The organism is Streptomyces sp. DSM 41931 (assembly GCF_050271085.1).
In the GTDB taxonomy this organism is placed as follows: domain Bacteria; phylum Actinomycetota; class Actinomycetes; order Streptomycetales; family Streptomycetaceae; genus Streptomyces; species Streptomyces albogriseolus.
Window position 1 is genome coordinate 2,340,340 of the sequence record NZ_CP189902.1, and the last position, 56,665, is coordinate 2,397,004.

The 56,665-nt window shown below is 74.0% G+C and carries 48 protein-coding genes and 1 tRNA gene (2 of these 49 running past the window's edge); 29 read left to right on the top strand and 20 right to left on the bottom strand.

Going from position 1 to position 56,665, the window contains the following annotated elements; all coding sequences use genetic code 11:
* Window positions 1-1,288, top strand: the 3' portion of a protein-coding gene (gene pepN, locus ACP7TJ_RS10890; RefSeq protein WP_427762948.1) for an aminopeptidase N. It extends 1,289 nt beyond the left edge of the window; the window shows 1,288 of its 2,577 coding nt (coding positions 1,290-2,577); its start codon lies off the left edge, out of view; the stop codon is at window positions 1,286-1,288.
* A 55-nt stretch (window positions 1,289-1,343) separates the two neighbouring features.
* Here the strand turns inward: pepN and ACP7TJ_RS10895 are convergent, their stop codons facing one another.
* Window positions 1,344-1,949, bottom strand: coding sequence for a TetR/AcrR family transcriptional regulator (locus ACP7TJ_RS10895; protein WP_189909755.1), 606 nt, complete (start codon window positions 1,947-1,949; stop codon window positions 1,344-1,346).
* 71 nt (window positions 1,950-2,020) lie between these two features.
* On the opposite strand from ACP7TJ_RS10895, the gene ACP7TJ_RS10900 reads away from it, so the two are divergent.
* The gene (locus tag ACP7TJ_RS10900; protein ID WP_427762950.1) at window positions 2,021-2,914 is read left to right on the top strand and encodes an NADP-dependent oxidoreductase; all 894 of its coding nucleotides are present in this window, start codon (window positions 2,021-2,023) and stop codon (window positions 2,912-2,914) included.
* Window positions 2,915-3,046: 132 nt separating this feature from the next.
* Here ACP7TJ_RS10900 and ACP7TJ_RS10905 read toward each other — a convergent pair whose 3' ends face one another.
* Window positions 3,047-4,078, bottom strand: a complete 1,032-nt coding sequence (locus ACP7TJ_RS10905) for an EamA family transporter (RefSeq protein ID WP_427762952.1) — start codon at window positions 4,076-4,078, stop codon at window positions 3,047-3,049.
* A 104-nt stretch (window positions 4,079-4,182) separates the two neighbouring features.
* Here ACP7TJ_RS10905 and ACP7TJ_RS10910 point away from each other — a divergent pair, with 104 nt between their 5' ends.
* Window positions 4,183-4,695 (top strand): MarR family winged helix-turn-helix transcriptional regulator, encoded by a 513-nt coding sequence (locus ACP7TJ_RS10910; RefSeq protein WP_093765751.1) that lies wholly within the window; start codon window positions 4,183-4,185, stop codon window positions 4,693-4,695.
* Window positions 4,696-4,783: 88 nt separating this feature from the next.
* Here the strand turns inward: ACP7TJ_RS10910 and ACP7TJ_RS10915 are convergent, their stop codons facing one another.
* The 3 genes from ACP7TJ_RS10915 to ACP7TJ_RS10925 all read right to left on the bottom strand — a co-directional run bounded on the left by ACP7TJ_RS10915 (window position 4,784) and on the right by ACP7TJ_RS10925 (window position 7,542).
* Entirely contained in the window at window positions 4,784-5,059 is a 276-nt protein-coding gene (locus tag ACP7TJ_RS10915; protein WP_093765752.1) for a hypothetical protein, read from the bottom strand.
* Window positions 5,060-5,126: 67 nt separating this feature from the next.
* Window positions 5,127-7,244 carry a 4-alpha-glucanotransferase gene (gene malQ, locus ACP7TJ_RS10920; protein WP_427762954.1) on the bottom strand — a complete coding sequence of 706 codons (2,118 nt, stop codon included), beginning with the start codon at window positions 7,242-7,244 and terminating at the stop codon, window positions 5,127-5,129.
* A 1-nt stretch (window position 7,245) separates the two neighbouring features.
* Window positions 7,246-7,542, bottom strand: coding sequence for a hypothetical protein (locus ACP7TJ_RS10925; RefSeq protein ID WP_167742600.1), 297 nt, complete (start codon window positions 7,540-7,542; stop codon window positions 7,246-7,248).
* A gap of 266 nt (window positions 7,543-7,808) precedes the next feature.
* Between ACP7TJ_RS10925 and ACP7TJ_RS10930 the strand changes: the two genes are divergently transcribed.
* A complete protein-coding gene (locus ACP7TJ_RS10930) occupies window positions 7,809-10,688 on the top strand; it encodes a beta-N-acetylglucosaminidase domain-containing protein (RefSeq protein ID WP_427762956.1) in 2,880 nt (959 codons plus the stop codon).
* A gap of 212 nt (window positions 10,689-10,900) precedes the next feature.
* Here the strand turns inward: ACP7TJ_RS10930 and ACP7TJ_RS10935 are convergent, their stop codons facing one another.
* On the bottom strand, window positions 10,901-11,437 hold the full coding sequence (locus ACP7TJ_RS10935; protein WP_006133642.1) for an HNH endonuclease: 537 nt from the start codon (window positions 11,435-11,437) through the stop codon (window positions 10,901-10,903).
* Window positions 11,438-11,730: 293 nt separating this feature from the next.
* Here ACP7TJ_RS10935 and ACP7TJ_RS10940 point away from each other — a divergent pair, with 293 nt between their 5' ends.
* The 11 genes from ACP7TJ_RS10940 (at window position 11,731) to ACP7TJ_RS10990 (ending at window position 27,998) form a co-directional block, all read left to right on the top strand.
* Window positions 11,731-12,837: a mechanosensitive ion channel family protein gene (locus ACP7TJ_RS10940; RefSeq protein WP_427767325.1), complete on the top strand. Its 1,107-nt coding sequence runs from the start codon at window positions 11,731-11,733 to the stop codon at window positions 12,835-12,837.
* 217 nt (window positions 12,838-13,054) lie between these two features.
* Window positions 13,055-14,269, top strand: a complete 1,215-nt coding sequence (locus ACP7TJ_RS10945; RefSeq protein ID WP_427762959.1) for an ROK family transcriptional regulator — start codon at window positions 13,055-13,057, stop codon at window positions 14,267-14,269.
* Window positions 14,270-14,308: 39 nt separating this feature from the next.
* Window positions 14,309-15,565 (top strand): 6-phospho-beta-glucosidase, encoded by a 1,257-nt coding sequence (locus ACP7TJ_RS10950; RefSeq protein WP_427762960.1) that lies wholly within the window; start codon window positions 14,309-14,311, stop codon window positions 15,563-15,565.
* Window positions 15,556-16,524: an N-acetylglucosamine kinase gene (locus ACP7TJ_RS10955; protein WP_367470827.1), complete on the top strand. Its 969-nt coding sequence runs from the start codon at window positions 15,556-15,558 to the stop codon at window positions 16,522-16,524. Before ACP7TJ_RS10950 ends, ACP7TJ_RS10955 begins: the two co-directional genes overlap by 10 nt.
* A gap of 245 nt (window positions 16,525-16,769) precedes the next feature.
* Window positions 16,770-18,221, top strand: coding sequence for a hypothetical protein (locus ACP7TJ_RS10960; RefSeq protein WP_427762962.1), 1,452 nt, complete (start codon window positions 16,770-16,772; stop codon window positions 18,219-18,221).
* A 38-nt stretch (window positions 18,222-18,259) separates the two neighbouring features.
* The gene (locus tag ACP7TJ_RS10965; protein WP_427762964.1) at window positions 18,260-19,318 is read left to right on the top strand and encodes a glutamate ABC transporter substrate-binding protein; all 1,059 of its coding nucleotides are present in this window, start codon (window positions 18,260-18,262) and stop codon (window positions 19,316-19,318) included.
* A 76-nt stretch (window positions 19,319-19,394) separates the two neighbouring features.
* Window positions 19,395-20,741 (top strand): hypothetical protein, encoded by a 1,347-nt coding sequence (locus ACP7TJ_RS10970; RefSeq protein ID WP_266397202.1) that lies wholly within the window; start codon window positions 19,395-19,397, stop codon window positions 20,739-20,741.
* Window positions 20,738-23,299 carry a tetratricopeptide repeat protein gene (locus ACP7TJ_RS10975; protein WP_427762966.1) on the top strand — a complete coding sequence of 854 codons (2,562 nt, stop codon included), beginning with the start codon at window positions 20,738-20,740 and terminating at the stop codon, window positions 23,297-23,299. Before ACP7TJ_RS10970 ends, ACP7TJ_RS10975 begins: the two co-directional genes overlap by 4 nt.
* 450 nt (window positions 23,300-23,749) lie before the next feature.
* Window positions 23,750-25,078: a PP2C family protein-serine/threonine phosphatase gene (locus tag ACP7TJ_RS10980; protein ID WP_427762968.1), complete on the top strand. Its 1,329-nt coding sequence runs from the start codon at window positions 23,750-23,752 to the stop codon at window positions 25,076-25,078.
* A 170-nt stretch (window positions 25,079-25,248) separates the two neighbouring features.
* Complete coding sequence (locus ACP7TJ_RS10985) at window positions 25,249-26,595, top strand: vWA domain-containing protein (RefSeq protein ID WP_266546196.1); 1,347 nt, start codon at window positions 25,249-25,251, stop codon at window positions 26,593-26,595.
* A gap of 83 nt (window positions 26,596-26,678) precedes the next feature.
* Window positions 26,679-27,998 carry an FHA domain-containing protein gene (locus ACP7TJ_RS10990; RefSeq protein ID WP_427762969.1) on the top strand — a complete coding sequence of 440 codons (1,320 nt, stop codon included), beginning with the start codon at window positions 26,679-26,681 and terminating at the stop codon, window positions 27,996-27,998.
* Here ACP7TJ_RS10990 and ACP7TJ_RS10995 read toward each other — a convergent pair.
* Window positions 27,979-28,977 (bottom strand): methyltransferase domain-containing protein, encoded by a 999-nt coding sequence (locus ACP7TJ_RS10995; RefSeq protein WP_427762971.1) that lies wholly within the window; start codon window positions 28,975-28,977, stop codon window positions 27,979-27,981. The two genes, ACP7TJ_RS10990 and ACP7TJ_RS10995, sit on opposite strands and share 20 nt — an antisense overlap.
* Before the next feature lie 64 nt (window positions 28,978-29,041).
* Here ACP7TJ_RS10995 and ACP7TJ_RS11000 point away from each other — a divergent pair, with 64 nt between their 5' ends.
* From ACP7TJ_RS11000 to ACP7TJ_RS11015, 4 genes are all read left to right on the top strand, one after another.
* Window positions 29,042-29,455, top strand: coding sequence for a globin (locus ACP7TJ_RS11000; RefSeq protein ID WP_033274617.1), 414 nt, complete (start codon window positions 29,042-29,044; stop codon window positions 29,453-29,455).
* Between the two features lie 187 nt (window positions 29,456-29,642).
* Entirely contained in the window at window positions 29,643-32,888 is a 3,246-nt protein-coding gene (locus ACP7TJ_RS11005; RefSeq protein WP_370163573.1) for an FtsX-like permease family protein, read from the top strand.
* A 1-nt stretch (window position 32,889) separates the two neighbouring features.
* Window positions 32,890-35,643: an ABC transporter permease gene (locus tag ACP7TJ_RS11010; protein ID WP_427762973.1), complete on the top strand. Its 2,754-nt coding sequence runs from the start codon at window positions 32,890-32,892 to the stop codon at window positions 35,641-35,643.
* A gap of 97 nt (window positions 35,644-35,740) precedes the next feature.
* Window positions 35,741-36,712, top strand: coding sequence for an ABC transporter ATP-binding protein (locus tag ACP7TJ_RS11015; protein ID WP_189909774.1), 972 nt, complete (start codon window positions 35,741-35,743; stop codon window positions 36,710-36,712).
* Window positions 36,713-36,771: 59 nt separating this feature from the next.
* Here the strand turns inward: ACP7TJ_RS11015 and ACP7TJ_RS11020 are convergent, their stop codons facing one another.
* From ACP7TJ_RS11020 to ettA, 3 genes are read right to left on the bottom strand one after another with little or no spacing between them, the layout of a single operon-like run.
* A complete protein-coding gene (locus tag ACP7TJ_RS11020; protein ID WP_167741772.1) occupies window positions 36,772-37,437 on the bottom strand; it encodes a hypothetical protein in 666 nt (221 codons plus the stop codon).
* Entirely contained in the window at window positions 37,434-37,859 is a 426-nt protein-coding gene (locus ACP7TJ_RS11025) for an acyl-CoA thioesterase (RefSeq protein WP_006134697.1), read from the bottom strand. The genes ACP7TJ_RS11020 and ACP7TJ_RS11025 overlap by 4 nt, the downstream gene beginning before the upstream one ends.
* Window positions 37,860-37,863: 4 nt before the next feature.
* Complete coding sequence (gene ettA / locus ACP7TJ_RS11030; RefSeq protein WP_093765770.1) at window positions 37,864-39,528, bottom strand: energy-dependent translational throttle protein EttA; 1,665 nt, start codon at window positions 39,526-39,528, stop codon at window positions 37,864-37,866.
* A 186-nt stretch (window positions 39,529-39,714) separates the two neighbouring features.
* Here ettA and ACP7TJ_RS11035 point away from each other — a divergent pair, with 186 nt between their 5' ends.
* The 3 genes from ACP7TJ_RS11035 (at window position 39,715) to ACP7TJ_RS11045 (ending at window position 42,288) form a co-directional block, all read left to right on the top strand.
* Window positions 39,715-40,608 (top strand): aminoglycoside phosphotransferase family protein, encoded by an 894-nt coding sequence (locus ACP7TJ_RS11035; protein ID WP_093765771.1) that lies wholly within the window; start codon window positions 39,715-39,717, stop codon window positions 40,606-40,608.
* Window positions 40,609-40,720: 112 nt separating this feature from the next.
* Window positions 40,721-41,791 carry a cation diffusion facilitator family transporter gene (locus tag ACP7TJ_RS11040; protein WP_427762976.1) on the top strand — a complete coding sequence of 357 codons (1,071 nt, stop codon included), beginning with the start codon at window positions 40,721-40,723 and terminating at the stop codon, window positions 41,789-41,791.
* Complete coding sequence (locus ACP7TJ_RS11045) at window positions 41,788-42,288, top strand: HAD domain-containing protein (protein ID WP_427762978.1); 501 nt, start codon at window positions 41,788-41,790, stop codon at window positions 42,286-42,288. Before ACP7TJ_RS11040 ends, ACP7TJ_RS11045 begins: the two co-directional genes overlap by 4 nt.
* Before the next feature lie 41 nt (window positions 42,289-42,329).
* Here ACP7TJ_RS11045 and ACP7TJ_RS11050 read toward each other — a convergent pair whose 3' ends face one another.
* From ACP7TJ_RS11050 to ACP7TJ_RS11065, 4 genes are all read right to left on the bottom strand, one after another.
* Window positions 42,330-43,751: a Cys-Gln thioester bond-forming surface protein gene (locus ACP7TJ_RS11050; protein WP_401408859.1), complete on the bottom strand. Its 1,422-nt coding sequence runs from the start codon at window positions 43,749-43,751 to the stop codon at window positions 42,330-42,332.
* A gap of 278 nt (window positions 43,752-44,029) precedes the next feature.
* Window positions 44,030-44,554 carry a single-stranded DNA-binding protein gene (locus ACP7TJ_RS11055; RefSeq protein WP_427762980.1) on the bottom strand — a complete coding sequence of 175 codons (525 nt, stop codon included), beginning with the start codon at window positions 44,552-44,554 and terminating at the stop codon, window positions 44,030-44,032.
* A 300-nt stretch (window positions 44,555-44,854) separates the two neighbouring features.
* Complete coding sequence (locus ACP7TJ_RS11060) at window positions 44,855-46,657, bottom strand: YfjP family GTPase (protein WP_167741786.1); 1,803 nt, start codon at window positions 46,655-46,657, stop codon at window positions 44,855-44,857.
* A gap of 3 nt (window positions 46,658-46,660) precedes the next feature.
* A complete protein-coding gene (locus tag ACP7TJ_RS11065; protein ID WP_093764155.1) occupies window positions 46,661-48,271 on the bottom strand; it encodes a dynamin family protein in 1,611 nt (536 codons plus the stop codon).
* Window positions 48,272-48,594: 323 nt separating this feature from the next.
* On the opposite strand from ACP7TJ_RS11065, the gene ACP7TJ_RS11070 reads away from it, so the two are divergent.
* The 5 genes from ACP7TJ_RS11070 (at window position 48,595) to ACP7TJ_RS11090 (ending at window position 51,852) form a co-directional block, all read left to right on the top strand.
* Window positions 48,595-48,667, top strand: a tRNA-Arg gene (locus ACP7TJ_RS11070).
* Between the two features lie 104 nt (window positions 48,668-48,771).
* Entirely contained in the window at window positions 48,772-49,164 is a 393-nt protein-coding gene (locus ACP7TJ_RS11075) for a helix-turn-helix domain-containing protein (protein WP_266397242.1), read from the top strand.
* 79 nt (window positions 49,165-49,243) lie between these two features.
* Window positions 49,244-49,654, top strand: coding sequence for a VOC family protein (locus ACP7TJ_RS11080; protein WP_093764157.1), 411 nt, complete (start codon window positions 49,244-49,246; stop codon window positions 49,652-49,654).
* Window positions 49,655-49,810: 156 nt separating this feature from the next.
* Complete coding sequence (locus ACP7TJ_RS11085) at window positions 49,811-50,578, top strand: hypothetical protein (protein WP_093764158.1); 768 nt, start codon at window positions 49,811-49,813, stop codon at window positions 50,576-50,578.
* A 305-nt stretch (window positions 50,579-50,883) separates the two neighbouring features.
* On the top strand, window positions 50,884-51,852 hold the full coding sequence (locus ACP7TJ_RS11090; protein ID WP_427762983.1) for an alpha/beta fold hydrolase: 969 nt from the start codon (window positions 50,884-50,886) through the stop codon (window positions 51,850-51,852).
* Window positions 51,853-51,941: 89 nt separating this feature from the next.
* On the opposite strand, the gene ACP7TJ_RS11095 is transcribed toward ACP7TJ_RS11090, so the two are convergent.
* From ACP7TJ_RS11095 to ACP7TJ_RS11110, 4 genes are all read right to left on the bottom strand, one after another.
* Window positions 51,942-52,223, bottom strand: coding sequence for a hypothetical protein (locus ACP7TJ_RS11095; protein ID WP_427762985.1), 282 nt, complete (start codon window positions 52,221-52,223; stop codon window positions 51,942-51,944).
* Window positions 52,224-52,382: 159 nt separating this feature from the next.
* Window positions 52,383-52,652 (bottom strand): hypothetical protein, encoded by a 270-nt coding sequence (locus ACP7TJ_RS11100; RefSeq protein ID WP_189909792.1) that lies wholly within the window; start codon window positions 52,650-52,652, stop codon window positions 52,383-52,385.
* A gap of 162 nt (window positions 52,653-52,814) precedes the next feature.
* Window positions 52,815-53,078 (bottom strand): hypothetical protein, encoded by a 264-nt coding sequence (locus ACP7TJ_RS11105; RefSeq protein ID WP_380807238.1) that lies wholly within the window; start codon window positions 53,076-53,078, stop codon window positions 52,815-52,817.
* A gap of 107 nt (window positions 53,079-53,185) precedes the next feature.
* Complete coding sequence (locus tag ACP7TJ_RS11110) at window positions 53,186-53,458, bottom strand: hypothetical protein (protein WP_189909794.1); 273 nt, start codon at window positions 53,456-53,458, stop codon at window positions 53,186-53,188.
* 316 nt (window positions 53,459-53,774) lie between these two features.
* Between ACP7TJ_RS11110 and ACP7TJ_RS11115 the strand changes: the two genes are divergently transcribed.
* The gene (locus ACP7TJ_RS11115; protein ID WP_189909795.1) at window positions 53,775-54,014 is read left to right on the top strand and encodes a chaplin; all 240 of its coding nucleotides are present in this window, start codon (window positions 53,775-53,777) and stop codon (window positions 54,012-54,014) included.
* Between the two features lie 188 nt (window positions 54,015-54,202).
* Here ACP7TJ_RS11115 and ACP7TJ_RS11120 read toward each other — a convergent pair whose 3' ends face one another.
* Both ACP7TJ_RS11120 and ACP7TJ_RS11125 read right to left on the bottom strand, forming a co-directional pair.
* Window positions 54,203-54,469 carry a hypothetical protein gene (locus ACP7TJ_RS11120; protein ID WP_189909796.1) on the bottom strand — a complete coding sequence of 89 codons (267 nt, stop codon included), beginning with the start codon at window positions 54,467-54,469 and terminating at the stop codon, window positions 54,203-54,205.
* Between the two features lie 153 nt (window positions 54,470-54,622).
* A complete protein-coding gene (locus tag ACP7TJ_RS11125) occupies window positions 54,623-55,489 on the bottom strand; it encodes a hypothetical protein (protein ID WP_427762989.1) in 867 nt (288 codons plus the stop codon).
* 323 nt (window positions 55,490-55,812) lie between these two features.
* Between ACP7TJ_RS11125 and ACP7TJ_RS11130 the strand changes: the two genes are divergently transcribed.
* A protein-coding gene (locus tag ACP7TJ_RS11130; protein ID WP_189909798.1) for a DUF3344 domain-containing protein crosses the window boundary here: on the top strand, window positions 55,813-56,665 show its 5' portion. The gene runs 248 nt beyond the window's last position; 853 of the gene's 1,101 nt are visible here — the first part of the coding sequence; the start codon lies at window positions 55,813-55,815; its stop codon lies beyond the right edge, outside the window.

A 56,665-nucleotide genomic window follows, 5' to 3' on the forward strand; every position in this document is an offset into this window, starting at 1 on the left:
GGAGACCTCCGGCCGCGACCTGAAGACCTGGTCGAAGAAGTGGCTGGAGACCGCCGGCATCAATGTGCTGCGTCCCGAGATCGAGACGGACGACGCGGGCGTCATCACGTCCTTCGCCGTCCGCCAGGAGGCGCCCGCGCTCCCGGCCGGCGCCAAGGGTGAGCCGACCCTGCGCCCGCACCGCATCGCGATCGGCTTCTACGACCTGGACGAGGCGACCGGCAAGCTGGTCCGCGGCGACCGCGTCGAGCTGGACGTCGACGGCGAGCTGACCGCCGTGCCGCAGCTCGTGGGCAAGCGCCGCCCGGCGGTGGTCCTGCTCAACGACGACGACCTGTCCTACGCCAAGGTCCGCCTGGACGAGCAGTCCCTCGCCCTCGTCACCGGGCACCTGGGCGACTTCGAGTCGTCGCTGCCGCGGGCGCTGTGCTGGGCCTCCGCCTGGGACATGACCCGGGACGCGGAGCTGCCCGCGCGGGACTACCTGTCGCTGGTGCTGTCGGGCGTCGGCAAGGAGTCCGACATCGGTGTCGTCCAGTCGCTGCACCGGCAGGTGAAGCTCGCCCTCGACCTGTACGCCGACCCGGCCGCCCGCGAGGCGCTGCTGGCCCGCTGGACCGACGCCACGCTGGCCCACCTGCGGTCCGCCGCGCCCGGCAGCGACCACCAGCTCGCCTGGGCGCGCGCCTTCGCGGCGACCGCCCGCACCCCGGAGCAGCTCGACCTGCTGGAGGCGCTGCTCGCCGGCACGCAGACCGTGGAGGGCCTGGCCGTCGACACCGAGCTGCGCTGGACGTTCGTGCAGCGGCTGGCGGCGGTGGGCCGGTTCGACGAGGCGGAGATCGCCGCCGAGTACGAGCGGGACAGGACCGCGGCGGGCGAGCGGCACGCGGCCACCGCGCGGGCGGCCCGCCCGACGGAGGAGGCCAAGGCGGAGGCGTGGGCCTCGGTCGTCGAGTCCGACAAGCTGCCCAACGCGGTCCAGGAAGCGGTCATCGCCGGCTTCGTCCAGACCGACCAGCGGGAGCTGCTGGCGCCGTACACGGACAAGTACTTCGAGGTGCTGGCGGACGTGTGGGCGTCCCGCTCCCACGAGATGGCCCAGCAGATCGCGGTCGGCCTCTACCCGGGCATCCAGGTCTCCGGCGAGATCCTCGACAAGACGGATGCCTGGCTGGCCTCCGCCGAGCCGGGCGCGGCCCTGCGCCGCCTGGTCTCGGAGTCCCGCGCGGGCGTGGAACGCGCCCTGCGGGCACAGGCGGCGGACGCGGCGGCGACGTCGGCGTAACGCGGTCCTGACAGCGAGAAGGGGCGTCCGGCTTCCCGGCCGGGCGCCCCTTCCGTCATGTCACGGGCCGGACCGGCACGCCCGCCCCGGCGGCCTCCCAGGCCGCCTCGACCATCCGGAAGATGTCGTCCACCGCGGTCTCCGGGTCGTCCGCCTCGCGGGCCAGCGCGAAGGCGTCGACCACGAACCGGGCGAGCGCCCGGCAGGCGGTGGCGCCGCGCGGCGCGCCCGGTTCCGCGGCGAGCGCGGCCGCCAGCGTCTCCGCGTGCCGCAGCCGCATGGAGCCCTCGTACTCCCGGAGCGCGGGCGAGGCGTCGATCATCCGCCACACGGGGGCGGCCTCGTCGGCCAGGCAGTGGCGCACCAGGGCGTGCATCTCCTGGCGCAGGGCGGGCACGAGCGGCGCGCCGGGCGCGCGGTCGGTCACCGCGCGGGCGAGACGCCGCTCGACGTCCGCGTCCCGCTCGAACACGAGGGCCTCTTTGGCGGCGAAGTGGGAGAAGACGGTGGTCACGGCCACGTCGGCCTCGGCCGCCACGTCCCGGATGCCCACCGCGTCGTACCCGCGCTCCAGGAAGAGCCGCAGGGCGGTATCGGCGATCTTCTGACGCGTGGCGGCCTTCTTGCGCTCTCGACGTCCGGACGGCGGTTGCTCAGACATGACCAGGACGCTAGCAGATACAAAACCCTAACGACTCCAACAACCTAACGGTTAGTGTTACGGTCGTCGGCATGAAGAAAGTGAGCTACGCCGAGTTCGGCGGCCCCGACGTCCTTCGTCTCATCGACGCCGAGAAGCCCCACGCGGGCCCGGGAGAGATACGCATCGCCGTGCGCGCGGCCGGGGTGAACCCCGTCGACTGGAGGATCCGGGAGGGTCAGATGCGTCCGGTCCTCCCGGCGTCACTGCCCGCGGGCGTCGGACTGGACGCGGCAGGCGTGGTGGACGAGGTCGGCGAGGGCGTCACGGATGTGGCGGTCGGTGACCGCGTCTTCGGCGAAGGCGCCGACACCTACGCGGAGTTCGCGGTGCTGCGCGCCTGGGCCCGGATGCCCGAGGGCCTCTCCTTCGAGGAGGCGGCCGGCTATCCGTCCGTCATGGAGACGGCCCTGCGCATCCTGCGCGAGTGCGGTGTCCGCCCCGGACAGACCCTGCTGGTCAGCGGCGCGTCGGGCGGGGTCGGCTCGGCGGTGCTGCAGATCGCCCGCGACCGCGGCATCACGGTGGTCGGCACGGCCGGGGCGGCCAACCTGGCCTACCTGCGCGGCCTCGGCGCGCACGCCACGACGTACGCCGAGGGCTGGCCGGAGCGGGTGCGGGCGTTCGCCTCGGTCGACGCGGCCCTCGACCTGGCCGGCGCAGGCGTCCTGCGCGAGTTGGTGGAGCTGACCGGGGACCCGGCCACGGTGGTGTCCATCGCGGACCCCGGCGCCCCCGAGCTGGGCGTCCGCTTCTCCAACGTCGCGGGCAGCGTCCCGGACGCCCTGAAGGAGACGGTCCGCCTCCTCGAACAGGGCACGCTCCACATCCCGGTGGAGAAGACCTACTCCCTCGCGGAGGCGGCCGCCGCCCACGCCGACAGCCGGGCGGGGCACACGAGGGGGCGGCGGGTGATCGTGATCTGACCGCGCGGCCGGCCCGGCGACGCTACACCAGCCCGCCCGACCGCTTCAGGGCGTCCACGAACGCGGCGAACACCGGGGCGGGCACGGTGAGGGTGCCGCGGGGCGGCGCCATGGAGAGGCTCATGATGCGGATCAGTTGTGCCCTCGCCTGCGCCCGGCTTCTCGCCGGACCCCGACCGCGAGGACGGACGCGGGCCGGCGCTGGTGCGGGCCTGTGCCGATGTGTGGGGCTGGCAGCCGCTCGCCAGGGAGGGCGACAGGGGCAAGGTCGTGTGGTGCGAGCTGGCATCGGGTCGGTCCGGCTGACGACCGCCTCAGCTGGCCCGCCACCGTCGCGCCGAAGGCGAGGGCCATCCCGCCGAGTTGGCAAGCCGTCAGGCTCTCGCCCAGGGCCGCCCAGCCGAGCACCGCCGCCGTCAGCGGGGACAGCGGGCCGAGGAGCGTGGCCTGGGTCGCGGTGAGGCGGCCGATGCCGCGGAACCACAGGCAGTACGCGATGGCCGTGTTGACCAGGGCCAGGTAGGCGTAACCTCCGGCCGCGCCGGCGTCCAGGGCGGGCGGGGCGCCCTCGGCCAGGATGGCGAGCGGGGCGATCAGCAGGCCGCCCGCGGTCAGTTGCCAGGCCGTGAGGGCGAGGGGGCCGACGCCCTCGGGGCGGCCCCACTTCTGCGTCAGCACCGTGCCCGCGGCCATCGACGCCGTGGACGCGAACGCCGCCGCCACGCCCAGCGCGTCCAGCGCCCCCGCCGCCTTCAGCACCACCATGCTCACGCCGAGCGCGGCGACGGTCCCGGCAAGGACGTCCCGGAGCGCGGGCCGACGCCGCAGCAGCAGCGCGGACAGCCCCAGCACCAGCAGCGGGCCCACCGAGCCGACGACCGCCGCGAGCCCGCCCGGCAGCCGGTACGCGGAGAGGAACAGCAGGGGGAAGAAGGCGCCGATGTTCAGCGCGCCCAGCACCGCCGCCTTCCACCACCAGACGCCGCGCGGCAGCGCCCGGGCGACGGCGAGGAGCAGCAGTCCTGCGGGCAGGGCGCGGACCAGGGCCGTGAACAGGGGGCGCTCCGGCGGCAGGAACTCGGTGGTGACGACGTAGGTGGTGCCCCAGGAAACGGGGGCGAGGGCGGTGAGCGCGACGACGGCGGCGCGGTGATGCGCGGACATGGACACCCCTTCCGGCGAGTGAGCCATAAGTAGCTTAGCCCTAAGCTACTTATCTGCAAGCTACTTTCTTGCGGGTATCCCCTGCCACGCGGATACTCCCCGCTATGAGTGCACGCCCCGAGCCGCGCCGCGCGGACCCCGTCGACGCGATCATCGAGCAGTGGGCCCGGGTGCGGCCCGACCTGGACACCGCCGGGATGGAGGTCTTCGGGCGCGTCTACCGGCTCGCGCGCGCCATGGGCGACCGCCACGAGCAGGTGTACGCGCCGTTCGGGATCTCCCGGGGCGAGTTCGACGTCCTCGCCACCCTGCGCCGCGCCGGGGAGCCGTACACCCTCTCGCCCCGGCAGCTCTCGGCCACGCTGATGCTCACCACCGGCGGGATGACGGGCCGTCTCGACAAACTGGAGCGCGCGGGACTGCTGCGCCGCTCCCCCGACCCGCACGACCGGCGCGGACTCCAGGTCACGCTGACCGAGGAGGGGCTGCGGCTGATCGACGAGGCGGTCGTCGCGGGCGTCGCCGAGCAGTCGCGGGCGCTGGCCGCCCTGGGTCCGGAGCGGGCGGCGCAGCTCGCGGATCTGTTGCGGGAGCTGCTGCTCGCCACCGAGCGCTAGATCCGCGTGACACGCCGAAGGGCGCCGGCGGGGTGCCGGCGCCCTTCGGGGAAGCGCGTGCGGACCGCTCGGGCGAGCGGGCCCGGGGTCAGGCCTTGGCGTCCGCCTCGGTCCGGATGTTGGAGCTCGTCGGGTCCTTCTTCTGGTGGGACTTGTCGAGCACCATCACCAGACCGGCGATGGCCACGAAGAGCCCGATCGGGAGCAGGACATAGAGGCCCAGCGTCTCGATGACGCTCAGGCCCGTGCCGGGGTCGTCGCCGTCGTCGCGGTTGAGCGCGAGCGCGGGGGACGACATGAGCAGCATCATCAGCGTCGTACCGGCTGCCAGGGCGCCGGCGCGCAGGGCGTTCTTCTTGTCCACGGTCCCCAAAGTATCGAACGCGGTCGGGGGCCGCGCGCCCGGGGTGTCGTACGGGCGCGCGGGCCGGTCAGGGGCCGGGCGCGGGGCGGTCAGGGGCCGGGCGGGCGTCGGCGCGCAGCACGTCCACCAGGGCCCGCAGCCGGGGGGACGCGGCCAGGTCCTCCAGGGTCACCGGGCGCCCCCCGGCGTCGGCGACGGGCAGCCGCCAGTTCGGGTACTGGTCCCAGGTGCCGGGCAGGTTCTGCGGGCGCCGGTCCCCGACCCCGTCCGGCAGCCACACCCCGACCATGCGGGCGGGCGTGCGCAGCAGGTAGCGGTACACCGCCTGGATCCCCGTCTCCTCCCGGGAGGCGTCCGTGCCGCCCTCGCCCGTCCCGGGCAGGAGCCCCAGTCCCTCCAGAAGCTCCAGCCACTCCCCCACGTCCGCCGCGGCCTCCGCCCGCTCCTCGGCGAGGGGCCGGGTGAGCAGGCCCAGCCGGTCGCGCAGCTCCACGTGCTCGCCGGTGAGGCGGGCGGCGGTGGATGGCAGGTCGTGGGTGGTGGCCGTGGCCAGGCAGTCGGCGCGCCAGCGCTCCGGCGGCAGCGGGCGGCGGTCGCCCGCCCAGTCCCGTTCGAACCACAGCACCGACGTGCCGTACACCCCCCGGTCGCGCAGCGCCTCGCGCACGCCCGGCTCGACCGTCCCGAGGTCCTCGCCGATCACCAGGGCCCCGGCGCGGGACGCCTCCAGGACGAGCACGGCGAGCATGGCCTCGGCGTCGTAGCGGACGTACGTCCCCTCGGTGGGCGGGCGGCCCTCGGGCACCCACCAGAGCCGGAACAGGCCCATCACATGGTCGATGCGCAGGGCGCCCGCGTACCGGAACAGGCCCCGCAGCAGGTCGCGGAAGGGCGCGTACCCGCTCTCGGCGAGACGGTCGGGGCGCCAGGGCGGCAGCCCCCAGTCCTGGCCGCGCGCGTTGAAGGCGTCCGGGGGCGCGCCGACGGACATGCCGTGCGCGAAGTGGTCCTGCTGCGCCCAGGCGTCCGCGCCGGTGGGATGCACGCCGACTGCCAGGTCGTGCACGATCCCCACCGGCATCCCGGCCTCCCGCGCGGCCCGCTGGGCGGCGGTGAGCTGGGCGTCGGTGAGCCAGACGAGCCAGGAGTGGAAGTCGACGCGGTCCCGCAGCTCCTCGCGGGCGCGGGCGGTCTCCGCCGAGCGGGGGTCGCGCAGCGCGGCGGGCCAGCGGCGCCAGTCGGGGCCGTGCGCCTCGGCGAGCGCGTACCAGGTGGCGTGGTCCTCGAGGGCCTGCCCCTGCTCGGCGCGGAAGGCGCGCAGGGCGGCGGCGCGGCCGGGGCCGAGCGGAACCGTCCGCACCAGTTCGAGCGCTTCCCGCTTGGCCTCCCAGACGGCGTCCCGGTCGATCAGCTCCCCCTTGCCGAGCACCGCCTCGCGCAGCCGCGCCGCCCGCTCCAGCAGGGCGTGCAGCCGCTCGCGGTCCTCGACGTGGGGGAACTCGGGCACGGCCTCGACCCGCAGGTGCACGGGGTCGGGGAAGCGGCGCGAGGAGGGACGGTACGGGGACGGGTCGGTCGGGGGGCCGGGGACGGCCGCGTGCAGCGGGTTCACCTGCACGAACCCGGCGCCCAGCGCGCGTCCGGCCCACCCGGCCAGCTCACCGAGGTCGGCGAGGTCGCCCATGCCCCAGGAGCGGCGGGAGAGCAGGGAGTACAGCTGCACCAGCAGCCCGTACGAGCGGCCTTCGACCGCGGGCAGCCGGGGCGGTGCGACGATCAGATGGGCACGGGCGGTGCGGCCGTCGGGGGCGGTGGCGGTCAGCAGGTGCACGCCGGGCGGAAGGTCCTCGGCGGACGCGCGGGTGCCGCCGTCCTCGGTGCGGATCTCCAGCCGGGTGCCCTCGGGCAGCGCGGCCAGCGCCTCGGGCGGCCGGGCGCCCCTGCCGACGACGGTGGGCGGCAGCAGCCGCTCGGTGATCTCCTGTTCGCGCACGGCCAGGGCGGCGCGGACGGCCTCGTCGGTGGACGCGTCGACGCTGAGGGCGGCCAGCGCGCGGGTGACGGCGGCGGCCGAGGCCGGGACCGTGGTGTCGGGGGAGGGGCTGTAGGAGGTGGCGACTCCGTGCAGGGCGGCGAGCCGGGACAGCGCCTCGGAGGGGGTCCCGTCCTGCCGTGGCGCGGTCACGCTAGGGCTCCGGGCGGTACTGGGCCGGGAAGGCGTCGAGTCCCGCGGAGTCCGAGGTGTCGGAGAAGGTGTCGGACTCGCTGGTCAGCGGGGTGGCGTCGGCGAGCGGCGGTTCGCTGGTCAGGGGTTCCGCGTCGGGCAGCGGGGGTTCGCTGGTCAGGGGCGCCTCGGCGCCGGTGCCCTCGGCGCCGAGGAAGCAGTCGTGCGGGTCGCAGGCGGAGTGCTCCGCCACGGGCGCGGAGTGCTCCGCCACGGGTTTGGACAGGACCGGGGGAAAGACGTATGCCGCTGCAGCCACCAAGGGCCTCCTCGTCGAGCCGGACGTGCGGGTCATCTCGCAGCCCTACCCAGCGGACGCGAGCGCAGACGCACAAAGACGTTCAACGTGAACCTGGTCACATTCTCTTCCGTCACTCTCACTCCTCAGGGGGACAAACGCGCCACAACACCCCCTCTGATTGACACGTTCACTCCAGGAGTGGTGGGCTCGGGGCGTCTCGGTAACGGAATGGACACGGCCGCCGGTCGTAGACCGGCCGGTCCCGGGGGATCAGGAGGGGCCTCGTGCAGCTGTGGCGTGGTGGAACGGCGACCGCGCGGAGGACCGCACTCGCACTCGCCGTGCTCGCCGGATCCCTGGGCGTCGCACCCGCCGCGACGGCCGCGCCCGCACCGGATCCGTCCCGGCCGCCCGCCGCCGACCCGGCCGGGAAGGCCGAGGCGGGCGTCCCGGCGGTGTGGCCGCGCCCGCACTCCCTGCGCGCGAACGGCGCCCCGGTCCGGGTGACCGAAGAGGTCGCCCTGGTCGCGGAGCGGGCCGCGGACCCGTACGCCCTGGAGGCGCTGAAGGACGTCCTGCGGGAGGCCGGCGCGCGCCGGTTCACCGACCCCGGCGCACCGGTGCCCGAGGGGGCGCTCGTGGTGCGCGCGGACAGTGAACGCGCCTCCGCCGACCCCCGTCACGCCCTCCCGGCCGGCGGCTACACGCTCACCTCCGGCGACGGCTCCGTGACCCTGACCGGGGCGGACGGCGACGGCCTGTTCCACGCCGTGCAGACCCTGCGCCGCCTGGTCCGCCCCGACGGCACGCTCGCCGCCGCCGTCGTACGGGACTGGCCCGCCACCGCCGTGCGCGGCATCACCGAGGGCTTCTACGGCACCCCGTGGACGCACCGGCAGCGGCTCGGCCAGCTCGACTTCATGGGCCGCGCCAAGCTGAACCGGTATCTGTACGCGCCCGGCGACGACCTGTACCGGCAGGCCCGCTGGCGCGAGCCGTACCCGGCCGAGCGGCGCGCGGAGTTCCGCGAGCTGGCCGAGCGGGCCGCGCGCAACCACGTCACCCTCGGCTGGGCCGTGGCGCCCGGGCAGGCGATGTGCTTCTCCTCCGACGAGGATCTGCGGGCGCTGACCCGCAAGCTCGACGCGATGTGGGCGCTGGGCTTCCGCGCCTTCCAGGTGCAGTTCCAGGACGTCAGCTACAGCGAGTGGCACTGCGGGGCGGACGCCGACCGGTTCGGCTCCGGGCCCGAGGCGGCCGCCCGCGCCCAGGCACACGTGGCGAACGCGGTCGCCCGGCATCTGGCGCGCCGGCACCCGGACGCCCGGGCGCTGTCCCTGATGCCCACCGAGTACTACGAGGACGGCTCGACCGCGTACCGGCGGGCGCTCGCGCGGGAGCTGGACGACGGCGTCGAGGTGGCGTGGACCGGCGTCGGCGTGGTGCCCCGCACCATCACCGGCCGTCAGCTGTCCGAGGCGCGCGAGGTGTTCGCGCACCCGCTGGTGACGATGGACAACTACCCGGTCAACGACTACGCCCCCGGGCGGCTGTTCCTGGGCCCCTACCAGGGCCGGGAGCCCGCCGTGGCCGCCGGTTCGGCCGCGCTGCTCGCCAACGCGATGGAGCAGCCCGAGGCGTCGCGCATCGCTCTCTTCACGGCCGCCGACTTCGCCTGGAACCCTCGCGAGTACCGCCCCCAGGAGTCCTGGCGTGCCGCGATCGCCGACCTGGCCGGCGGCGACGCCCGGCGTGAGAAGGCGCTGACCGCCCTCGCCCGCAACACCGCCTCCTCGGTGCTCGGCGGCACGGACGCGGCGTATCTGCGGCCGTTGCTCGCGGAGTTCTGGCGCACCCGGCCCACCGCGCGCGGCGCAGGCGACACGGCGGCGGCCGAGCGGCTGCGCGCCGCCTTCACCGACCTGCGCGACCTGCCCGGCCGGCTGTCCGGCACCTCCCTCTCCGACGAGATCACCCCCTGGACCGGGCACCTCGCCCGCTACGGCGACGCGGGCACGGCGGCGCTGGACATGCTGCGCGCCCAGCAGGCCGGCGACGCGGGGAACGCCTGGGCCGCGTACCGGCGGCTTGAGGCGCTGCGCACGGAGCTGGAGTCGGCGCGGGTCACGGTCGCGGAGGGCGTGCTGGACCCGTTCCTGAACCGGGCGCGCACCGCGTACGAGAGCTGGGCGGGCATCGCGCAGGCGCCCGCCGGGAGCGACGGCGGCACGCTGCGGCTGGAGCGGGCCCGGGTGCTGGACACGGTGACGGTGCTGACCGAGCCGGGCACCACGGGCTCCGTGGAGGTGCGTACGGAGGGCGGGGCCTGGCGGCGGCTCGGCGCGCTGGCCGCGCAGGGCGCCACCGAGCTGCGCACGGGCGAGCGGCCGGTGGACGCCGTCCGGGTCGTGGACGCGGACCCGGGGCGGGTGCGGCACGTGGTGCCGTGGTTCGCCGACGTGCCGGACGCCGTGGTGGAGCTGCCCGGCGACCGCGCCGACGCCGACATCGGCCGCACCCGCACGGTGACGGTCACCCTCGGCTCCGCCCGCCCCGAGGACGTACGGGACCGGCTGACCGCGGACGCGCCGGAGGGCGTCGACGTGCGCGTGCCGAAGCAGCTGCTGTCCGTGCCGCGCGGGACGCCGGTGCGGGTGCCGGTCGAGGTGACCGTGAAGCCGGGCACGCCCACCCGCTCCTACGACGTCCGCCTCGGCTTCGGCGGCGCGGCCCGCACGCTGACCGTGGACGCGGTGCCGCCCGTCGAGGGCCCCGACGTGGCCCGTACCGGCCGTGCGCGGTCCTCGGCCGACGAGACGCCCGACTTCCCGGCGTCGGCGGCCAACGACGGCGACGCCGGAACCCGTTGGTCGTCGCCGGCCGAGGACGACGCGTGGTGGCAGGTGGAGCTGGACCGCCCGGTGCGGCTGGGCAAGGTCGACCTGCGCTGGCAGGACGCGCACGCCTCGGCGTACCGCGTCGAGGTCTCCCCGGACGGCCGCGCCTGGCGCACGGCGGCGGAGGTCCACGACAGCCGCGGCGGCCACGAGACGGTCCGCATGGACGAGCCGGACGTCCGCCACATCCGTGTCCAGGGCGAACAGCGGGCCACGCGGTACGGGTACTCGCTGTGGTCGGTGGAGGCGTACGCGGTCGCGGACTGAGCCGGCGGCGAGCCGGAGCGCGTACGCCCCGGTGTCGTACGCGCGCCCGCACGGAGGCGTGGCGGCCTCTTCAGCGCGCCCACGCTGATCGTCTGCGTCCTCGCCCTGACCGGGGCGGGCGCTGTGTGGCCGGTGAGGGCGGCGGCCACCGCGCTCCCGCGGTGCGCGCTGCGGACGCCCCCGACGTCACCCCCGACGCGCGGGCGCATCCGTCAGGCCGAGATCCCGTCGATCCGCGCCAGCGCGTCGTCCGCCCCGTACGGCTGGAGGTACGGCAGCCAGCGCGGGTCGCGGTGGCCCGTGCCGATGATGCGCCAGGCCAGGCCCGTCGGCGGGGCGGGCTTGTGACGCAGGCGCCAGCCCAGTTCGAAGAGGTGGCGGTCGGCCTTCACGTGGTTGCAGCGGCGGCAGGACGCCACCACGTTGTCCCAGACGTGCTTGCCCCCGCGGCTGCGCGGGATGACATGGTCGACGCTGGTGGCGACGCCACCGCAGTACATGCACCGGCCCCCGTCACGGGCGAACAGCGCCCTGCGGGTGAGTGGGACGGGCCCCCGGTAGGGAACCCGCACGAAACGCTTGAGCCGGACCACGCTGGGTGCGGGGACGGTGACGGTCGCGCTGTGCAGATAGGCGCCGGTCTCCTCGAGGCAGACTGCCTTGTTCTCGAGGACGAGCACGAGCGCGCGGCGGAGCGGTACGACGCCGAGCGGCTCGTACGACGCGTTGAGGACCAGGACATGCGGCACGGACGGCCTCCTTGTACGCCGGCGGCGCGTGGCTCGCGCCGGGACGATCCGTAGTCAGTCTCCCCTCATGCCTGGTGAACGCGCCACCATGTCCCGGTAACGGGCTGGGAGTGTTTTCGACCACACCCGGATACATCCCCAGGATCATGGCCTGTTCAAGCGCAGGTGAGCGCGGTCTCTTCTTCACACATCCCGGCGTTCCGCTCACAATGCCCCGTTAGTGTGGTGGTTCCGTCCCCACCGGTGACCTGTTCGTGATCTCGCAGGTCTTGACTGACGCACCGGGGACGGTCGTGCACCTGGAGGTACCCGCCGTGTCCTTGTCCGCCGCCCTGCCGGCCGCCGACCCGTCACCGACCCCCGCGGAGTCGGGGACCCCACGGGTCCCCTCGCTGCAGGACGCCCAGGAGAGCGCCACGAGCGCGGCCGGCTGGGTCGAGGAGAACTGGTCGACGTGGCTCGCCATCGGACTGCGGGTGCTGCTCATCCTGGTGATCGCGGCGGTGCTGCGCGTGCTCGTCCGGCGGGCCATCACCAAGCTGGTCGACCGTATGTCCCGCTCCGGCCAGACGCTGGAGGGCGGCGGGCTCGGTGGCCTGCTGGTCAACGCCGAGCGCCGCCGCCAGCGGTCCATGGCGATCGGCTCGGTGCTGCGCTCCGTGGCGTCCTTCCTGATCATGGGCACGGCCGCGCTGATGGTGCTGGGCACCTTCCAGATCAACCTCGCGCCGCTCCTGGCGTCGGCCGGTGTGGCCGGTGTGGCGATCGGCTTCGGCGCCCGCAACCTGGTCACGGACTTTCTCTCCGGCGTCTTCATGATCCTGGAGGACCAGTACGGCGTGGGCGACACCGTCGACGCGGGCGTGGCCACCGGCGAGGTGATCGAGGTCGGGCTGCGGGTGACGAAGCTGCGCGGCGCCGACGGCGAGATCTGGTACGTCCGCAACGGGGAGGTCAAGCGCATCGGGAACCTCTCGCAGGGCTGGGCGACCGCCAACGTGGACGTCACGGTCCGCTCCGACGAGGACCTGGACAGGGTGAAGGCCGTACTGAGCGACGTCGCCGAGCGCACCAGCAAGGAGGAGCCCTGGAACGAGCTCCTGTGGAGCCCGGTCGAGGTGCTCGGACTGGACTCGGTGCTGCTGGACTCGATGGTGGTCCGGGTCTCCGCGAAGACGATGCCGGGCAAGTCGCTGACCGTGGAGCGGGAGCTGCGCTGGCGCATCAAGCGCGCCCTGGACGCGAACGGCATCCGTATCGTCGGCGGCGCCACGGCCACGGAGGACGCCCCGGCCCCCGACCCGACGGCCGGGATGGCCGCGCCGTCCGCGTACGCCAGCTCGGTGTCCCCGCAGTCGATGGCCGCCTCCCCGCTGCCGGGTCCGAACACCACCAAGTAGCGGCGGGACCGCCGAGGGGCGGCGGCCGGGACCTCCCGGACGCCGCCCCTCGTACCTGTCCGGGGCCGGCTCTTGACGGCCGCTCCGCGCCGGGCCTACCTTCCTACCCGTCCGACAGGAAGGTTTCCTGACAATTTCCGGTCGGCGGCCCCGGGACGGACGTCCCGTGCGCCCGCCGGGAAGCCGTGCGGCCGACGAAGGGCGGGTGGCGCACCCCGTGACAGGAGCAGCCGGCACGCCGGGCACCCCGCGCGTCCTGCGCGCCATGAACGACCGTGCCGCCCTGGACCTCCTGCTGGAGCACGGCCCGCTGTCGCGCACCCGGACGGGCAAGCTCACCGGTCTGTCCAAGCCGACCGCCGGCCAGCTCCTGGCCCGCCTGGAGGCGGCCGGGCTGGTGGTCGCCACCGGCACCACCGAGGGCCGCCCCGGCCCGGGCGCCCAGCTCTACGCCGTGAACCCGGCCGCCGCGTACGTCGCCGCGCTGGACGTGAACCCGCACCGGATCCGCGCGGCCGTCGCCGACATCACCGGCCGCACCGTCGGCCACCACGAACTGCCCGCCCCGGGCCGCCGCCGCGCCGTGCCCGTCGTCCAGCAGGTCACCGACGCCCTGGACGGCGCGGTGAAGGCGGCGGGACTGACCCGCGCGGACATCCACCGCACGGTGATCGGCACCCCCGGCGCCTTCGACCCGAACACCGGCCGGCTGCGCTACGCCTCCCACCTGCCCGGCTGGCACTCCCCCACGCTGCTGGACGAGCTGGCGGCGGCCCTGCCGATGCCGTGCGCGTACGAGAACGACGTCAATCTCGTCGCGCTCGCCGAGCGGCGGCTGGGCGCGGCCCGCGACCACGACGACTTCGTCCTGCTGTGGAACCAGGAGGGCCTGGGCGCCGCCCTGGTGCTGGGCGGCCGGCTGCACCGCGGCTTCACCGGCGGCGCCGGCGAGGTCGGCTTCCTGCCGGTGCCCGGCGCCCCGCTGGTCCGCCAGGTCACCAGGGCCAACAGCGGCGGCTTCCAGGAGCTGGCCGGCGCCCAGGCGGTGCCCCGGCTGGCCCGCGAGCTGGGCGTCGAGGACGTGCCGCGGGGCCCGTACGCCGAGGTGGCGGCGGCGCTGCTGGAGCGCGCCGCGGCCCGCCCCGACGAGGAACCGCACCGCGCGCTGCTGCGCGCCTACGCCACCCGTCTGGCGACCGGCCTGGCCTCCCTGGTCGCCGTCCTCGACCCCGCGCTCGTCGTGCTGAGCGGCACCGCCCTCACCGCGGGCGGCGAGCCGCTGCGCCATCTGATCCAGGCCGAGCTGGCGGAACTGGCCGCCTCCCGCCCGCGGCTCGCAGCGGCCGGCGTCCGTGAACACCCCGTGCTGCGCGGCGCGCTGGAGAGCGCGCTCGCGACCACCCGCGACGAGGTCTTCGACACCTCGCGCTGACCCCGCCCCCACCCTCACCGGAGCCAAGGGACAACGCGCATGAAACTCACCGTGGTCGGCGGAGGCTCGACCTACACCCCCGAACTCATCGACGGCTTCGCACGGCTGAGGGACGTCCTGCCCGTCACGGAGCTGGTCCTCACCGACCCGGCGACCGACCGCCTGGACCTGATCGGCCCGCTGTCCCGCCGTGTCTTCGCCCGTCTGGGCCACCCGGGCCGCATCACCACGACCACCGATCTGGACGCGGCGGTGGACGGCGCCGACGCGGTCCTCCTCCAGCTCCGGGTGGGCGGCCAGGCGGCCCGTCTCCAGGACGAGACATGGCCCCTCGCATGCGGCTGCGTGGGCCAGGAGACCACCGGCGCGGGCGGTTTGGCCAAGGCGCTGCGCACGGTCCCGGTCGTCCTGGACATCGCCGACCGGGTCCGCCGCGCCAACCCCGACGCGTGGATCATCGACTTCACCAATCCGGTGGGCATCGTGACCCGCGCCCTGCTCCGGGAGGGCCACAAGGCCCTGGGCCTGTGCAACGTGGCGATCGGCCTCCAACGCAAGTTCGCGGCGCTCCTCGAGGTGGACCCCTCCGAGGTCCGCCTCGACCACGTGGGCCTCAACCACCTCACGTGGGAGACGGCGGTCCACGTCGACGGCGAGGACGTCCTCCCTCGTCTGCTGGCCGCCCACGGCGACTCGATCGCGGCGGACCTCCGCCTCCCCCTCCCCCTCCTCACCACGCTGGGCGTGATCCCCTCCTACTACCTCCGCTACTTCTACGCGCACGACGAGGTGGTCCGCGAGATGCGGACGAAGCCCTCCCGGGCGGCCGAAGTGGCCCGCATGGAGAAGGAACTGCTCGCCCTCTACGCGGACCCCGCCCTCGACGAGAAGCCGGCCCTGCTGGCCGAGCGGGGCGGCGCGTACTACTCGGAGGCGGCGGTGGACCTGGCGGCGGCCCTCCTCCGCGACGCGGGCTCGCGGCACCAGGTGGTCAACACCCTCAACAACGGCACGCTCCCCTTCCTCCCCGACGACGCGGTGATCGAAGTCCCGGCAGCGGTCACCACCAAGGGCGCGGCACCGCTCCCCGTCGCACCGGTGAACCCCCTGTTCGCGGGCCTGATGGCGAACGTGACGGCGTACGAGGACCTGGCCCTGGAGGCGGCCCTGCACGGCGGCCGGGACCGCGTCTTCCGCGCCCTGCTCGCCCACCCCCTGATCGGCCAGTACGAGTACGCCGACCGCCTGACCGACGACCTGATCGCGCACAACCGGGAGCACCTCACGTGGGCCTGACCGCGGCCGTCCTCGCCGTCGACGCGGGCAACAGCAAGACGGACGTGGCGGTGGTCGCCCCCGACGGCACGGTGCTGTCCACGGCCCAAGGAGGCGGCTTCCGCCCGCCCGCGGACGGCCTGGACGAGGCGATGACCACCCTCGCCGCTCCCGTCACCGAAGCGCTGCGGACGGCAGGCGTTCCCCAGGCCGCCCACCTCTCCGCCTGCCTGGCCAACGCGGACCTCCCCGTCGAGGAAGAGCAACTCACCGAGGCCATCGCGTCCCACCGCTGGTCCTCCACGGTCACGGTCCGCAACGACACGTTCGCCGTCCTCCGCGCGGGAGTCTCCGAACCCCGGGGGGTCGCCGTGGTCTGCGGCGCGGGCATCAACTGCGTGGGCATGCGCCCCGACGGCCGTACGGCACGCTTCCCCGCCCTGGGCCGCTTCTCGGGCGACTGGGGCGGCGGCTGGGCCCTGGCCGAGGAGGCCCTGTGGCACGCGGCGCGCGCCGCGGACGGGCGGGGCGGACCGACCGCCCTGGCCACCGCCCTCCCCGCCCACTACGGCGTCCCCGACATGCCCGCCCTGATCGAGGCCCTGCACCTCCGCCGCATCCCGCCGCACCGCCGCCACGAGGCGACGCCGGTCCTCTTCGCCACGGCGGCCCAGGGCGACCGCACGGCCCGCGACGTCATCGACCGGCAGGCCGCCGAGATCGTCACGATGGCGACCGTGGCCCTCACCCGCCTGGACCTCCTCGACGAGGACACCCCGGTCCTCCTGGGAGGCAGCGTCCTGGCGGCGGACCACCCCCTCCTCACGGAGGGCATCCGCACCCGCCTCACCGCCCGTGCGCCCAAGGCCGTGCCGCACGTGGTGACGGCGCGCCCCGTCCTGGGAGCGGCCCTCCTCGGCCTGGACGACGTGTCGGCCCCGCCGGAGGCGCACGAACGCCTGCGCGCGCACTACACGTAGGGGGGCCTGCCGCGTCAGGAGGCGCGCCCGCGCACCCCGCGCAGGCGCGCCGTGCACCCTCCCCGCCGGGCGCAACCTCCCGGAACCGAACGGATTTCCCGGGCGTGTTCCTGGGCAGGGTGGGGTGCGGCGGCCGGAAATTCCGGCCGTCACACCGCAATTGGATCAAGATCGTGCCAAGGCCGGTGCGGATGTCGTGCCCGACGGCGATACTTGCCGCGGAGGATGACCATGGGGGAGGTCAGATGACACACACGCCGAACACGGGCGCGCCCCCCACGCTGCCCGCGATCCCACCCCAGCCGCCGGCCCCCGGCGCACCCGGCGGCAGGAGCACCACTCCACCCCCCACGCCCGCCTCACCCCCCTCGCCTCCCGCCCGCCGCCGCACGGCCTTCGCCGAGGGCGTCGACCGCCTCCGCCACGCCGCCACCACGGAACCCGGCCGCCTCCGTGTCATCGGCGCGGCCCTGGCCGCCCTGGTCGTCGCGTTCGGCGCGGTCACGGCCTGGCAGATGACCGACCGGGCGGCGGCCGCGGACGCCGTCCTCACCAGCAGCCAGCCCCTCACCTCCGACGCCGCGGACATCTACCGCTCCCTCGCCGACGCCAACACCGCGGCGAGCAGCGGCTTCCTCGCGGGAGGCCAGGAGTCCGCCGCCACCCGCGACCGCTACGAACGCGACATCGCGACCGCCGCCGCGAAACTGGTGAACGCCGCGGCCAACGCGGCCCCTGGCTCCCCCTCCACACAGACGATCACCAGGCTCAACCGTCTCCTCCCCGAGTACAAGGGCCTGGTCGAGCGCGCCCGCACCTACAACCGCCAGGGGTATCCCGTAGGCGGCGCCTACCTGCGCTACGCCAACGAGAAGATGCAGCAGGAGATGCTCCCGGCCGCCCAGGACCTCTACACCAAGGAGAACGAACGTCTCCGCGCGGACTACGCGGACGCGACCCCGTACCCCTGGCCGGCGATCACCCTGGGCCTGGCCACCCTCGCAGCCCTCGCCTGGGCCCAGCGCCGCACGTACCTCCGCACGAACCGCGTCCTCAACCACGGCCTGGTGACAGCGACAGCGGCCACCACCGTCGTGCTCCTCTGGCTCACGGCCGGCCACGCCCTCGCGCGCAGCCACCTCGACGACTCCTACGACCACGGCGTCCGGTCCCTCGCCGTCCTCCACGACGCCCGCATCGCCTCCCTGAAGGCCCGCGGCAACGAGAACCTCACCCTGGTCGCCCGCGGCGCGGAGACGAAGAAGGTCGGCGACCTGACCCTCGACGCCTACGACCACGACTTCACCCGCGACATCGACACCCTCGCCAAGGGCCTGGCCCACGCCCGGCGCCTCGCGGACGACGACGCCGGCTCGAAGCCGGTGACCGCGGCCGTGGGCAGCATGACGGAGTGGAAGAAGCGCCACGCGGCCGCCCGCGAGCAGGACGAGAACGGCAACTACCAGCAGGCACTGGACATGGTGATCGGCGCCCAGGGCGCCACGGGCGAGTGCTTCGACGCCGTCGACAAGAACCTGGCGACGGCGCTCGAGCACGAGGAGGCCGAGTTCGCGACGGCGGCCGGCGACGGCCGGGACGCGCTGACGGGCCTGCCGGCAGGCGCGGCGGTCCTCGCCGTGCTGGGCGCGGCGGGCGCGGTGCTGGGCATCGGCCGCAGGCTGTCGGAGTACCGATGACCGGGCGGCGGACGACGAAGCCGAAGGGGGCCATGACGATGCACACACGACACCTGCGGGCCCGCCTGAAGGGCTGGGGCGGCGTGGGCGCGATGGCAGTGGCCTGCGCCCTCGCCCTGGTGTTCGCCCTGGCCCTGACCTGCACGGGCTCGGTCGCCTCGGGGGCGGGAGCACACCAGCCGGCCGGCCACCGCACCACCCAGGCCCTGACCGCCGACACCGCCCGCGCGGCCGACGACTGCGAGGCGCCCGAGAAGCAGACCCTGCCCCCGTCCCGCGCCGACGGCCCCGCCATCACCGCGATCAAGAACCGCCCGGGCGAGAAGCGCAAGCTGATCGTCGGTGTGGACCAGAACAGCTACCGGTGGGGCTACCGGGACCCGAACAGCGGTGAAAGCGGCCGCCTCGAGGGCTTCGACATCGACCTGGTGCACCGCATCGCGGAGGACGTCCTCGGCGACCCGGACGCGGTCCAGTTCAAGGCGATCCCGACCGACCAGCGCATCCCGGCGATCCAGGACGGCCGGGTGGACCTGGTGGTCCGCACGATGACGATCAACTGCTCGCGCCTGAAGGACGTGGCGTTCTCCGCCCCGTACTTCAAGACGGGCCAGCAGGTGCTGGCGCCGAAGTCCTCCCCGGTCGAGGGGTACGACGAGACGCTCGCGCACCGCAAGGTCTGCACGGCGAAGGGCTCGACGGCGTACGCGAAGCTGGAGGAGGACCGGAGGAACGGCGACCTGCCGGCGTCGACGGACATCTCCACCACCGTGCCGAACCAGCTGGACTGCCTGGTGCGGCTCCAGCTCGGCGAGGTGGACGCGGTCGTCAACGACGGCGCCCTCGCGGCGAGCCAGGCCGCGCAGGATCCGACGGTGGAGCTCAAGGGCGAGGCGTTCACGACCGAGTACTACGGCGTGGCGATGAAGAAGGACGCGGACGACCTGGTGCGCCGGGTCAACCAGATCCTGGTGGACTTCCGGCAGGACACCGCGACCGGCTGGCAGGCCTCGTACACGACATGGCTCTCCGCCACGATGGACGACGACCCGTCCGCGTCGAGGCCCCCGGCCCCGGAGTACCTGCGCCGCGACTGACCGCCCGCGCCCCGACCCCGACCCCGATGAAAAACCCGAACCGCCCCGAGAATTCCCCCGCAGCGAGAGGTGATCGATGGCCGACACGGATCCCGCCGGGCCGGTGATGGACCGGGACGAGGTGGACCGTGCGCTGGCGCGGCTCGGCGCGGAGCACGAGGCGATCGAGACCTCGCTCCTCGCCCTGCAGGACCACGCGGGCCGACGACTGCTGGAGGGCGCCGGGCTCACCGGCGTCACCGCCGAGCGGTGGACGTCCACGGAGGCGGCGATCACGCTGCTGTGGACCTACTTCGACGCGTACACGGACGTGTTGCGCACCGCACGGGAGATCCGCGCACGCCGCCGCTGGTCCAGCCGCGAGGACCTGGCGGAGCTGACGGAGCTGCTGCGCGGCGAGCCGGTGACGGTGGCCGGCAGCGCCGCGGCGACGGCCAACGCGCCGGCCCCGCACGGCGGTCAGGCCGGTCCGGGCGTGCTCAGCGAGCGCTGGTCCCTCTCCGCCCTCGTCGACCGGATGAACGAGCTGTACGCGTCCTCGCTGGACATGGTGGTGGCCGCGGACGCGGTGTGGTCGGCGCTGCCCGCCCGGATCGACCTCCTGTCGGCGGAACTCCGGCGCACGAGCAGGCTGGCGCACTCGGTCGGGGTGCGCCCGGGCGAGCATCCGGCGGGCGACGACCTGGAGCGGATCACCCGCACGCTCAAGAAGCTGCGCGAGCAGGTCGTGTCCGACCCGCTGGCGTTCTGGAGACCGGCGGAGGGCAGCTCCGCGCCGGGCGGCGGGAAGCCCGACACGACCGTCTACGACCGTGAGGCCCGCGCCCTGGAGGACGTGCGCCGCGAGATCGACGCGGTGCTGGCGGTCCGTCAGGACGCGGAGAAGCGCATCGTCCGCCTCCGCGACGTGCTCTCCCGCGCCGACCGCACCCTCGCCGAGGCGCGCACCGCGCGCGGCGAGGTGCTGGCGAAGATCGCGGCGACGGAGGTGCCGGTGGTCAGCGGCCCGCCGACGGCGCTCCAGGAGCAGCTGTCGACGGCGGCGGAGTACCGCAGGCACGCGCAGTGGCACCGGCTGTCCCCGCTGCTGGAGTCGCTGGAGCAGAAGGCGGAGGACGAACTGCTGCGCGCCCGCGAGTCGTTGACCGCGGTGACGGCGCCGCTCGCGGTGCGCGCGGAGCTGCGCGGGCGGCTGGACGCCTACAGGGCGAAGGTGACCCGGCACGGGCTGGCCGAGGACCCGCTGCTGGTGGAGCGGTACGAGAAGGCGCGCCGCATGCTGTGGAGCGCGCCGTGCGACCTGCGCGCGGCGGAGCAGGCGGTGCTGCGCTACCAGCAGGCGGTGGCCGAGCTGCTGGGCGCGGCGCCCGGAGTGCCGGGGCAGGGGACAGGCCCGGACGAGCGGAGGGGACCGGGCGCATGAGCGAACCGGGAACACAGGGGCCGGCGGCGCCCGCGCGGGAGCGGTCCGCCTGTCAGCGCCCCGACTGCGACGGCGCGTACGACGACGTCGGCGGGGGTGAGCTGTACTGCGACACGTGCGGCCTGGCGCCCGTGGTGTCGCCGACGGGCCTGGTGGTCTCGCCCCCGACGGGCATCACGGCGGGCGGCCGCGACTCGCACGGCTCGGCGGGCGCACGCTCGGGCAGCGCACGCGCGGGCGGCAACCGGAGCGGCCGCAGCTCCCGTACGTCCTCCCAGTCGTCGAAGTCCCGCCGCTCCGTGTCCGGGCGGCTGTCCCGTTCGCTGTCCGGCCGGACGGCGACGGGCCGTTCGGTGTCGGTGCGCAGTTCCGGCTCGGGCGCGGGCGGTTCGGGGCGGGGCCGGCTCGGGGTGGGGCTGGTGCAGGTGCCGCCGATCCCGCGGCCCGATCCGCGGCGGATGGTGCTGGACGACCCGGAGGTGCCGGAGCGGAAGCGGTTCTGCTCGCGGTCGGACTGCGGGGCGCCGGTGGGCCGGGCCCGCAGCGACCGGCCGGGCCGTACGGAGGGCTTCTGCACCAAGTGCGGGCACCCTTACTCGTTCGTGCCGAAGCTGCGCCCCGGTGACGTGGTGCACGGCCAGTACGAGGTGGTGGGCTGTCTGGCGCACGGCGGGCTCGGCTGGATCTACCTCGCCGTGGACCGTGCGGTGTCCGACCGCTGGGTGGTCCTCAAGGGGCTGCTCGACACGGGCGACCAGGACGCGATGGCGGCGGCCATCTCCGAGCGGCGCTTCCTCGCGGAGATCGAGCACGCCAACATCGTGCGGATCTACAACTTCGTCGAGCACCTCGACCAGCGCACCGGCTCCCTCGACGGCTACATCGTCATGGAGTACGTCGGCGGCAAGTCGCTGAAGGAGATCGCCAACGCCCGCCGCACCCCGGAGGGCCGGCGCGACCCGCTGCCGGTGGAGCAGGCGTGCGCGTACGGCATCGAGGCGCTGGAGGCGCTGGGGCATCTGCACAGCCGCAACCTGCTCTACTGCGACTTCAAGGTCGACAACGCGATCCAGACCGAGGACCAGCTGAAGCTGATCGACATGGGCGCGGTGCGGCGGACGGACGACGACGAGTCGGCCATCTACGGCACGGTCGGCTACCAGGCGCCGGAGGTCGCCGAGGCCGGCCCGTCGGTGGCGTCCGACCTGTACACGGTCGCCCGCACGCTGGCCGTCCTCACCTTCGACTTCCAGGGCTACACCAACGTCTACGCGGACTTCCTGCCGGACCCGGACACCATCGAGGTGTTCCGCCAGTACGAGTCCTTCTACCGGCTGCTCGTGCGGGCCACGGACCCGGACCCGGCGCGCCGGTTCGCCTCCGCGCAGGAGATGGCCGAGCAGCTCACGGGCGTGCTGCGGGAGGTCGTCTCGCTCCAGTCGGGGCAGGCGCGCCCAGCGCTGTCGACGCTGTTCGGGCCCGAACTGCGCGTGACCGACACGGAGTTGTTCCCCGCACTGGACGGCGACGTGTCCCGGCTGGGCGCCCGCCGCACCCGGGGCCGCAGGGGCGCGCCCGTCCCGGCGCCCACCCTCCCCCGCTCCCCCGCCTCCCTGGTCCGGCCCGTGGACTGCCCCACGGCCGCCCTCGCGCTGCCCGTGCCGCACGTCCAGCCCACCGACCCCAACGCCGGTTTCCTCGCCGGTCTGCTGGCGTCCGCGCCCGCCGAGCTGATCCACGCGCTGGCCGCCGCTCCCGACCCGTCGACCGAGACGCGGCTGCGCGCGGTGCGGGCCCGGCTGGAGACGGGCGAGTGGGCGACCGCGCTGGAGGCGCTGGGCGCGCTGGAGACGGAGGACGCCGACGACTGGCGGGTGGTCTGGTACCGGGGCGTGGCCGCGCTCGTCACCGGCGACCACGAGGGCGCCGCGCTCGCCTTCGACGCGATCTACGACGCCTTCCCGGGCGAGATCGCGCCGAAGCTGGCGCTGGGGCTCTGCGCGGAGGTGCTGGGCCAGCTGGACAACGCGGCGGAGTACTACCGTCTGGTGTGGTCCACCGACCCGAGCTACGTCAGCGCCGCGTTCGGGCTGGCCCGGGTGCGGCTGGCGGCCGGCGACCGGCACGGCGCCGTACGGACGCTGGAGTCGGTGCCGGAGTCCTCCATCCACTACACCGCCGCCCGGGTGGCGGCGGTCCGGGCGCGGCTGCGGGGGCGCGCGGTCACCGCGGCCGACGCGCCGTTCCTGGACGATCTGACCGCCGCCGCGGGGCAGGTCGAGGCGCTGGAGTCGTACGGTCTGGACCCGGCGCGCCGCGAGCTGTTGGCGGCGGAGGTCCTCGGTTGCGGACTGGACTGGGTACTCTCCGGGGGCCAGGGTTCCGCTCCTCCCGCCGCCGGGGGGCGGACGCTGCTCGGCAGCGGCCTGGACGAGCGTGGGCTGCGCTTCGGCCTGGAGCGCTCGTACCGCACGCTGGCCCGGCTGGCGCGCAGCGGCGAGGAGAGGATCGACCTGGTGGAACGTGCCAATCGTTACCGCCCCCGGACGTGGGTGTAGTTGATGTCGCAGATGCCCCAGCAGGCCGCGCTGTCGAAATGCCCGAGCTGCGAGGAGCCCCTCGAGTCGGGTGATCGTTTCTGCGGCGCGTGCGGATACGACTTGTCGGTCGTCCCGGCACGGCCGGCGGACGAACCGACGATCGCGATGAACGGCACGGTGCCGCCCCAGGCGGCCGTCCCGCCCGCCTGGCCCCCACCCCCCGCGGGCGCGGTACCCCCACGCCCGGCCACCCCGCCCCCGGGCCCACCGTCCCCCGGCCCGTACACGGCCCCCGGCGCGAACGCCGCCGTGCCCGGCCCGCACTCCCCGGCCCCGGGGACCGCAGCCCCTGCCGGGCCCCCGGCGACCGCGGTCCCGCACGCCGCACCCGGCGGCGACGCCGGACATCGGACGACACCCGCCCCGCACACAGCCGCGGGCGCCTCGGCGCCCGGCGCGAACCCCGCCGTGCCCGGCCCGCACGCCGCGTCCGGCGGACACGCGACGGGCGTCGGCCCCCCGCACCCGACGGCGCCCCACGCCCCCACCGCGCACGCGAGCAACGCCACGCCCGGCACCGGGTCGCCCGGCGCCCCCGCACACCCGGCGGCAGCCGACCCGCACCCCCCGGCGCCCAGCGCCCACACCGCCCCAGCGGGTGACGCCGCGTCGGCCGACCGGTCCGCCCCCTCCCCGGGCGCGCCCGCGCAGGCCGGCGCCGCCCCGACGGGCGCTCAGGGAGCGCCCGTTCGAGGACAGCCCGCGGCGTCGGCCGCGCCCCCCGCCGGGGTGCGGCTCGACCGGCGGGCGCCGGCCGAGGGCGCCGGCGGCGGGGACGACTATCCCCTCCAGGCGCCCGACCCCCGCGTCGCGGCCGAGCCCGCCGCCGTGTGCGTGGCGTGCCGAGCCGGGCGGGTGGACGACGACGGATACTGCGAGAACTGCGGCCACGCCCAGCCGCGCGAACGGGACCACATGGAACAGGAATGCGGCCCCGTCGCCGCGGTCAGCGACCGCGGTCTGCGGCACCACCGCAACGAGGACGCCTTCGCCGTCGGCACGACCGCGCTGCCCGACGGCTCCCCCGTCTCCGTGGCGGTCGTCTGCGACGGCGTCTCCTCGGCGACCCGCCCCGACGAGGCGTCACTCGCCGCCTCCCGCGCGGCGAACGCGTCCCTGCTCGACGCGCTGCCGCGCGGCACGCACCCCCAGCAGGCGATGCACGAGGCGATCCTCGCCGCCTCCGAGGCGGTCAACGCGCTGGCGGGCGAGCAGCCCGCGGAGGCCGACGAGCACGCCCCGCAGCAGAACGCGCCCGCGTGCACGATCGTCGGCGCGGTGGTGACCGCGGGCCTGCTGGTCGTCGGCTGGGTCGGCGACAGCCGGGCGTACTGGATCCCGGTGGACCGTTCCCCGGCGGTGCGGCTGACCGAGGACGACTCGTGGGCCGCGCAGATGGTCGCCGCGGGGCTGATGGGCGAGGCCGAGGCGTACGCCGACCACCGCGCGCACGCGATCACCGGCTGGCTGGGCGCGGACGCCTATGAACTGGAGCCGCACACCGCGGCGTTCAAGCCGGACCGTCCCGGTGTGGTCGTGGTCTGCACGGACGGCCTGTGGAACTACGCCGAGTCCGCGGACGAGATGGCCGAGGCGGTGCCCGCCGACGCCGCCGCGCGCCCCCTGCACGCCGCCCGCGTGCTGGTCGGCCACGCCCTCGACGGCGGCGGCCACGACAACGTAACAGTGGCGCTGGTGCCGTTCCCGGCCGTCCCGCAGGGGGCAGGATCGGCCTGAGGCCGCGACGTCGCGCGCCGGACGCGGCACACGCACGCACGCGTGTGCCGCCTGCGCGTGCCGCGTACGGCCGGCCTCGCACGGGGAAGCTTCACCGGACCGGAGGGGACCGGTCCGTGAAGACGTCGTCGCCCCGCGCCGTCGGGGCACCGGAGGGGGAGCGAACAGGCATGGCCAATTTCTCGAAATCGAACGTGCCGCAGTTCTCGGTGGACGTGTACCAGAACGAGTACCTGCCGGAGGGGGGCCGCGAGGTCAACGCGGTGGTGACGGTCACGGCGACCGGCGGCGGCACCATCGGCAGCGCGGTGGCGGCGCCGCACCTGTACTCGCCCGGCGAGGGCCCGTCGGCGGCCGTGGTCCTGATGCTCGACTGCTCGGGCTCGATGGACCACCCGCCGACGAAGATGCGCAACGCGCGGGACGCCACGGCCGCCGCGATCGACACCTTGCGCGACGGCGTGCACTTCGCGGTGGTCGCCGGCACCCATCTCGCGCGGGAGGTGTACCCGGGCGACGGCCGGCTCGCGGTGGCCGGACCGGACACCCGGGAGCAGGCCAAGCAGGCGCTGCGGAAGCTCGGCGCGGGCGGCGGCACGGCGATCGGGACCTGGCTGCGCCGCGCCGACCGCCTGCTGGCGTCGGCGGACGTGGCGATCCGGCACGGCATCCTGCTCACCGACGGCCGCAACGAGCACGAGTCGCCGGAGGACCTGAAGGCGGCGCTGGACGCCTGCGCCGGACGGTTCACGTGCGACGCCCGCGGTGTGGGCACCGACTGGGAAGTGAAAGAAGTCACAGGCATCGCCTCGGCTTTGCTCGGCACCGCCGACATCGTCGCCGACCCGGCCGGACTCGCCGCCGACTTCACGCGGATGATGGAGACGGCGATGGGCAAGGAGGTCGCGGACGTCTCGCTGCGTCTGTGGACCCCGGCCGGCGCCACCGTGGCATTCGTCAAGCAGGTCGCGCCGACGGTGGAGGAGCTGACCGGCAGGCGCACCGAGGCGGGCCCCCGCGCGGGCGACTACCCGCTCGGTTCCTGGGGTGACGAGTCCCGTGACTACCACCTCTGCGTGCGGGTGCCGCCCGCCGCCGTGGGCCGGGAGATGCTCGCGGCACGCGTCTCGCTGGTGATCCCGCACCCCGACAAAGGCGTGCAGAACCTGGGCGCGCAGGGGCTGGTGCGGGCCGTGTGGACGGACGACCTGGCCGCGTCGACGTCGATCAACCCTCAGGTCGCCCACTACACGGGCCAGGCCGAACTGGCGGATGTCATCCAGGAGGGGCTGGACCTGCGCAAAGTGGGAGATAGGGACGGAGCAACGGCCAAGCTGGGCCGTGCCGTTCAGCTCGCCCGTGCCTCCGGCAACGCCGATACTGCGAAACTGCTTGCGAAGGTGGTGGACGTCGTCGACGCCGCGACCGGTACTGTGCGACTGAAGGCGAAGGTCGAGGAGGCCGACGAGATGACACTCGAGACACGGTCGACCAAGACTGTTCGTGTAAAGAAATGATCTGCAAGTAATCGAGCCTGACCCCTCGGGGTTGGAGAAATCCGGTCGGGAACGACCGGAAAAGGAGAGGGGGAAGCGCCGACATGCCGACCTGCCCGAACGGACACCAGTCGGGTTCCGACGACTGGTGCGAGGTGTGCGGTCACCGCATGGCGGGTGCCGTGCCGCCGCCTCCTCCCCCGCCGCCGGCGCCCGGCGGCGGCTACGGCTTCCCGCCGCCCGGCGGCCCCGGTGGCCCGGGCGGCGCTCCGGGCGGTCCCGGCGGCGGCTACGGCGGCCCCGGCGCGCAGCCGGAGCTGTGCCCGCAGTGCCGCACGCCGCGTGAGGGCGGTGCGCCGTTCTGCGAGGAGTGCCGGTGGAACTTCCTCACCAACACGGCGACCTCGTACACCCCGGCCGCCCCGCGTCCGCCGGCCCCCGGTCCGGGCGGTCCCAGGGGCGGCCCCGGTGGTCCCGGCGGTCCCGGCGGCCCCTTCGGGCACCAGCCGCCCCCTCCGTCGTACGGCGGCGGTGACGGGTTCGACTACCAGAGCTCGCGTCCCTCGCAGGTGAACCGGCCCGCCGAGCCGATCCCGCCGGGCCCGCCCGGCTTCGGCGGCGAGCCCTCGCGCCCGGTCCCGCCCCCGCCCCCGCCCGGCCGCGGCAACCCGGGCGGTCCCGGCGGCCCCGGCGGCCCGAACGGCCCCGGCGCCCCGCAGGCGTTCCACTCCGGTCCCCCGGCCCCGCCCGGCTTCCCGCAGGAGACCGGCCGTCCGCCGCAGGGCGGCGGCCCGTCGTACGGCGGCGGTGACGACGACTGGGTGATCTCCCCGCCGACCGGAGGCCCGGGCGGCCCCGGCGGGCACGGCGGCCCCGGCGGACACGGCGGCCCCGGCGGACACGGCGGTCCGAACGGCCCCGGCGGGCACGGCGGTTACGGCTACCCGCAGCAGGGCGGCACCCAGGCGCCCCCCGGACCCGGCGGCTTCCCGCAGCAGCCGCGGCAGCAGCAGGGCCCGGTCACCTGGACCGCCACCATCGGTCCGGACCGCGAGTACTTCATGGCGATGATGCAGCGTTCCGGCCCCGAAGCCGCGGGCCTGAACCTGCCGGCGTACTCGCCCGAGCAGCAGCGCACGCTCACCGGCAACCAGATCACCATCGGCCGCCGCCGGCACTCCACCGGCGACACCCCCGACATCGATCTGTCCACCCCGCCGGAGGACCCGGGCGTCTCGCACCAGCACGCGGTGCTGGTGCAGCAGCCGGACGGCAGCTGGGCGGTCGTCGACCAGAACTCCACGAACGGCACGACGGTCAACGGCTCCGAGGAGCCGATCCAGCCCTTCGTCCCGGTTCCGCTGCAGGACGGCGACCGGGTCCACGTGGGCGCCTGGACGACGATCACCATCCGCCGGGGCTGAGCGCCGGCAGCGGCCAGACGTACCTCCCCGCGGGGTCGTCCAGCCAGGCCCGGCCGCCCTCGGCGTCGACGGTCAGGCCGTAGCGCTCGCGCTGCGGCCTGACCTCGCGCTCCCAGAGGCCGTACGCCTCGCGCGGGCCGAGCACCCCGGCGGTCAGCTCCAGCAGGAACTGGAACAGGTCGCTGCGGCGGGCCGCGGGCGGCAGCCCTTCCAGGTCCGGCGGCTCCGGCTCGGGCGGGCCCGCGCCCCGCAGCGGCACGAAGTAGGCGGGCGTGTGCAGGAAGCGCCCCTCGGCGTGGTCGGCGTCGCGCACGGTCAGGGCGATCAGCCCGGTGGCGAACGGGGCGAGGACCCTCCCGCCCGGACGGCACTGGGCGAGCCAGGCGCGCGGCACGTACGGCAGCGCGCAGGTGGCGATGATCCGGTCGTAGGGGGCGCGTTCCGGAACCCCGCGCGCCCCGTCGCCGGTGACGACGGCCGGGCGGTGCCCGGATGCCTCGAGATGGCGGCGGGCGGGCCCGGTGATCTCCGGGTCCAGGTCGACGGTGGTGACGAGTCCGTCGTCGCCGAGCCGGTGGCAGAGCAGGGCCGCGTTGTATCCGCTGCCGGTGCCGATCTCCAGCACCCGGTGGCCGTCGCCGACGCGCAGCCCGGCCAGCATCAGCGCCATGAGGGAGGGCTGGCTGCTGGAGGAGAGCAGTTCGCCGTCGCGCATCCGGATCGCGAGCGGGACGTCCTCGTACGCGCCGCGCAGCCAGCGTGCGCGCGCGGACGGAGAGGCGGACTCGCACGAGCGGCGCTCGTACCCGCCGACCACGCCCGCGTAGTAGACCGGCACGAACAGATGGCGGGGCACGGCGGCGAACGCGTCCCGCCACACCGGCTCCTCCAGGAAGGCGCCGCTCGCCCCGATCTCCCGCACCAGCGCCGCCCGCGCCGCGCGGGCGAGGTCCTCACCGGTCTCCGGACGCCCGTCCACCTCTCCACGGTAGGGCCAGGGGCGGGTCCTAGGCCTTGAGTCCTATGCCGTGGTGTCTGAGACCATGGACGGCGTGACAGAGATTCGGCGCGGCACGCTTCAGGAGCAGACCTTCTACGAGCAGGTCGGCGGGGAGGAGACCTTCCGCCGGCTCGTCCACCGTTTCTACCAAGGTGTGGCCGAGGACCCGCTGCTGCGGCCCATGTACCCGGAGGAGGACCTGGGCCCGGCCGAGGAGCGCCTCGCGCTGTTCCTCATGCAGTACTGGGGCGGTCCGACCACCTACAGCCAGAACCGGGGCCATCCGCGGCTGCGGATGCGGCACGTCCCCTTCAAGGTCGACCGGGCGGCGCACGACGCGTGGCTGAAGCACATGCGGGACGCCGTGGACGAACTGGGTCTGTCCGAGGAGCACGAGCAGACCCTGTGGAAGTACCTGACCTACGCGGCCGCCTCCATGATCAATTCCCCGGACTGACGGGCACCGGCCGGCCGGGGTCACATGGTCGTCACATTCCGAGCACGCGACTCCGCATTGCGATCACGATCAGGTCAAAAGCGGACGCAGACCGGTGCTGCCCGCCGTGTCCCTCTGACACCATCCCCGAGAGGTCTGGACAACGCGGGGGGTCGCGGTGGATGCCGCTGGGGGATCGGCGAGATTCGTGCTCGCCCGCGCGCGGGCGCACCGTCCCCTGCTCGCCGCCGCGCTGCTGGCCGTCCTGCTGACCACGACCGTCCTGGCCACCCTCACCGCCTACTCCACGGCGATCGGCGACGCGGCCCTGCGGCACGCGCTCGCGAACCCCCGTGACGCCGCCGCGACCACGCTGCTCGTCAAGGCCGAGTCGCTGCCCGAGGGCCGCCGGGCCGCCGCCGACGCCGCCGTGCGCCGGGCGGCCGAGCGGGCCTACGACGGCCTGCCGGTGACCCTGCGCACCCTGGCCCGGTCCGGCCCGTACGGCCTGCCGCCCTCCCTGCGCCCGGCGGACCGGCGCGCCGGGGGCGAGGAGGCCGACCTCACGCACATCGCGGCGCTCGACCGGACCCAGGTGCGCCTCACCGAGGGCCGGATGCCCGCCGCGCGCCCCGCAGGACCGGACATCGAGGTCGCCCTCCCCGTCGCCGCCGCCCGTGACCTGGGGCTGCGGCCCGGCGCCCGGCTCACCCTGGACAACCGGCTCAAGGGCCCTCCGGCGCGGGTGCTCGTCACCGGCCTGTACCGCCCGGCCGACACCTCCGCGCCCTACTGGCAGCTCGACGAGCTCGCAGGCCGCGGCGTCGTCACCGTCCACTTCACCACCTACGGCCCGCTGCTCGCCGACCCCGCCGCGATGAGCGGGGGCCGGGTCAGCGCGGGGCCCGTGGGCTGGCTGGCCTCGGCCGACTTCTCCGGGATGACCACCGGCCGGATCGACGCGCTGCGCACCGCCATGAAGGAGGGCGTGGCCGCGCTGCCCTCCGCGCCCGCCCTGCACGGCTCGGCGACCGCCGCCGGGAACCTGCCCGCCACCCTGGACCGCGTCGAGCGCTCCCTGTTCGTCTCCCGCTCCACGCTGCTCGTCGTGATCCTCCAGCTCGCCCTGCTCGCCGCGTGCGCCCTGCTGCTCGTGGCCCGGCTGCTGACCGCCGACCGCGCAGCGGAGACCCGGCTGCTGCGCGCCCGCGGAGCCTCCCGCGCCCGGGTGGCACGGCTCGCCGCCCTGGAGGCGCTGCTGCTGGCCGCCCCCGCGGCGCTGTGCGCGCCGCTGCTGGCGGGCCCGCTCACCCGGCTGCTCGCCGGGCGGGGCGCGCTGGCCCGGATCGGGCTGCGCCTGGACGCCTCCGTCACCTCGGTCGCCTCGCAGGGCACGGTGTGGCTGGTGTCGGTGGGGGTGGCGCTGGGCTGCGCGCTCGCCGTCACGCTCCCCGCGCTCACCACCCCGTACGCCCCCGGCCGCGCCAAGCCGCTGCCCGGACCGGTGCGGGCGGGCGGGGACCTGGGGCTGCTGGTGGTGGCCGGACTGGCGTACTGGCAGCTGAGCCGCCGGCCGGCCGGGGCCGTCGGCGAGGATCTCGGCGTCGATCCCCTGCTGGTGACCGCCCCGGCGCTGGCGCTGCTCGCCGGCACGGTGCTGACCCTGCGGCTGCTGCCGCTGCCGGCCCGGCTCGCCGAACGCCGGGCGGCCCGCAGCCGGGGGCTGTCGGGGGCGCTGGCCGGGTGGCAGCTCGGCCGCCGCCCGATGCGCGGCGCGGGTCCGGTGCTGCTGCTGGTGCTCGCCGTGGCGCTGGGCATGCTGGCGGTCGGCCAGGGCTCCTCCTGGGAGCGCTCGCAGGACGACCAGGCGGACTTCCGGGCCGGCACGCAGGTGCGCGTCCTGTCCAGCGGCACCGAGGGCCCCGGACGCGGCGCCGCCTACGCGGCCGTCCCCGGCGTCGCCTCGGCCTCCCCCGCCTTCCGTACGACCGTGGCGCTGTCCGGCGGGCGGCAGGCGACGGTGCTGGCGCTGGCCACCGAGGGGACCGCGGACACCCTGCTGATGCGCCCGGACCTGGCGGACGTGCCGGTGCGCACGGCGCTGTCCGGGCTGGCGCCGAAGGGCGGCACGGCGGGCGTACGGATACCGGCGGGCACCGCGCGGCTCGCGCTGACGGCGTCCCTGCGCGGCGCGGACGCCGCCGCCACCGCCGACGTGACCGCCACCGTGGAGGACGCCCACGGCACCCCGTACCCGCTCGTGTTCGGCGAGCTGCCCCAGGACGGGCGGCCGCACGATCTGACCGTGGACCTCGCGGCCGTCGCCGGGGGCCCGGCCGGCCCGCTCACCCTGACCGGGTTCCATGTGAACCTGCCGCAGCCGGTCGGGCCGCCCGGACGGAGCCGGCTCGCCCTCACCGCGCTGACCGCCACGGACACCGCAGACCGGGACCGCGCCCTGCCGCTGGCGGCCCGCTGGCGGCCGTCGCTCGACGGCGACGGCCCGGACACCGCCGACGACGACACCGTACGGCCGCGCATGGCCGCCGGCGCCCCCGCCACCGTCGACTTCACCGCCACGCCCCTCCCGCCCGACATGGGCTGGCTGCCCACGACGCTCACGCTCGACCTGCGCGTCCCGCAGCCGCCGGTGCCCGTGGTGGAGGGGGTGGCGACGGACCGGTACCTGGAGTCGGCCGGCGCCCGGGTCGGGCAGCGGCTGAGCGTGCAGCTCGGCGGCGGCACCGTCCCGGTGCGCATCGCCCACGCGGTGCGGGCGCTGCCCACCACCCCGTCGGGCGGGGCGGACGACGACGGCGGCGCCCTGCTGCTCGACCTGGCCTCCGTCAACCGCGCGCTCCAGGCCGGCAAGGGCGGGGCGGTGCTGCCCAACGAGTGGTGGCTGGCCACCCGGCCGGGCGCGTCCGCGCAGGCCGCGGCGGCCCTGCGGAGCCGGCCCGACATCGACCCGTCCCGGGTGGTGGTGCGCGACGAGATCGCGGCCCGGCTGCGCGACGACCCGTTCGGTGCCGGCCCCGGCAACGCCTTCGCGGCGGCGGCCTTCGCGGCGGCGGCCCTGACGGCGGTCGGCTTCGCGGTGAGCGCGGCCGGCTCGCTGCGGGAGCGGTCCGCCGAGTTCGGGGTGCTCCGCGCCCTGGGCGCCTCCCGGCGCCGGCTGGCGCGCGTGATTCTCGTCGAGCACGGGGTGCTGGTGGGGACGGCGCTCGCGGTGGGCGTGCTGCTCGGCTCGGTGCTGGCCCGGGCGGTGATCCCGCTGGTCATGCTGACCGCCGAGGCCGCCCGCCCGCTGCCCGGGGTGCTGGTGGTGCTGCCACCGCTGCGGGTGGCGGCGCTGCTGGCCGCGGTGGCGGCCGCCCCGCTCGTGATCACGGCCGTCCTGGCCCTGCGCAGGGTCGACGCGGTGTCCTCGCTGCGCGACCGGGGAGGTGAGTGAGGTGACCGTACGGCCCTCCGGGCGGACGCGGACGGCCGCCTCACGGGTGACCGCGCCCTGGGTGCGCACCCGGCTGCGGACCGCGCCGGGCGCCGCGGCGGCGCTCGCGCTGCTGGTCGCGGTGACCGCGTTCCTCGCCGCCGCGCTGCCGCCCGCGCTGGACCGGTACGACGAGGAGGCCATGCGCCGCGCGCTGGAGGCGGCGGGGCCCACCCGCACCACCGTCCAGGTCCAGACCTCGGACGCCGACATGCTCCTGAGCGACAGGCCGTGGGAGGACCTGCTGTCCCGGAAGGCGGTGGAGGGCCCGTTCGCGAAGCTGCTCGCGCTGCCGGGCCGTGCGCTGCCGCTGGACGCGGACCAGTCGTCGGCCGGGGTGCGCACCACCCGGAGCCTCAAGGCCCCCGACCCGTACCTGTCCCAGCCGGACGGCGTCGCCCCGGTGTTCCACCTCGTCGCCCAGGGCGGCGTCGCCGAGCACTCCCGGCTCAGGGAGGGCCGGCTGCCGAAGGCCCCGGAGGACGCCGGTCGCGGGGCCGCCGCCCTGGAGGCCGCCGTCACCACCGAGACGGCCGCGAAGCTGAACATCCGGGTGGGCTCGGTCGTCCACCTCCCCCGGGCGGAGGGCGACCCGCTCGCCGTGCGCGTCACCGGCCTGGTCGTGCCCCGCGAGCCGGACGGCGCGTACTGGTCCACGCTGCCCGGGCTGAGCCGGCCGGACCTCATGGTCACCCAGGGCCCGGTCCCCAGCCAGTACTGGGCCGGCACCCTGCTGGTGGCGCCGGACTCGGGACCGGCGCTGCTGAGCGTCCCGGCAGCGCCCGCGCGGTACTGGATGCTGGCCCCCGACCTCTCGGCACTTCAGGGCCGTGACCTGGAGAAGCAGGCGTCGGCCGTCGCCTCCCTGGAGGGCGGGCCGCTGCTGGAGCGGATGACCTCGGCCGTCTCGCCGTACCTGGAGGTGTCCACCGAGCTCGACGGCGTGCTCGTCGGACACCAGGAGCTGTGGTCGGCCGTCGGCCCTCTCGTCGCGGTCGCCGCCTTCGGCACCGGCACGGTCGCGGCCGTGGTCCTGTGCATGGCGGGCGGCCTCGCCGCCGAGCGGCGCCGCGCCGAGCTCACCCTGCTGCGCGCCAGAGGCGCCTCGCTCCGCGGTCTGGCGGGCCGGCTGCTGGCGGAGACGGCGGTGGTCGCCGTACCCGCCGCCGCCCTCGGCCTGCTGGCCGCCCGGCTCGCCGTCGGCGCCGGCCGGCCGGCGCAGTCCGCGGCCGCGGCGGGGGCCGTCGCTCTGACCGCCGTCCTCGCGCTGCCGCTGCGCGCCGTGGCCGTCCACCGTGCGGTGGGGGTGCACACCGGCCGCGAGGACGTCGTCCGGGCCCGCCCGTCCAAACGGCGCCTGGTCGCCGAGGTGACGCTGCTGGCCGTGGCGGTGGGCGCGGTCCTGACGCTGCGCACCCGCGGCACGTCCGCCGAGGGCGACCCCAGCGGCGACGAACTGGTGTCGCTGGCCCCCGTGCTGGTGGCGGTGATCGCCGCCCTGGTGCTGGTGCGCCTGTACCCGCTGCCGCTGCGCGGTCTGGCCCGCCCGGCGCGGCGGATGCGGGGCGTGGTCGGCCCGCTGTCGCTGGCCCGGGCGGGACGCGCGGGGGGTTCCACGGTGCTGCCGCTGCTCGCGCTGCTGACCGCGCTGACCACCGCCGCGTTCGGCGGTTCGGTCCTCACCGGGGTGACCGACGCCCGCGAGCGCGCGTCCGTGTTCGCCGTCGGCGCCGACGCGCGCGTCGACAACCTCGACGAGCGGGCGCCGGGCGTCGAGGAACGGGTCCGGCGCGCCCCAGGCGTCGAGGACGTCACCCCCGTCAAGGTGTCGTACAACGCGCTCGTCGGGAACACACGCGTGTCGCTGGCCGGGGTCGAACCGGACGCGTACGCGGCGCTGAGCGGGCGCCTGGACGTCGGCGCCTTCGACGCGGACGTGCTGAAGGCGGCCGGTGAGGACGCGGTGCCCGCGCTGGGCTCACCCGCCCTGGCCGAGCGGTTCGGCGACGCCCCGTTCCCGGTGATCCTGGAGGACGGCGACTCGTTCACCGCGCGGATCGTGGCGGTCCGCACCTGGACCCCGGTGCTCGGCGCGGACGACTTCCTGGTGGTGGACGGCTCCGCCCTGCGCGCCGGCCTCGAACCGCCCACCGGGCTGCTGGTCACCGGCGAGCACGCGGACGGGGCGGCGCTGCGGAAGGCCGCGGGCGACGACGCGCGGGTCCGGCTCCGGTCGGACGAGGTCGCCGCCACCGTCGAGTCCCCCCTGCAGACCGGCGCCGAGCGCGTCTACGCGGCCGCGGTGGCGGCGGGCGCCGGGTACGCCGCGCTCGCCCTGCTGCTGACCCTGCTGCGCGCCGCACCGGAACGCGCCGCGCTGCTGGCCCGGCTGCGCACCATGGGCCTGACCCGCGCCCAGGGCAGGCGGCTGCTGATCCTGGAGTCGCTGCCGCAGGCGCTGCTCGCGGCGGTCGGCGGCGCCCTCACCGCCTGGGCGGCGATCCGGCTGCTGGCGCCCGGCATCGACCTCACGACCATCGCCGTCTCCACCGGCGCGCCCGCGGCGGGCCGCGTCCTGCTGCACCCGGACCGGCTGTCCCTGCTGCTGCCGGCGCTGGCGGTGGTCGCCCTGACCGTCGGCATCGCGGCGGCCCAGGCCTGGTGGTCGGGGCGCAGGGGCGCGGTGCGCGAGCTGCGGGCGGGTGACGCGCGATGACCACGCCCGTGTCCGCGTCTGGCTCCGTCTCCGTGCCTGGCTCCGTCTCCGTGAGCGCCTTCGTGACGCGTCGACTTCTCCCCGCAGGAGGCCCCCGATGACCTCGGACCCGACCCTCGCCGACCTCACCGAACGCGTCGCCGCCCGCCGCGACCGGCCCGCGTACGGCCATGACGCGCTCATCACCTGTGACCGTCTGGTCCGCGTGTTCACCGCGGACGGCGTGGAGGTGCAGGCGCTCCAAGGGCTCGACCTGCTGGTGCGGGAGGGCGAGCTGATGGCGCTGGTCGGCGCCTCCGGCAGCGGCAAGTCGACCCTGATGAACATCCTGGCCGGGCTGGACACCCCCACGGCCGGCGCGGCCCGGGTGGCGGGCCGCGACCTGCTGACGATGTCCGCGCGGGACCGGCTCGCCTACCGCCGTGAGGTCGTCGGCTTCGTGTGGCAGCAGACCTCCCGCAACCTGCTGCCGTATCTGACGTCGGCGCAGAACGTGGCGCTGCCGATGCAGCTCTCCGGCCGCCGCGGCGGACGCTCCCGGTCCGCGCGCCGGGCCCGGGCCGAACGCGCGCTGGAGCTGCTGGAGCTGCTGGAGGTGGCGGACTGCCGGGACCGGCGCCCGCACGAGATGTCCGGCGGCCAGCAGCAGCGGGTCGCCATCGCCGTGGCCCTCGCGGGCGACCCTGCGGTGCTGCTCGCGGACGAACCGACCGGCGAGCTGGACTCGCACACCGGCGAGCAGATCTTCGCCGCGTTCCGCACGGCCAACGAGCGGCTCGGCACGACCGTCGTGATCGTCACCCACGACCAGGCGGTGGCGAACGAGGTCAGCCGCACGGTCGCCATCCGCGACGGCCGCACCTCCACGGAGGTGCTGCGCCGCAGCGAGGTGGACGCGGCCACCGGCGACGAGAAGGTGGTCGCCCGCGAGTACGCGATGCTCGACCGCGCCGGCCGCCTGCAGCTCCCGGCCGAGTACACCAGCGCCCTGGGCATGCGCGACCGCGTGGCCCTGGAACTGGAGCCGGACCACATCGCGGTCCGCCCGGACGACAGCGGCCGGGAGTAGCCGGGCGGGCCGTGTTTCGGGCCACCGGCGGACGGGGACGGAAGAGGCGTCTGTCGGCGTCAGCGGACGCTGAGGCCGAGCGCGCCCACGCCCGCACGCCGGACCGCGACCGACCCGTAGGGCGTCCGCAGCCGCAGCCACGCGCCGGACGAGAACAGGGTCTGGTCGTCGCCCCGCAGGAAGCCGAGCGACTGGGCGGCGTGCACCGCCCGCACGGGCAGACCGGTGTCCGCGACCGTCCGGGACCATATCTCCCGCCCGACCCGGTCGAGTTCGGCCCGCGTGCGCTGCTCGGGCGCCAACCGCTCGGTGCGGGAACGGAACTCGGCGACCGACGCGGCGACGAGCCGGCGCAGCCGCTCGGGCTCGGGCAGGCCGGGCTCGGCACGCCAGCCGCCGCGCGGCGGGAGCACCCCGGCCCACGGCGGCCCGGTGACCGCCGCCGGGACGGCCGCGGTGGCGGCGGACTCGTCCACCGACTCCAGCAGCTCACCGGCGGACACGGTCACGTCCAGGGTGACGTCGAGCCCGTTCTCGTACGGCTTGGCCAGCCGCACGGCGCGGATCGCCAGCACCTCGAACGAGGGGGGACGGCCGAAGACCGCGAGCGCCGTGCCGGCCGCCTGGAGGCGGACGGCGGCGCCGCGGTCGTAGTGCAGCAGCCGGGACAGGAAGGCCGCGAGATCCGCGGCCTCCCCCTCGTCGGCGAGGTGGAGCACCGTCATGCGGCGACGGCCTCCTCCTTGTCACCGGCGGTGGCGTCGTCCGTGTACTCCTGGAGGAACTCGCGCTCCTCCGCGGTGAGCCGCCGGGGACGCTGTGCCTCGAAGTCGAACGGCACGATCACCGTCGACGCGCGGACGTAGACCAGGTCGTCGTCCTTCACCTCGTAGGTGAGGGTGAAGGACGCCGCCCGGATCTCCGTGACCCACAGCTCGATGTCGACCGGGTGGTGCCGGTGCACGAGCTGCCGCTTGTAGTCGATCTCGTGGCGCGCCACCACGGACCCCTGCTTGAAGTCCTTCTCCGGGCGGAACAGGAAGTCGATACGGGCCTCCTCCAGATAGCGGAGGAACACCACGTTGTTGACGTGGCCGTACGCGTCCATGTCCGCCCAGCGCAGCGGGCAGCGGTAGATGTGCCGCAAGAGATCAGCCCCGGGTCAGCTTCTTGTAGGTGGCGCGGTGCGGCCGCGCCGCGTCCGGGCCGAGCCGCTCGATCTTGTTCTTCTCGTACGACTCGAAGTTGCCCTCGAACCAGAACCACTTGGAGTCGCCCTCGTAGGCCAGGATGTGCGTGGCCACGCGGTCGAGGAACCACCGGTCGTGGGAGACGACCACGGCGCAGCCGGGGAACTCCAGCAGCGCGTTCTCCAGGGAGGACAGCGTCTCGACGTCGAGGTCGTTGGTCGGCTCGTCGAGGAGCAGCAGGTTGCCGCCCTGCTTGAGGGTGAGCGCGAGGTTGAGGCGGTTGCGCTCACCGCCGGAGAGCACACCGGCCGGCTTCTGCTGGTCCGGGCCCTTGAAGCCGAACGCGGACACGTAGGCCCGGCTCGGCATCTCGACCTGTCCGACGTTGATGTAGTCGAGCTCGTCGGAGACGACCGCCCACAGCGTCTTCTTCGGGTCGATGTTCTCGCGGCTCTGGTCGACGTAGGAGATCTTGACGGTGTCGCCGACCTTGATGGACCCGGAGTCGGGCTGCTCGATCCCCTGGATCATCTTGAACAGCGTGGTCTTGCCTGCGCCGTTCGGGCCGATGATGCCGACGATGCCGTTGCGCGGGAGGGTGAAGCTGAGGTCGTCGATGAGGAGCTTGTCGCCGAAGCCCTTGGTGAGGTTGTTGACCTCGACCACGACGTTGCCCAGACGCGGGCCCGGCGGGATCTGGATCTCCTCGAAGTCCAGCTTCCGCATCTTGTCGGCCTCGGCGGCCATCTCCTCGTAGCGGGCCAGACGCGCCTTGGACTTGGCCTGCCGCCCCTTGGCGTTCGACCGCACCCACTCGAGCTCTTCCTTCAGACGCTTCTGCCGCTTGGCGTCCTTCTGGCCCTCGACCTTGAGGCGGGCGGCCTTGGTCTCCAGGTACTTGGAGTAGTTGCCCTCGTAGCCGTGCAGACGGCCGCGGTCGACCTCGCAGATCCACCCGGCGACGTTGTCGAGGAAGTACCGGTCGTGGGTCACGGCCACGACGGTGCCCTCGTACTTGGCGAGGTGCTGCTCCAGCCAGTTCACCGACTCGGCGTCGAGGTGGTTGGTCGGCTCGTCGAGCAGCAGCAGGTCGGGCTGCTCCAGCAGCAGCTTGCACAGCGCGACGCGGCGCTTCTCACCGCCGGAGAGGTTGGTGACGGCCCAGTCGCCGGGCGGGCAGCCCAGGGCGTCCATGGCCTGCTCGAGCTGGGCGTCGAGGTCCCAGGCGTTGGCGTGGTCCAGCTCCTCCTGCAGCTTGCCCATCTCTTCGAGCAGCGCGTCGGAGTAGTCGGTCGCCATCTGCTCGGCGATCTCGTTGAACCGGTCGAGCTTGCCCTTGATCTCGGCAACGCCGTCCTGCACGTTCTCCAGGACCGTCTTCGACTCGTCCAGCGGCGGCTCCTGGAGCAGGATGCCGACGGTGTAGCCGGGCGTGAGGAACGCGTCACCGTTCGAGGGCTGCTCCAGCCCCGCCATGATCTTCAGAACGGTCGACTTACCGGCGCCGTTCGGGCCGACGACGCCGATCTTCGCCCCGGGGAGGAAGTTCAGGGTGACGTCGTCGAGGATCACCTTGTCGCCGTGCGCTTTGCGCGCCTTGCGCATGGTGTAAATGAACTCAGCCAAGAGAAACCGTCCGGCAACTTGAAATCTGGCAGTGGGCAGATACACCCCATCTTGCCCGACCGCCACCCCTGGGGGGAAACCCGTATCGCCGCACCGGCCTGACCTGCGGATGCGCGGCTGCGGGGCGCGGCACGGCTGTCACTCTCGGTGACGAGGTCCCGATCACCTCCCGTAGGGTGCATGCGCATGACCGACGCTGAGATCGAGATCACCGCGGATCTGGTCCGCGATCTGCTGCGGGAGCAGCATCCGGACCTCGCGGGACTCCCCGTCCGTGAGGTGGCGGGCGGCTGGGGCAACCAGATGTGGCGTCTCGGGGACGGGTTGGCGGTGCGTATGCAGCGTATGGATCCCACCCCGCGGCTCCAGCTCAACGAGCGGCGGTGGCTGCCCGTGCTGGCCCCGCGCCTGCCGCTTCCGGTGCCGACCCCGGTGCGGTCCGGCGAACCGTCCGCCCGCTTCCCCAAGCACTGGACCGTGATGACGTGGGTTCCCGGCGAACCGCTGGACCACTCCTCGATCAGCCGCGGCGATCACGCGGCCGGCACCCTGGCGGGCTTCCTCAAGGCACTCCATGTGGAGGCGCCCGCCGACGCGCCGGTCAGCGGGGACCGCGGCGGCCACCCCAGGACGTGCACGGACGGCTTCGACCGGTTCTTCCACGCCGTCGTCCCCGGCGGCCTCGCCGACGACGTCCGGGCCGTCTGGGACGACGCCGTCGCGGCGCCCGAGTGGGAGGGGCCGCCGCTGTGGGTGCACGGCGACCTGCATCCGGCCAACGTGGTCGTCTCGGACGGGACGCTCTCGGGCGTGATCGATTTCGGTGACATGTTCGCCGGCGATCCGGCCTGGGATCTCGCGGCCGCGTGGGTCGTCCTTCCCGCGGGCACCGCCTCACGCTTCTTCGACGCCTACGGGCAGGCGGACGCGGGGACGATCCGGCGCGCCCGCGGGCTGGCCGCGCTGAAGAGTCTGTTCCTCATGCTGATGGGCCGGAACGGGGACCGGGGCCTTCCCGGCGGCAAGCCTGCGTGGGGGCCCGCGGGCCGGGCGGCGCTCGATCGCGTCCTGAGAGACTGACGCACGGCATGGACCAACTGCCGCCCTGAGGCTGTTGCGAGCGCATCGCACCTGGTCAGGACGTGTACGACGGCTGTAGCCGCAATCGAGTTCGTGTGCCACGGTGAGCCGCATGGAAGGGAAGCAGCACGCGCACCACGACCATGGCGGCCCGACGCGGACGAAGCGGCTGAAGCGGCTGAGGCACCGGCTCGCCCACCTCCTCACGCCGCACAGCCACGAGGCCGGCGCCACGGTGGACACGGCGATGGAGACCTCCCGCGAGGGCATGCGCACCCTGTGGATCTCACTGGTCGTCCTGGGTGTCACCACCGTCGTCCAGGCCGTGATCGTCGCCCTGTCCGGTTCGGTGGCCCTGCTCGGCGACACCGTCCACAACGCCGCCGACGCCCTGACCGCCGTCCCGCTGGGCATCGCCTTCCTCCTCGGCCGGCGCGCGGCCGACCGCCGCTACACCTACGGCTACGGCCGGGCCGAGGACCTGGCGGGCGTCCTCATCGTCGCCACCATCGCCGCCTCCGCCGTCCTGGCCGCCTGGACAGCCGTCGACCGCCTCCTCCACCCCCGCGACATCACGCATCTGTGGGCCGTGTCCGGCGCCGCGCTGGCCGGCTTCGCCGGCAACGAATGGGTGGCCCGCTACCGCATCCGCACCGGCCGCCGCATCGGCTCCGCGGCCCTGGTCGCCGACGGTCTGCACGCCCGCACCGACGGCTTCACCTCCCTGGCGGTCCTCCTGGGGGCGGGCGGCGCCGCACTCGGCTGGCGCGCCGCCGACCCGGTCGTCGGGCTGCTCATCACCCTCGCCATCCTGATGGTCCTCAAGGACGCCGCCCGCGAGGTGTATCGGCGTCTGATGGACTCCGTCGACCCGGAACTCGTCGCCACGGCCCACGCCACCCTGCGCGGCGTCGACGGCGTCCTCGGCACCGGGCAGGTGCGGATGCGGTGGATCGGCCACACCCTGCGCGCTGAGGCGGACATCGTCGTCGACGCGCGGCTCACCGTGGTCGAGGCCCACCGCATCGCCGTGGCCGCCGAACACGCCCTCATCCACGCCGTCCCCCGCCTGACGGCCGCCACGGTCCACACGGACCACACGGCGGTCGAGGACGACCCCCACGCCACCCTCCACCACCACGCCCCGCCCGCCCGACGACCGGCCCCGGCACCCACAGCATGAGTGCCACAGCGGAGCGTCCTCTCCTCTTCCTCGACATCGACGGGCCACTGATCCCGTTCCGTTCGCCGCAGCCTCCTGCCCCGGCGGCCTCCGACGACGACGGCAACCCCCTGCTCGCTCGGCTCGACCCTGGCATCGGCGCCCGCCTGCTCGCCCTGGGCTGCTCGCTCGTGTGGGCCACCACGTGGATGGAGGAGGCGAACGAGGTCGTCGCCCCGCGCCTCGGGCTGCCCAGGCGTCCGGTGCTGGACTTGCCGCAGGCCGACGAGCCGACCCTTCATGGCCTGCACTGGAAGACCCGCCCCCTCGTCGAGTGGGCCGGCGGCCGGCCGTTCGTCTGGGTCGACGACGAGATAGGCGCCGTCGACCGTCAGTGGGTCGCCGCCGCCCACCCCGGGCCGGCGCTCCTCCACCGCGTCGACCCGGCCAGAGGCCTCCAGGACTCCGACTTCCGCACCCTCACCGACTGGCTCGCCACCCTCGCCCGCCCGTCGTGAGACGCCGTGACGCCGTGGGGCACAAGCCCCGTGCCCGCCCGTCAGCCGTTGTCGCCGGAGGCGCCCTGCCGCCGACGGGTGAAGACCAGGCCCGCGCCGCCGAGGACGACCAGCGCTATGGCGGTGCCGGTGATCCACGGAGTGGCACCGGACGCGCCGGTCTCGGCGAGGTTGGTGTCCGTGACCGGGGCGGACAGCGGGGTGGGCGTCGGACCCGTGAGGGTCTGGGTCGTCGTCCCCGTCTCGGCGGCCCGCGTACGGCAGTCGAGCATCCCGGTGAAGCGCTGCTGGAAGCCGTCCGGCCCCTCGACGGTGAAGTCGTACGGCCGGTCCTCGTTCAGCGGGACCGTCACCGTGTGGGAGCTGCCGGCCTCCACGGTGTACTCGGCACCTGCCAGCTTGAAGGAGAACGCGGCGTCCCCCTGGTTGGCGACCGTGACGTCCACCGCGCCCGCGGCACAGTTCTCGCGGGCCGAGACCGCCGGTATCGCGCCCTCGTTCGCCCAGCCGGCGCTCGCCGTCGCGGAGACGGTCGACTCGCTGGACCCGGCCAGGATCTGCGTCTGGCTCCGGCTCTCGGAGACGAAGGCACGGCCGACCGGCACGCTCGTCGCCGCCTGCACGGTGAGCTGGGCGGTGCCCGCCTCCGCGTCCTCCGGGACCTCGAAGAACAGCTTGCTGCCGTTGCCGGCGGTGGTGACCGGCTCGCCCTTGGCGTCCACGATCCGTATGCCGGAGGTGGCGGCGTCCGCCGGCGGGGAGACCGTCACGCTCCGCGCGTCGGTGCGGACGGTGACCGGGCCGAGCCGCTCGCCCGGGCGGCCGGCGACGACCGGCGGGTCCAGGGTCAGCGACGCCTGCGGCTCCTGCGCCTTCCGCGCCTTCTTCTCGAGGTAGTCGGCGAGCTGCTCGGCCTGCGGGTCGAGCGCGTCGACGTCCACTCCGTCGGAGTGGCGCCATATCGCCACCTGGGTGCCGGCCGCCGCGTCCTGCTCGGTGAGCTGGCCCCGGACGCCCGCCTTCTTCGCGAGCGCCGCCAGGTCGTTCACCTGCGGGTAGGAGTGCTCGAGGATCCAGAGGATCCGGCCGGCGTCCTTGTTGGTGCCCAGCGAGGTGCCGCTCCAGGACGTCTCGTGGTACTTGGCGTCCTGCTGGGTGGGGGTGTGGATGTCGACGCAGTAGGTGTGCAGCATGCCGCCGCCCTCGACGGACATCTCGAACAGCCCCGCCGACACCTGCGTGTCACCGGCGGCTCCGTGGATGACGGCCGCGCCGTACGTCTTGAGCCCGTCGATCGTCGCGGCTGCTCCGTTGTACTGCGGCATCGTCCCGGGGTCGCCCGCGGAGGCCGTTCCGGCACCGGCGAGCACGGTGGTGGCGACGATCCCCGTCACCAGCGTCCCCGCCGCGAGGCGGGCCGACCCACGTCCGCGCAGGCGCCGCGCGGAGAACGAAACAGACACCGAATTCCCTTCCGAGCAGGACCCGTTACGTGGGGGGCGGTCCCACCAGCAGAATCTCCGGCCCCGGGAACCCCGGAACCATGCCCGGCATCCTAAGGAGCCGTCGGACAGCGCTTGCCGGTGATCGCGTCGGAGCCATGATCCGAATCGGAATCGTTATCGCCGGGACATCGCTGAACAGGGCTTATCGACAAATCCACGCAGGACGGTTCGCCATGGATCCGTCGATAAGCCTTGGTTTCGGACAGCCGCCGTGCCGGAGACCGCCACCCCTGATTTCACGTCACCATGGCTGCTTCCGGCCGCAGTTGGGTCGGATCACCGCTGTCGGCGCCCGTCGCCTCGCCCGTCACTCCGTCCGTCGCCCCGTCGGTCGGCGACGACAGGGCCGGGTCCGCCTCCCAGGTGGGTTCCGAGCGGTCCGGTGCGGGGTTCGACTCCGGTCGCGGCGCGCGGCGGAAGGCGGTCGTGCCGCGGGAGAGGTCGTGCCCGACGGACACCGCGTCGATGTCCGCCGACATCCAGTCGGGCTGGCCCTCCCGTGTCTCTGTGCGCACCTTCAACCGCCCCTGCACGATCACCGGTTCGCCCACCGACAGGGACGCCGCCGCGTTGGTGGCGAGCTGCCGGTTGGCCCACACCGTAAAGAAGTTGGTGTGCCCGTCCGCCCAGCTGTTCCTCTCCCGGTCCCAGTAGCGCGCGGTGACCGCGATCCGGAACCTCGCCGAGGGCCCGGAGACCGTCTCCCGGTACACGGGCCGCGTCGCCACGTTGCCCACCACGCACACCATCGTCTCGTTCATCGCGTTTCCCTCCCTGGCCCGGCACCCGCCGCTCCCGCGCCGGCGCCGGCCGGATACACGTACGGGCCCGTCCCGTACGGCTGCCGTCCGGCGCGGTGACCGCGGACCGCCTCGCGCTCCGTGGTCACCGCGCAGTCAGACTGCCTCCGCCGGGCCGGACCCCGCCGAGCCCTGTGGACCGCCCCCACCCTGTGGAAAACTCCGCCACCCGGACGAGTGGCCTGCCGGCTCCCACCCGCCCCGGCTCCCACCCGCTCCGGCTCCCACCCGCCCCGCCTCCCACCGGACCCGAAGCCCGCCTCAGCGCCCCCCGCCCCCCGCACCCACCCCCGCCACACGCCCGTACTGCTCCCGGACCTCCCGGTACCGCAGCAGCTCCGCCGCCACCGGATCCAGCACGCGGGCGCGCCCGCACCCCGCCGCCGCCTCCCGCAGCCGTCTCTCCGCCTCCAGCCCGTACCTCCGCGCCGGCCCCCGCGCGGCCATCCGGCAACTCCACTCGACGAGCGGCCCGCCGACGATCCCGATGACCATCAGCAGCACCGGCACCCCCAGGTTCGGCGCCATGACGCCGATGATCTGCCCGAGCAGCCACAGCCCGCCCATGAACTGCAGGATCGTCATGGACGCCTGGGCGAGCACGGCCACCGGCCACCACCCCGGCCGCGGCGGCCGCCCCGGCGGCAGTCCCGCCCGTACGGCCAGTTCGTCGAGGGCCTCCGGCAGCCCCTGCGACCCGCGCACCGCCGCCTCGCGCACCGCCTGCGCCCATGGCACGGGCAGTCCCGCGGAGGCCCGGTCGGCGACCGTGCGGACCGCCTGCTCCACACGCTGCCGTGCGGTGACCTCCTCGTCGGGCCGGCCGCCCAGCGGGACCCTGCCCGTGGTCGGCTCGCGCCGCGCCCGGCACCAGCGCCACAGCCGCAGCCAGGGGGTGCCGCAGGCGCGGTTGGCGTTGCGCAGCCAGGCGCGTTCGGCCGCCTCGCCCGCCGCGGTGGCCCCTACGGCGTCCGCGAGCCGGTCGGAGAACTCCTCCCGCGCCTCTTCGCTGAGCCCGGTGCGCCGGCGTGTCGCGTACGCGGGCCACAGCCGGGCGGCGGTGATGTCGACGTCGGCGGCGATCCGGCGGGCGGGCGCCCCGCGCTCGGCCACGAACCGGGCGAGCGCCTCGCGCAGGTCGCCCACGCCGTCCCCGGTGAGCGCCGACAGGGCGAGCACGGTCGTGCCGGGTTCGCCGTACTCGCCCAGCACGATGCCGTCCTCGTCGAGGAGCCGCCGCAGGTCGTCGAGGACCTGTTCGGCGGCGTCGCCGGGCAGCCGGTCGATCTGGTTGAGGACGACGAACATGACCTCCGCGTGGGCCGCCATGGGCCGCAGATAGCGCTCGTGCAGCATGGCGTCGGCGTACTTCTCCGGATCGACGACCCAGATCACCGCGTCGACCAGCCCCAGCACCCGGTCCACCTGCTCGCGGTGCTCCACTGCCGCCGAGTCGTGGTCGGGCAGGTCGACGAGGACGAGTCCGCGCAGCCGTTCGTCGGCGTCCGTCATGGCCTGGAGGGGGCGGCGGCGCAGCCGGGGCGGGATGCCGAGGCGCTCGATGAGGCTCGCCGCGCCGTCGCTCCAGCTGCACGCGATGGGGGCGGCGGTGGTGGGCCGCCGTACGCCGGTCTCGGAGATCGGCACCCCGGCCAGCGTGTTGAACAGCTGCGACTTGCCGCTGCCGGTCGCACCCGCGATGGCGACGACGGTGTGCTGCCCGGAGAGCCGGCGCCGCGCGGCGGCCTCGTCCAGCACGCGTCCCGCCTGGGAGAGGGTGCGGTTGTCGAGGCGCGCGCGGGAGAGCCCCACCAGTTCGCGCAGCGCGTCCAGACGGGAGGCGAGCTGCGGGTCGTACGACAGGGGGATCACCTTCTGCGGGGTGGAGGCGCGGGGTTCGGCCACGGCGGGCTGCTCCTCGGCCGGGCTGCCGTTCACCCGGCGCGCGATCAGCCCGTCGTCCCAGGCGCCGGCGGTGTCCGCGCGGGCGGGGCGCTCGGGCTGCTCGGTGCTTTCGAGGTGCTCGGGGTGCTCGGTGTGGTCCTGGTCAGTGACGGCGGTCACCGGTCACCTCTCCTTCTGCAGTACGGACAACGCGGCGATGAGTTCCGGCTGGGGTTCCGCGTGCACCTCGAGGGTGTCGATCGGGGCGAGCCGGCGTTCGCGTTCGGCGTGCATGATCCGGTCCACGTGGGCGACGAGGAGCCGTCCGCCGCGGTCGCGCAGGCGCAGCGCGCCGTGGGCGCCGATCCGCTCGGCGAGGGTCTCCCCGGCGGTCCGGGCGCGGCGGCCGCCGAGCAGGACCGTGGCGACGAGGGCGGCGACCGTCTCGGGTTCGGGCGCGACGCCGCGTTCCAGCTCGCGCACCTCCTCCTCGGCGAGTTCCTCCAGCTCGCGCCGCCAGCGCCGTACGGCGAGGCCGATGCGGTGCTCGACGCTCTCCGGGGTGCTGTCGCGGGCGGCCAGCTCGGGGGCGTCGGCGGCGGGCTCGCGCCGCCAGGCCTCGTCGACGCGTTCGTCGGCGGCCGCGACGGCGCACAGCAGGAGCGCGCTGAGGCTCTCCACGAGCGTGTCGAGCAGTTCGCCCGGGGTGCAGTCGAGGGGGAAGGCGCGCCACCGCTTGAGCGCGTCCCCGGCGAGCACGGCCCCGGCCTGGAGCCGCCCCCGCACCCGTGAGTGCTCACTGTCGTACGCGGTCTCCACGGCGGAGGTGAGGCGCAGCGTGGCGGCGTACTGGGCCGCGGCGGCGCCGGCCAGCTCGGGCAGCCGGGAGTTGAGCGAGTCGAGGACGCCGTACGCGGTGCGGGCCATGACGTGCTGGCGGGCGGCCGGGTCGAGCGTCTGGTGGACGAGCCAGGTGCGCAGGGCGGCGACGGCGGTGCCGGGCAGCAGCCCGCCGCCCCAGGCGGACTCGGGCAGCTCGGGCACGGTGAACCGGGGTACGTCGCCGAGCCCGGCCTTGGTGAGGAGGGCGCCGTACTGCCGTGACACCTCGGAGACCACCTGGTGCGGCACCCGGTCCAGCACCGTGACCAGGCTGACGTCGTACTCCTTGGCGGTGCGCAGCATGTGCCAGGGGACGGCGTCGGCGTAGCGCGCTGCGGTGGTGACCATGATCCAGATGTCGGCGGCGTTGATCAGCTCGGCGGCGAGGATCCGGTTGTCGGAGACCAGGGAGTCGATGTCGGGCGCGTCGAGGAGGGCGAGGCCGGGCGGCAGGGTGTCGGCGGTCTCGACGCGCAGGACGCGCGCGGGGTCCTCGCCGGGCAGCAGCAGGTCGTCGGCCGGGTCCTGGTGGTGGGGCACCCAGACGCGGGTGAGGTCGGGCAGCACCCGCATTCCGCTGAACCAGTGGTGATCCTCCGGATGGCAGACGAGCACCGGCGTCCGTGTCGTCGGCCGCAGCACCCCCGCCTCGCTGACACGCCGGCCCACGAGCGAGTTCACCAGCGTGGACTTGCCGGCTCCGGTGGAACCTCCGATGACTGCCAGCAGGGGCGCCCCGGGGTCTCTCAGCCGCGGCATCAGGTAGTCGTCCAGCTGGGCGAGCAGTTCGTCGCGGTTGGCACGCGCGCGGGCGGCCCCGGCGAGGGGCAGCGGGAAGCGTGCGGCGGCGACACGGTCGCGCAGGGCGGAGAGTGCGTCGAGCAGCTGAGGCCGTACGTCCAAGGTCACCACATGCGAAGAATGCCCAATTTCAGGGTAATTCTGAAGCATATGAGCACGTCTGCGCGCCGACAGGACACAAGCGGATGGAAGGGGCGTCTGCGACGCGGGCACAGCCGAGGCATAACGAGTGCACAACACCCGATGCGTCAGAGGCCAAAACGAGTGCACGATTCGTACCTGCCTGCGATTATCAGGACCGCTTCACCGAACCTCCACATCGAGCCACGGAGGCGAGGCGACAGGGGCAAGGATGCGGGAGCCCTATCCTTGTCTCCGGCAGCGTCAAGGACAGGCCCCCACCAGGGCACCACGACGACAGGCCACCACACCCGGCCCCCGTAGCTCAGTGGATAGAGCAGGCGCCTTCTAAGCGCTTGGCCGCAGGTTCGAGTCCTGCCGGGGGCGCAACCCGCCACCAGCCAGAACGCCCCAGAGGGGATCTCCCCTCCAGGGCGTTTCGTGGTTCTGACGGCAGCCCCGGCGGCAACGGCACATGATGAGATGGCGCCGTGAGCCGCGCCGCAGAAGAAACCAATCGCCGTATGCTCCGAGCGCGTGACGTGATGGACCGCGACTACGCGCAGCCGCTGGACGTCCCTGCCCTGGCCCGCGTCGCACACGTGTCGCAGGCCCACTTCACGCGTACCTTCCGGGCCACGTTCGGTGAGACACCGCACCGCTACCTGCAGCGTCGCCGCGTGGAACGGGCGATGTTCCTGCTGCGGGAGACCGATCGCAGCGTGACGGACATCAGTTTCGAGGTCGGTTTCAGCAGCCCGGGCACCTTCAGCCGGACGTTCCGGGACATCGTCGGCCGGTCGCCGCGGACCTACCGCAAGGAAGCGGTTGCCGTGGCGGTGCCGACGTGCTTCACGATGGCGTGGACTCGACCGCATGCCTGACCGGCGGCCGGGACAACGCCTCGTCCACTGAGCAGTTTTGGATAAGTTCTCGTCCCGGCCGATCGCTAGTGTCAATGTCATGTTCAACGCCATCACGCAGTCGCAGATATACGTCCTCGACCAGGACGAGGCCATCGACTTCTACGTCGGCAAGCTCGGCCTGGAGATCACCGCAGACCTCGACATGGGTTTCATGCGCTGGCTGACCGTCGCCGTGCCGCATCACCCCGAGCGCCAGATCCTTCTGGAGAAGCCGGGTGCGCCGGCGATGTCGGAGGAGACGGCGGAGCAGGTGCGCGAGCTGGTGACCAAGGGAGCCATGGGCGGCTGGCTCATCCTCACCACGGACGACTGCCGCAAGACCTACGAGACGCTGCTCGCAAAGGGGGTGGAATTCACCGAGGAGCCCACCGAGCGTCCGTACGGAATCGACTGCGGTCTCCGTGACCCCTTCGGCAATCGCATCCGCTTCACCCAGCCGAAGGCCTGAGGCACACAAGCACGTCGTACAGACGATGGGCCGAGGTGATCGAATCGTTGCCTCGGCGACCGCAACCCCGTATCGCACTCCCCTGTCCCCTAGTCAGCCGCTGGACACCAGCGGGCCCAGGAGAAGGGGAGGGGCAACTTGAGGACGAGAAGGGCCATGTGGAGCGCGTTCATGGCCGGCGGGGCCGCTGTCGCGTTCACGGCGGTCTCCGCGGTGCCGGCCGGGGCGGCGGAGGGAGGCGTCTCCTTCAGCAACGTCAAGGTGAACGGCGGGAAGCCGATCGTGATCGGGGTCAAGGAGGAGGTCGTGGTGCACGCGACCTACCGGATGACGACCAAGCTCAGGTACGACCCGGGGGTGGTCGTCTTCCCCTACCGCGGCGGCCTCGAGTCCGGCGACCAGCTGTGGCACGCGATCGACAGCTCCGACTGCAAGGTGGTGAACCGGGCAAAGGGGATCTGCGACTTCGAGGAGTGGCTCTACATCGACCCGCGCCACCCCGACTTCGGCAACAAGGACGCGGGCGCCTGGAAGACCGCCGGCCGGGTCTGGCTCGCCGGTGACCGGCACGACATCGACGACGTGAAGGTCCCGCTCCAGATCAAGCGGGCCACCCGTGTCACCGTCAACGCCTCGCCGGAGCCGGTCCGGAAGGGCAGGACGCTCACCGTGACCGGCAAGGTCACCCGGGCCAACTGGGACACGCACACCTATCAGGGGTACGCGGGACGCACCGTGAGCCTGCAGTTCAAGGCGGCCGGCGCCAAGGCGTACACCACCGTCAGGAAGGTGAAGTCCAACAGGACCGGTGTGCTCAGGACCACGGTGAAGGCTGCCAGGTCCGGCACCTGGCGCTGGGTCTACTACGGCAACACCACCTCCGGCGCGACGGCGTCGACCGGGGACTACGTGGTCGTCCGCTAGACGACGGCCTCTCAGCTCGCGGGTCCGGAAGGACCGCTCAGCCGACTCAAGCGCGCTGAGCGGTCCTTCCGGTCCGCTCGGTGGAGCAGGAGCGCATCGAGCCGGCGCAGCGCCGCAGGGGGCGCTCGCTCCGTGGGTGCGCTCCCCCACGCGGGCACCTACCGCCCTGTCCTGGCGGGCGAACACCCAGACCGAGCTGGCGTTTTACCCGGGATCGCCCACAATTGGGTGGTTACGCCTGAATGGTGAGTTCACTGGTAAGGATGGAACGGTTCACCATCGTTCCGCCTTTCCCGGAGCCGCTCATGCGCACTGCCGTCATCGCCGCCCAGGCCCCACCCCGTGCGGAGGGATCCTGGCCCGTTCCCTCAGAGCCCGAGCGAGCGGAGGAGCGCGAGCTGGTGTTCGGGGGGTTCCGGTACACCTGCCGGATCGTCCGCCAGGGCGCCCCGCGGACAGCGCCGTTGCTGCTGCTCGGCGGGTCCTCGCAGAACCGGTACTCCTGGCAGAGCCACGAGAAGTGGCTGGCGCCGCTGTGCACGCTGATCACGGTGGACCTTCCCGGCTACGGCAGTTCGGACTTCCTCCCGGCCTCCTACGACATCGACTTCCTCGGCGACGCGGTGCAGCACATGCTGACGGAGATCGGCGTGCCCGAGGTGAATCTCTTCGGCGGCTGCTTCGGCGAGGTCGTGGGGCTGCGGTTCGCGCAGCGCCATCCGGAGTCGGTCCGGCGCATCATCTTCGCGGCCGCGGCGAACCGGCTGCCCGAGCTCTACAGCGAGGCCGTGCCGCGGCTGACGCGGACGCTGGAGCGAGGTGATATCGAGGGTGCCGCCGACGGGCTGGTGCGGCTGTTCATGTCGAACCCGGGGGCCGGGAAGGTCCGCCGGCACGCGGCCGTGGCGCGGTTGCTCCAGCGCCAGTTCATGAACCAGACGCCGGACGACATCAGGAAGGCCGTCGAGCACAACATCCGGCTGGTGACGCACGGGTGCTACGAGCCGCTCCCGGTGCCGCGGGTGCCGGCGCTGGTGTTCACCGGGGAGTACGACACGCTGTGCACTCCGGAAATGGGGCGGGAGCTCGCGGCGACGATGCCGGGGGCGCTGTTCACCACCGTGAAGGAGGCGGACCACCTCGTCACGGTCGAGCGCCGGGAGGAGTCGGCGGACCTGATCGCCCGCTTCTGCACGGACCGTTCCGTCGAGGGACTGTCCTACTGCACCGAGGTCGGGGTGCCCTGCCCCGACCGCCCCCTCGCGCAGGTGTGACCCCCGAGAACTCAAGGCACTCCAGGCGCCAGGAAGGGCCGGGACCCCCCGTAGGGTCCCGGCCCTTCCTGGTGCCTGGCGACGAAACGTCAGACCTTCTGCCCGTCGACGGTGAGGCTGGTCCCGCAGGAGACGTCGGCGCCCTTACCGGAACAGCTCTGCCGCACGTCGTTGACGATGCGGACCTTCCCGTACGTCTTGCTGGTGACCTCGCGCTCACCGGTGTCCGTGCACAGGACGTTGCCCTGGCCGTCGTCGGAGCACTTGGCCGGGCTCTCGGCCGCGACGGCCTGGCCGCCTCCTCCGACGCCGAGGAGGACGACGCCTCCGAGAACCGCGGCCACCGCTGCCATCTTCTTGGACTTGAACATCTGCCTGTTCCTCACGCTCGGCGCCGCCTGGACCGACGGCGACGCCGCTTGTCGACACCTTGAATACCTGACTCGCCCAACGAACCGGGCAGGCCCCGGAGTCCGCGTCGCCCGATGGACGACAGGACCCCGGAGCCTGCCCGAATCACCCTGCAGTGATCACTCGCCGCCGACGGCGAAGCTGCTGGCGCACTCGATGGAGTTCGTCTCGCTGTTCTCGGCGACGCCCAGGCCGAGGATGCCGACGGCCAGGTTGACGTCATCGATCACGATGAGCCCCTTCGCCGAGTTGTCCTGGGGGCAGGCGGTCGACTGCTTGTTGTTCAGCTCCACGGCCGGGTCGTCGCCGGCGTGGCTGACGCCCGCGCCGAGGAAGCCGACGCTGCCGAGCATGGCCACAACGACCGCAGCCTTCTGGAACTTGCGCATTGCCTCTCCATTCTTCGATTGACCGGCCCGAACGGACCGGTCACTGACGGCCGCCAAATGTAGGGCGACCCTTGCGGCAATTGATAGCGAAACGCCGAATAGCGTTTGGATAGCGAAAATTCATATCGCGGCACCACCGGCACAGCGTTCTGCGTCGGACGTTCAGCCCACGACGAGGTCGCTGGCGCAGGTGAGTTCGCCCTTGCCGGTGCAGCTCTGCGACGTTTTGTTGTCGATACGGGTGCCGCTGTCCGTCTTGGTGACGCGGTATTCGCTCACCTGGACGCAGCGAAGGTTCCCCTTGTCGTCCTTCGTGCACGTCCCGGGGTTTTCGGCTCCCACGGCCTGCACCGCTCCGAACGCGAGCAGAGCGAGGCTACCCAGAACGCTCGCCGCCGTCGTCACCATCTTCTTCGACTTCACCATGCACCTTTTCTTCAACGGTCCCGAAACAACGGCCGGGTCGGGCAGGCCCGGGCCTCGAACCACGAAAGGGTGAGACCCGGGACCTGCCCTCAGCCACCCGACGGTGGTCAGCGACCGCCCAGAGCCACGCTGGAGGCACACGCGATCGAGTTGGTCTCCTTGTTCTCCGCGATGCCGAGGCCGAGGAGGGCGCCGACGCCGGCGTTGACGTCGTCGACCGCGACCAGACCCAGGGTCGAGTTGTCCTGGGGGCAGACCGTCGTCTGCTCGTTGTTGAACTCGAACTCCGGGCCCTCGCCGGCGTAGCTGACGCCGGAACCGGCGAACCCGACGGTGCCGAGCATGGCCACGACGACCGCGGCCTTCTGGAACTTACGCATTACCTCTCCGTTTCTCGCATGGGCACGATCCGTAACGGACCGGTGACCGAACGCTGTTAACGTAAGCGACGTTTGCGACTTTTGATAGCCGAAACGCCCATATGCGCGTGTTTTCTGCAAACATGCAGCTCAGAAGCGTGTCCGGTGGCATCAGACGGGCGAACGGCACGTCGCGGCTGACTCGGCATCAGGAACAAACGCGCATCAACGAGTGATCTACGGACATTCCCCGTGACCCGGGCCGCCGTCCCGCGTTGAGCGGTGCGTGCGGCGCTAGTCGTGCTGCCGCGCTTAACCAGTCAGTAAGGAGAACGTGATGTCTCACATCGCGAAGGTCGGCGCAATCGCTCTCGGCACCGGTGCCGTGGTTCTGGGCAGCGCCGGTCTGGCCTCGGCCCACTCGGGCGCCGAGGGTGCGGCGGTCCACTCGCCCGGCGTCCTGTCGGGCAACGTGATTCAGGCCCCGATCCACATCCCGGTGAACGTGTGCGGGAACACCGTGAACGTGATCGGCGCCCTGAACCCCGCCTTCGGCAACCACTGCGTCAACAAGTAACGTCGCGGCGGTCCACGATTCCACGGACGTCCGCCGTAGCGCCCAGGAGCCCCGGAGGCCTCGAGCCCCGGGGCTCCTGCGTGTCCCCGTTCCGCGGCGTGGGTTTTTCAGGACACAACTGCGGTTCCCGTAAATACAATTCGGCCCCCGGTGCTGAGCACCGGGGGCCGAGTTCCGCCGGCGTGGCGTCAGGCGTGCAGTCCCAGGTCGCCGCGCACGGGCTTGACCTCGTTCACGACGCCCGCCGCCTCCTTCGCGGTGCCCATCACCGATTCCTGGTCGGTCTCGAGCGTGTCCGAGTCCTGCAGCGGCATCAGCTCGAAGGGAACCGCGGTGCGCAGACCCGTGTCGAGGCCGGTGGACGCCAGGTCGGTGGAGTCGGCGTACGCGGGCGCCGCGACACCGGCGGCGATCAGGGACCCGGCAAGGACGGCGGCAGCCTTCAGGGACTTCATCGTGTTCCTTTCTTCGGCAACGCGAGTCGCCGGAGTGGTTCTGTCGCCCTGCACAACGATCCCCGGCCGGAGCGGAAACCGGGAAATCGAAGATTGCCGAGTCCTCATATGAATTCTATGAACTGATGGAGTGTCTGACGCTCCTGCCGTAGGTCAGGAATTCGGCGTCAGGAGCGACGTGAGCGCGGGCAGCAGGCCCGGTGACGCGGCGGGCTCGACGGGGGTCGCCGAATCCGAGGAGGCCACCGGGTCCGCGGGAGCCGGCAGCGTCGTGGCGGTCTGCGCATCGGTGCCGGCCAGCGCGGCGAGGAGCTCGTCCACCCGGGCCACCAGCGCGTCGGTCGCCGTCAGCGCCGCGTCGGCCGCCGCACCGGCCGCCGTCTCGCTCGCGTTCACGGCGGCCGTGACCTCGTCGGTGGTGCTCGTGTCGTCCGTCGTCCCGGTCGTACCGGTGTCGTCCGTCTCCGTCGTCGACGTGCTGCTGGACTCGGTGGCCGCGGTCGACGCACTGTCCGCGTCGGCCGGGTCGGACTGCGGGAGCAGGACGTTCAAGAAGTTCTCCAAGGCCTCCCGTACGGCGCCCAGGACGCTGTCCGTGGTGGCGACCGGGGTGTCGTCCTCCTCGGCCGTGGGCAGCAGTACGCCCGTCGCCGGGTTCGGGACACCGGGGAGAACCGGTGCGGCGAGGGTCGAGGAGTCGTTGACCACCGTGATGGAGGCGGACGACGGGTCGTCCGTCGCCGCCCGGGCGACCGCCTCGCGTGCCGCCGCCGCGAGCCGGCGGGCCTCCGCCGGGGGGAGTTGGCCGTCGGGGGCGGACAGGACCGCGCGGACCAGGTCGGTGACCGGGGTCAGGTCGGTGCGTGCCGTGTCGGTCTGCGGCAGCCGCGCGAGGAGCGATGCCGCCGGTTCCTGTCCGGGGTGCGAGTCGGCCGCGAGGGCGGCCGGGCCGGTGGTGGTGACCAGGAGGGCGGCGCACAGGGCGCCGAGTGCGATGCGCCGGGCCGGCAGAGCGCGCATGGAGAGTCCTTTCGCGGGGCTTCGGATCTTGAACCCACCGTCGAAGCGCCCGCGACGCCCCGCAACCGGGCGTACGCCTTTCGGTCCGGCCGGCGTCACCCTGCTGCGCGTTCCGGCAGCTGAGCCGGGGTGCGGCGGCGCGGGCGCAGCAAACCCGGCTTCACGATTTCAACACACTTGCCACCCTTAGGCGAATTTCACCGTGTTTGTCCGTTTGGTGACTAGAGTTGCGGTGCTCCGACGCACCTTCACTGGGCGGACGCATCGCACTCGTCCCCGCTGCGGTGCCGCCGCCACCCTTTTCCGAAAGGCTCCGAACGGTCATGCGCCAAACCCTGGGTCAGCTGCTTCGCCGTGCGACGGTGGGCGCCCTCGCCCTGACCGCGCTGTGGGCGCCCTGCGGCCCCACCGCCGTCGCCGCGACCGCAGCGCCCTTCGCGCCGGCTCCGGAAGCGGAGGTACTCCCCTTCGGCGAGCGCTACCGGGCCCTTCAGCACGGCAACATCGTGCGCGCGGCCAACTCCTCCGCCACCTGCCGCGCCTCGGTGTCCTCCTGCCGCTCGGTGCAGAACGGCGTGCGCCCGGGTGTGAACGGCGACTTCGACATGCACTACATCGACGTCGACGACGACCCCAACACGTACAACTCCTCCCAGGGGGAGGTGCGGCTGCCCAAGGGGTCGCGGGTGACGTACGCGCGGCTGTACTGGGGCGGCAACCTGCTCGTCGGCGAGCAGAAGCCGGCCGAGGACAACGAGCGCGTGCTGATCGCCGAACCCGGCGGCAACTACAAGGAGCTGCTCGCGGACACCGTCGTAGGGCACCGCGTGGCGGGCGGCATGGACGCCTTCCAGGCCTCCGCGGATGTGACGCGGCTGGTGCGGGACAGCGGGTCCGGGCTCTACACGGTCGCGCAGATCAACGTGGCCGGCGGACGGTCGGCGGCCGGCGCCTGGGGCGGCTGGACGCTGGTGGTGGCGTACGAGAACGACGCCGAGCCGCTGCGGCACCTGTCCGTGTGGGACGGCTTCGCCCCGCTGAGCGGTGACTCCGGCGCGACCCTCGCGCTGCGCGGCCTGCCGTTCCCGGCCGCCGCCGGGGGCCGGGCGGGCCTGGTGGCCTACAACGGCGACCGGGGCGCCGCCGGCGACTCCCTCGTCCTGGCCGCGGGCGACA

What these genes read in the sequence shown, in the direction of transcription:
- ACP7TJ_RS10895 (WP_189909755.1), bottom strand. Translation starts at nt 1,949, where the DNA reads ATGTCTGAGCAACCGCCGTCCGGACGTCGAGAGCGCAAGAAGGCCGCC.
- ACP7TJ_RS10900 (WP_427762950.1), top strand. Translation starts at nt 2,021, where the DNA reads ATGAAGAAAGTGAGCTACGCCGAGTTCGGCGGCCCCGACGTCCTTCGT.
- ACP7TJ_RS10905 (WP_427762952.1), bottom strand. Translation starts at nt 4,078, where the DNA reads ATGTCCGCGCATCACCGCGCCGCCGTCGTCGCGCTCACCGCCCTCGCC.
- ACP7TJ_RS10910 (WP_093765751.1), top strand. Translation starts at nt 4,183, where the DNA reads ATGAGTGCACGCCCCGAGCCGCGCCGCGCGGACCCCGTCGACGCGATC.
- ACP7TJ_RS10950 (WP_427762960.1), top strand. Translation starts at nt 14,309, where the DNA reads ATGAAACTCACCGTGGTCGGCGGAGGCTCGACCTACACCCCCGAACTC.
- ACP7TJ_RS10960 (WP_427762962.1), top strand. Translation starts at nt 16,770, where the DNA reads ATGACACACACGCCGAACACGGGCGCGCCCCCCACGCTGCCCGCGATC.
- ACP7TJ_RS10965 (WP_427762964.1), top strand. Translation starts at nt 18,260, where the DNA reads ATGCACACACGACACCTGCGGGCCCGCCTGAAGGGCTGGGGCGGCGTG.
- ACP7TJ_RS10970 (WP_266397202.1), top strand. Translation starts at nt 19,395, where the DNA reads ATGGCCGACACGGATCCCGCCGGGCCGGTGATGGACCGGGACGAGGTG.
- ACP7TJ_RS10975 (WP_427762966.1), top strand. Translation starts at nt 20,738, where the DNA reads ATGAGCGAACCGGGAACACAGGGGCCGGCGGCGCCCGCGCGGGAGCGG.
- ACP7TJ_RS10985 (WP_266546196.1), top strand. Translation starts at nt 25,249, where the DNA reads ATGGCCAATTTCTCGAAATCGAACGTGCCGCAGTTCTCGGTGGACGTG.
- ACP7TJ_RS10990 (WP_427762969.1), top strand. Translation starts at nt 26,679, where the DNA reads ATGCCGACCTGCCCGAACGGACACCAGTCGGGTTCCGACGACTGGTGC.
- ACP7TJ_RS11000 (WP_033274617.1), top strand. Translation starts at nt 29,042, where the DNA reads ATGGACGGCGTGACAGAGATTCGGCGCGGCACGCTTCAGGAGCAGACC.
- ACP7TJ_RS11015 (WP_189909774.1), top strand. Translation starts at nt 35,741, where the DNA reads ATGACCTCGGACCCGACCCTCGCCGACCTCACCGAACGCGTCGCCGCC.
- ACP7TJ_RS11020 (WP_167741772.1), bottom strand. Translation starts at nt 37,437, where the DNA reads ATGACGGTGCTCCACCTCGCCGACGAGGGGGAGGCCGCGGATCTCGCG.
- ACP7TJ_RS11035 (WP_093765771.1), top strand. Translation starts at nt 39,715, where the DNA reads ATGACCGACGCTGAGATCGAGATCACCGCGGATCTGGTCCGCGATCTG.
- ACP7TJ_RS11040 (WP_427762976.1), top strand. Translation starts at nt 40,721, where the DNA reads ATGGAAGGGAAGCAGCACGCGCACCACGACCATGGCGGCCCGACGCGG.
- ACP7TJ_RS11045 (WP_427762978.1), top strand. Translation starts at nt 41,788, where the DNA reads ATGAGTGCCACAGCGGAGCGTCCTCTCCTCTTCCTCGACATCGACGGG.
- ACP7TJ_RS11055 (WP_427762980.1), bottom strand. Translation starts at nt 44,554, where the DNA reads ATGAACGAGACGATGGTGTGCGTGGTGGGCAACGTGGCGACGCGGCCC.
- ACP7TJ_RS11080 (WP_093764157.1), top strand. Translation starts at nt 49,244, where the DNA reads ATGTTCAACGCCATCACGCAGTCGCAGATATACGTCCTCGACCAGGAC.
- ACP7TJ_RS11085 (WP_093764158.1), top strand. Translation starts at nt 49,811, where the DNA reads ATGTGGAGCGCGTTCATGGCCGGCGGGGCCGCTGTCGCGTTCACGGCG.
- ACP7TJ_RS11090 (WP_427762983.1), top strand. Translation starts at nt 50,884, where the DNA reads ATGCGCACTGCCGTCATCGCCGCCCAGGCCCCACCCCGTGCGGAGGGA.
- ACP7TJ_RS11095 (WP_427762985.1), bottom strand. Translation starts at nt 52,223, where the DNA reads ATGTTCAAGTCCAAGAAGATGGCAGCGGTGGCCGCGGTTCTCGGAGGC.
- ACP7TJ_RS11100 (WP_189909792.1), bottom strand. Translation starts at nt 52,652, where the DNA reads ATGCGCAAGTTCCAGAAGGCTGCGGTCGTTGTGGCCATGCTCGGCAGC.
- ACP7TJ_RS11105 (WP_380807238.1), bottom strand. Translation starts at nt 53,078, where the DNA reads ATGGTGAAGTCGAAGAAGATGGTGACGACGGCGGCGAGCGTTCTGGGT.
- ACP7TJ_RS11110 (WP_189909794.1), bottom strand. Translation starts at nt 53,458, where the DNA reads ATGCGTAAGTTCCAGAAGGCCGCGGTCGTCGTGGCCATGCTCGGCACC.
- ACP7TJ_RS11115 (WP_189909795.1), top strand. Translation starts at nt 53,775, where the DNA reads ATGTCTCACATCGCGAAGGTCGGCGCAATCGCTCTCGGCACCGGTGCC.
- ACP7TJ_RS11120 (WP_189909796.1), bottom strand. Translation starts at nt 54,469, where the DNA reads ATGAAGTCCCTGAAGGCTGCCGCCGTCCTTGCCGGGTCCCTGATCGCC.
- ACP7TJ_RS11125 (WP_427762989.1), bottom strand. Translation starts at nt 55,489, where the DNA reads ATGCGCGCTCTGCCGGCCCGGCGCATCGCACTCGGCGCCCTGTGCGCC.